This is a genomic window from Companilactobacillus insicii, assembly GCF_003946015.1.
GTDB lineage: Bacteria > Bacillota > Bacilli > Lactobacillales > Lactobacillaceae > Companilactobacillus > Companilactobacillus insicii.
The window spans coordinates 1-57,671 of the sequence record NZ_RHNU01000009.1 but is presented as its reverse complement, the minus strand read 5'-3'; the positions used below and the strand labels follow the sequence as shown (position 1 = coordinate 57,671).

Genomic DNA, 57,671 nt, shown 5'->3' with positions numbered 1-57,671 from the left:
GAACTTCATCAGCCGTAGTTGCTTTTTTCAAATTAGCAACGAGTTCTGGATTAATAAGTAATGAAGATAGGGCAGCAAGTGCTTGCAAGTGAAGATTATCAGCACCATCTGGAGCAGCAATCATGAAGAATAAGTATGCAGGCTGACCGTCGAGTGATTTATAATCAATACCCTTTGAACTCTTTGCGAAAAGTACCGTTGCACGTTGAACAGCTTTGTCACGTGCGTGAGGCATAGCAATTCCATCACCAATACCCGTACTTGTTTGAGCTTCTCGCTTTAAAATATCAGATTTGTATAATTCCTTGTCATTGATGACACCTACTTGATAATACTTGTCGACCATTTCCTCAATAGCTTCTTCTTTAGTAGTAGCTTTAAGATCCATGATCATGGCGTCTTTTAGTAATAGTTGTTTTAGATCCATGAATAAGTCCCTCCCTTAACTTAATTCTGTAATATTAATTTCTTTATAAACTTGGTCAATTTTTTCTTTGATAGCGATATCTTGACTAAATGCTGTAGCCGAACCGCAGGCAGCACCAATATGAAAACTTTCGATGGGATCATTAGTCTTCATAAATGTGCCGGCAAAACCAGCAATCATTGAATCTCCAGCACCGACAGAATTAATAACAGTTCCTTTAGGTGCATTAGCCTTATATGTGTGATCCTTCGTTACCAGCAAAGCACCATCACCAGCCATTGATACCAGAACATGTTTAGCACCGTTGTCCAATAATTTTTTGGCATGATCGATTATTTCTTTATCAGAACTAAACTCAGTTTTGAATAGATCGGCTAGTTCATGATTATTTGGTTTAACAACTAAAGGATGCAAAGGTAGTGTATCAAGCAGGGCTTGACCAGTTGTATCAATAATGAAATCAGCACCTTGGCCCTGAATCATTTTTGCTATATCCAAATAAAATGTTTCGGGTAATTGTCTGGGAAGACTTCCAGACATTATGACCACATCGCCACTTACAACTGATTTTAGTTGATTAATGAACAATTCTTTTTCTGAAGTTGAAATAGCAGGTCCTGTTCCGTTAATCTCTGTTTCTTCATCTTGTTCAGTTGCGTTTATTTTTACGTTTATACGTGTATCTTCTGCAACATTAGTAAAATCAGTTTTTAGATGATGCTCAGCAAGTAGGTTTTTGAACATTTCACCGGTAGCTCCTCCGACAAAACCTAGTGCAGTGGAATCAATATCTAATTCCTTAAGAATACGAGAAACATTAATACCTTTTCCACCGGGAAGTTTAACATCACTCGTGGTTCTATTAACTTCGCCGTTTGTTAGAGTCTTCAATTGTAAAACATAATCAATTGAAGGATTAGCCGTAATTGTATAAATCAATTAGTTTACCTCCATAATTTTTGCTTCTTTATTTAACAACCCTGAATCTTTTGCTGGCAATTCGTTGGTAATTAGGGTAGCATCTTTCAGGTCGGCAAATTTGCTAAAGCTGACTTGGCAGTATTTAGAACTGTCAGAAAGAATGAATGTTTGATTGGATTGTTTGATAGCGAGATGCTTAATGGTTGATTCCTCTGGATCAGGTGTTGTATATCCTGACTCGATTGAGAAACCATTTGTTCCTAAAAAGCATTTATCGAAATGATAAGTTTCTAGCGTTTGTATCATTGTTGATCCAACCAATGCCTTTGTAGATGATTTCAATCTACCTCCAGGAATAAACGTATCAATTTCATAATCTGCTAACATTGAGGCGTTATCAACGCTATTGGTAACAACTAATAATTCCTTATGCTCAATAAGATATGGAATCATGAATTGAATTGTGGATCCGGCATCCAAAAATATTACTTCCTGATTTCTAACTTGACTAGCAGCTAATCTTCCAATAGCTTTTTTCTCATCTAAGTGGACAGTTGCTTTTTGAGATACTGCTGGTTCTTCATGTAAGGAAATAACATTTTGTGCGCCACCATGGATACGTAATAACTTATGACAATTTTCTAAATCTTGTAAATCACGTCGTAAAGTTGATTCGGATGCTCCAGTCAACGGGATCAAATCATGCAATTTAACAATATTATGTATTTTTAATTGTTCAAGTATAATCTGGTGTCTCTCTTCAGTAAGCACTTTCATAATCACCTCACGAGAAATATAATACATCATTTTCATTCAAAATCAACCAATATCATTCAAATTCTTTCAAAAAACTTCAACAACGGTTAAAATATACCAATGTTGTTTCGGTTTCAATAAAATAATTGTTATTATTCAACGTATAATGATATCTATTTTTGTGCTAAAATTTAAAAATGATAACTATGTTTAGAAAGGGGGGTTTTAATGTTTGTAGATAACGTTAAAATCACCGTTAGATCTGGTAAAGGTGGAGACGGAGCCGTCGCCTTTCGCCATGAAAAATATGTTCCGCTAGGTGGACCTGCCGGAGGAGATGGCGGTCGCGGTGGTGACATCATATTAAAGGCTCATGAAGGTATGAATACTCTAATGGACTTTAGATACAAGCGTATCTTTAAAGCACAACCAGGCCAAAACGGTCAGATTAAAGGTATGTACGGTCATAAAGCTGATCCTGTTTATATTGCAGTTCCTGCTGGAACTTCAGTATATAATGAAGATACTGGTAAATTAATTGGTGATTTGGTTGAGCATAATCAAGAATTAGTTGTCGCTAAAGGTGGAGATGGTGGACGTGGAAATATTCACTTTGCTAACTCTAAGAATCGCGCTCCTGAAGTAGCCGAAAATGGTGAACCAGGACAAGAGATTCATTTGCGTCTTGAATTGAAGTTGATTGCTGACGTTGGTCTAGTTGGTTTCCCTTCAGTTGGGAAGTCTACCTTATTATCAGTGGCTACCTCAGCAAAACCTAAGATTGCGGCATATCACTTTACGACACTATCGCCTAATTTAGGTATGGTTAAATTGGATAATGGGCAAGATTTTGTTATTGCTGATTTGCCTGGTTTAATTGAGGGAGCATCCAATGGTGTTGGTTTAGGAATTCAATTCTTACGTCACGTTGAGCGTACGCGAGTAATTCTACATCTTGTAGATATGGATCCAGAAAATGGACGTGATCCATATGAAGATTATTTAGCAATTCGTGAAGAATTGGGTAATTACGATGAAAATATCTTGAGTAGGCCAGAAATAATTGTGCCAACTAAGTTAGATATTGATGGATCAGAAGCAAGAATGGAAAAATTCAAAGATCAATTGTTGGAACATTCTGATGATCACAAAATTGATCTTTTCCCAATCTCAAGCATTCAACACACAGGTGTTAAAGATCTGATGAACCATACTAGTGAGGTTCTTTCTAAAGCAGAGCCAATTCATTTTGATGTTCAATCGGACGAGACTAAGGAATACAACTATGAAGCAAAGGCTGATAAGTTCACAATTGAAAAAGAAGATGAACACAGTTATATCGTTAAGGGACATGATGTCGAATTGCTACTTCAGAGAAGTAATTTAGACCATCAAGATGGAATTATGAGATTTGCACGTCAACTTAAGAGCATGGGTATTGAAGATGGTCTTATTAAGGCTGGTGCACAATCTGGAGATTCAGTAACGATTCTTGATTTCACGTTTGAATTTATTTAGGGGTAAATAAGTATAATGGATAAATCACCGAAAAGAAGATTTATAAGCGGATTTGACGGACTACGTACTTTAGGGGTTATAGGTGTCATAATGTATCACTTGAATCCTAACGTCTTTTCCGGTGGATATTTGGGAGTTCCAATTTTTTTCTTAATATCTGGTTATTTGATTACTGATCACTTTTTCAATACTACTGATTATGGTGGTAAATTTGATTTGAAAAATTTCTATTGGAAACGTGTTAAGAGATTATATCCTGGTATGTTGTTTGTGCTATTAGCATCTGGTGCATACATATTCTTCTTTTTGAAGAATTTGCTCTATCATTTGGATCAAATTTTTATTACAAATATTCTAAATGTTTATAATTGGTGGCAAATATTTAATGGTCAATCTTACTTTGAAAGATTTGCTAACAATGAGTCACCATTTACGCATCTTTGGACACTATCTATCGAAGGTCAGTTTTATATAATTTGGCCTTTGTTATTGCTGTTATTTGTAAAATTTGGTGTGAAAAAGAGTCGTATTTTTGGCTTTACAATGATTGTTTCTATAGCTTCGGCACTTTGGATGGCATTTTTATTTAAGCCGGGTGTTGATCCAAGTAGAATTTATTACGGTACAGATACACGTCTGTTTTCTATTCTAATGGGTTGTGGACTAGCTTTGATATGGCCGGCTGAACGTTTAAAGGGTGGCATTGCCAAAAGTGATAAGCTCAAATTGAATGCTATTGGTGCACTATCAATAGCATTGATGATTTTAATGATTTTCACAATCAAAGATAATGATCCATTTTTGTATCGTGGCGGTATGTTTATCTTTACATTGGTTACATGTATTTTAATTGGTGTAGTTGCACATCCTGACGCATTTTGGAATAGAGTATTGAGTAATAAAGTTTTCCATTATATTGGCAGTAGAAGTTATGGATTATATCTATACCAATTTCCAGTTATGATATTCTTTGAATCAAAATTCAAGAATGTTGCAGATCATCCAATTCTTTATCCAGTTATTGAGGTTATTTTAATTGTCCTTGTTACTGAATTCTCATTTAGATTTGTGGAACAACCATTAGCACATGCTAACTGGAATTCAATTAAGTATTTTTTCAAACGCTCATTGGGTTATCAAAAAGTATTAGCTATTGTGATTGCAATGATTGCAATTACAGGCTGCTATAGTGTTGTGAATGCTGTTGGGGCACCTAATCCAAATGTGAATCACAGCCAGTTAGCCAATAAAATCAATAAAAATGAAAAAGCTAATAAGAAAAAGAAACAACAAGCAATCGATAATTTAAAGAAGAATAAGGCCAAACAAGCAAACGGCAAAATCAGTGCTGCTGATATGGCTAAATACAAAAAAGCTGCGAAAAAGAATCCTGTTAATCAGGAATTTGAAAAGTATGGACTAACTCAAATTCAATTACAGCAATTGAAGGATATACCGATGACTGCCGTTGGGGATTCTGTTATGGCTGATGGTTCTGATAATTTCTTAAAATTATTTGATGATAAAAAAGTAATTGTTGATGCTGCTGTTAGTCGACAACTGGATGCCAGTGTTGATATTTTGCAGAATTATAAGAATCAAGGTGTCTTGGCGCCTAATGTAATGATTGGGTTAGGTACTAATGGACCTATAAATTCTCAACAAGTGGATCAAATTATGAAATTAGTTGGGCCAAATAGGAATGTATTTTGGATAAATGTACACGTACCAACCAGACCATGGGAAAAGACTGTGAATGGTGTTCTAAGTGAATCAACTAAAAAGTATAAAAACTTACATGTTATTGATTGGAATGATTATTCTAATGGTCATACTGACTGGTTCTATGATGATAATGTTCATCCAAATCCAGATGGATCAATGTATTACACTTCATTTGTAGTAAAAGAAATACTAAAAGTATTAGATAAAAAATAGAATAGGACTTTTATATGGAATTAGAATTTTTAGGAACAGGAGCTGGAGTCCCATCTAAGGGTAGGAATGTTTCTAGTACAGCACTAAAAATGTTAGATGAGCGAAATGAAGTTTGGCTTTTTGATGTTGGTGAGGCAACACAACATCAAATTTTGAGAACAACAATTCGACCAAGAAAAATCACTAAAATTTTTATTACTCACTTACATGGTGATCATATATTTGGACTACCTGGTTTATTGGCTAGTAGAGCCAATCAGGGCGGCAACACTCCTTTGGAAATTTATGGTCCAGTGGGTATTAAAGAGTTTGTTGAAACGTCTCTTAGGGTCACTGGCAGTAAATTGAATTATAGAATTAAGTATATTGAGCTAAAGGATGGCGGAGAAATTTTCAATGACAAGACTTTCAGTGTTTATGCTGGAAAATTAAAACATAGAGTTACTTGTTTTGGATATCGTGTTGTTGAAAAACCACGTACTGGTGAGCTATTGGTTGATAATTTAAGAAAGTACAATATTCCTAATGGTCCAATTTTTGGACAATTAAAAGCGGGTAAGACTGTAACTTTGGGAGATGGTACAGAAATAAATGGACGAGATTTTATTGGTCCAGATAAACCAAGTAAGGTTGTTACCATTATTTCTGATACTAGATATACTCCAGAAATTGATAAGTTATCACAGAATGCTGATGTAATAGTTCATGAGTCGACTTTTTCAAATGATGAAAGACAATTGGCATATAATTATTTTCATTCGACAGCTACACAAGCAGCTGAAGTTGCGAAAAAGTGTAATGCGAGGGGTCTTTTATTAACACATATTTCTGCTCGATATGCTGGCAAGGGTTCATTGATATTACAAAAAGAAGCTCAAAAGATTTTCAAAAATACAAAAGTAGTTAATGATTTTGATGTCTATGAGGTACCATTTAAAATATAGTGAGAGTGGGTGTACAAGATGAATAATTTGTTGAATCAGACAGTACTAGTGACTGGCGCATCTTCTGGTATTGGTAAAGATGTGGCTATTAACTCTGCTAGAATGGGAGCCAACCTGATTTTGGTTGCAAGAAGTGAAGATAAGCTTATTCAAGTTAAGAATGAATGTACACGTGTAGGTGCTGAAAATGCACATCACGAATATATTTTAATTGATATGAGTGATCCTAAGCAGATTACGGACGGTGTGGATCAAGCATTTGAAATTTCTGAGAATATTGATATATTAGTAAATGCGGCAGGATTCGGTGATTTCTCCAATTATTTGGATACAGAATTCTCGACTGTTGAAAAAATGTTTCGTGTAAATGTCTTGGGACTAATGCTGATGTCACGTTTAATAGCTGGAAAAATGATTTCTAACGGTCACGGTCACATTTTCAATGTTGGATCTATGGCTGGTAAAATAACTACGCCTAAGTCTGCTGCATATTCAGCTACAAAGGCTGCTGTTATAGGATTCTCTGATGGCATGCGATTAGAGTTAAAACCATTTGGTATTAGAGTAACAACTATCAATCCAGGGCCGGTAGCAACTAATTTCTTTGATGTAGCTGATCATGGCGGAAATTATTTGGACTCAGTAAAATATTTTGTTTTAGATCCAGATAAATTAGCTTGGGATATCGTCAATACTTTCAACAAGAGTAAACGAGAGATCAATCGCCCACGTTATATGGAATTAGCAGCAGTTTTGTACAGAATTGCGCCGAGTGTTGGCGACTTTTTGGCTGGCACACTAGGAAATCGTAAGTAGGGGATGACTTTTATGAATAGTAAACAGTCAAGGTTTGTAATTGGATTGGTAATCGCATTGATTGTGGTTATCTTCGCAGTGTTAAATGTAAATCCAGTTACGGTTAGTTTTGGATTTACACATGTTAAGTTGCCATTGATTATTCTTATTATTGTGTCATTATTGCTTGGGGCAATTATTACAATGTTACTTGCAAGTTCTGGCAAAAAGAAAGATAATGACAAATTATCACGTAGTGCAAGAAAACAAATTTCTAATGTAAAAGTGTCTAATGATGGTCAAATTGCGGACGCTTTGAAGGAAAATCAGGTAAAAAAACAAACAAAATAGTATTTTTGCTTGCTCAAACGTTTTTATGATAGTATTATATTAAACGTTAGATTTGATTAAGTAATATAAATAAAGGAGTTTTTAAATATGGCTGTTCCAAAGAGAAAAACATCAAAACAAAGAAAACGTCAAAGACGTGGACATATTAAGTTAGATACACCAAATATGCAATTCGACGTTGCTACTGGTGAATATCGTATTAGTCACCATGTATCACCATCAGGTATGTACAAGGGTGAAAAAGTTATTGAAGACAAGAAAGAAGCTTAATTAAAAGCCAAGTAAATTATGCTTGGCTTTTTTTTAATACATGGGGAATCTATGATGAAGAAAAAATTAAAATACTTATTTTTAATATTAGTTCCTGTATTCTTCATACTATTATCCGGATGCTCAAAGTTAGATTTATCGACTACAAAGAGTGAATATTCCGCTGATGGTCTAGTGGCCGTTGTTAAGGGTAAGGCAACAGATTATGATAAGTTGACCTATACAGTTAGTGGTGTTACTAAAAATGTTAAAGTAAGTGATGATCATTTTGCTATTTCTGTGCCTGTTGGTACAAAAGCAAAAACCGTTAAAATAAGAGCTCAAAAGAAGGATGATACTAAAACAAAAATTGTTAAGGTTGCAAAAGAAAAAGAATTAATTGACTATACGACCTTTGCACAACAGTATAATTTTATGAATCTTAAAATGGGCAAACAAACTGATCAACTTCCTTTAATTGCCAAGGATGGTATTTTTACCTATACAACAAGCAACGGCACTAAATTAAGAATGAATGTTCAAAGTGGCCAATTAATGGGTATTGCAATGAATATTTCATATAAAGCGATGAAATCTAAATCTGGAATGAAGGATTTTGGGACAGATTTGGTATTGATTTCTCAATACATTGGTGCAGATGGTAAAAAAGTAGTAAAAGATCTTGGTAAAGAAGTTAAAGATGCTGATGGTGGAACAACCACCATGAAACAAATTACTTCTAAAGGTATTAATTACAATGTTAATTTAGCTACTAATGATTTCTATTTATATATAACAAAATAAAAAAATGAGACTATTACGGCCAGCACAGCTGACGTTATAGTCTCATTTTTTATTTGTAGTTCGATAATTCAATCAAGTTCATATCTGGATCACGAATATATATAGATTCAATTTTCCCTTCGGCACCATTTTTTTCTATTGGTCCTTGTTCAATTTTCTCCCCCAAAGCACAAAAAAAGCGCTCATAATTAAGCGCGATTCTTTTTATCGTTATCTAGAAGCATTGGAATAATGCTGAAGATAATTGCAAATACTACGGTAACAATCATTGTTTGTTGGGAATTAAAAGTTTGTTGGTTCAGTGCACCACCAATAAAACCGGCAACTTGACCTAAAACTATTGCCCAAAAAATTACAGCAACATATCTCATATCTTCCATCTCACTTTCTCCAGTAGTTTAGCACAAAAAAGGGTTTAGCCCAATAAAGTTTTGCTCAATTTGATATAATTTTAACTAAGGGAGGCGACAAATTGCAAACGCAACTACAAGTAATGAGCAGCTATAGTTTACTGCATAGTCCTGTTAAGCTTCCGGAATTGATTGAAGTGGCAAAAGAACGTGGCTACAATTCGATTGCTTTAACTGATATTAACAACTTGTATGGTTCAATTGACTTTTATAAATATTCTAAAAAAATTGGTATAAAGCCAATCATTGGATTGACCATTGAAATAGCTGGTATTCAAGATTCTGATAAGTCTTACCCTTTGATTTTGTTAGCTAAAAATAATCAAGGTTATCGAAATTTGATTAAAATATCCTCAGCTATTATGTCATCTAAGGACTTAATTAATATTGATGACATACAGGAATTTATGAATAATATTTTTATGATTACTCCAGCTGCAGGTTGTGAAATTATCAATTCCACTAATATTGATGAATATTGTTCGAAAATAAACTCCATGCTTGATCAAGATTCATTTTTCTTAGGAGTTGGAATGTATTCAGAACAAATAGAAAATGTGAAACGTTTAAAAGAAATCTCTAAGACCACTGGTGTACCACTTGTGGCATTGGGTGATGTAAGGTACATCAATTCGGATGATCATTTAGCTTATCAAGTTCTAAACTATTTACGAACCGGACAAAAATTCGAAAGTATTAGTCAAGTTGTTGAGGATGGAGATCATTATTTAAGAACTGCAGATGTCTTTGATAGTGATTTCAGTCGAGTTGATATGGGGAATTCTATTAATGTTGCGAACAATATTGCTAATAATTGCAATGTTGAAATTGAGTTTAAAGATACTGAATTACCTGAGTTTCAAACACCTGATAATTTGTCATCGACGGAGTTTCTCTATAAGTTAGCAAGAAAAGGTTTAAATAAGCGATTAAATGGTGTTGTTCCTGATAATTATTCTCAGCGTCTGAAATATGAACTTGGTGTAATTGATAAAATGGGATTTTCTGACTACTTCTTAATAGTTTGGGATGTTATAAAGCATGCTCATGAGGTTGGAATCAAAACTGGACCTGGTCGTGGGTCGGCGGCTGGATCATTAGTTTCTTATACTTTGGGAATTACACAAGTGGATCCAATTAAGTATGATTTACTGTTTGAGCGTTTTTTAAACCCTCAACGTGTAAATATGCCAGATATTGATTTGGACCTCCCTGATGACCGTAGAGACGAAATGGTAATGTACATGCATGATAAGTATGGATCTGATCACATGGCGCAGATTATTACCTTTGGGACACTCGCTGCTAAAATGGCATTACGAGATATTTCCAGGACATTTAGTCAAACGCAGTTTCAATTAACTCAGTGGTCGAATTCTATACCTCACAAGTTGAATATAACCTTGAAAGAATCGTTTGAAGAATCTAGTGCTCTAAAAAATTTAATTGATAGCTCTGAAGAAAATCGATTGATTTTTAAAGTGGCACAACGTATTGAGGGGATTCCACGACATTATTCAACCCATGCTGCCGGTATTGTTTTGAGTAAGAAGCCTTTGACCGATATCGTAGCAGTTCAGTTAGAGGATGATGGCATTAACTTGACGCAACAGACAAAGAATAATGTCGAAAACGTTGGATTACTTAAGATGGATTTTTTGGGTTTAAGAAACTTAACCATATTAGATCAGGCAATTAGTTTGATTTCTAAGAAATACCAGAAAGAATTTATCCCTGAAAAAATTGCATTGGATGATGAAAAAACGTTGGAATTGTTTCAGCGAGGTGACACGGATGGTATCTTTCAATTTGAGTCAGATGGTATCAGAAGCGTATTAAGGCGTCTTAAACCAACTAGTTTTGACGATATAGTTGCAACTAATGCCTTGTATCGCCCTGGTCCAATGCAAAATATTTCGACATTTATTGCTAGAAAACATGGGCAAGAGCCGGTTACATATCCGGATGCATCTTTAGAAAAGATCCTTAAGTCTACGTATGGTGTTTTGGTTTATCAAGAGCAGGTCATGCAGGCAAGTTCTGAAATGGCCGGATTTTCACTTGCTGATGCCGATATATTACGTCGCGCAATTAGTAAAAAGAACGAGGCGCTGATGGATGCAAATCATAAAAAGTTTGTTGATGGTGCTATTTCTCAAGGACATGATAAGGATTCAGCTGAAAAAGTTTATCAATATATCGAAACATTTGGTAATTATGGATTTAATAAATCACATTCAGTTGCTTACTCGATGATTGCTTTTTGGTTGGCTTACATTAAAGTTCATTTTCCAGAAATATTCTTTAATTGTTTAATGAATGCCAATTTGAATAACGAAAGTAAAATATCCTTATATGTTCAAGGTGCTAAGGATAGACGGTTGAAAATTTTGAGTGTTGATATTAATCAAAGCAATGCTAATTTTACAGTTGATAATAACGGAATTCGCTTTGGATTTTTGAGTGTAAAGGGTATGCGTAGAGATTTAGCTAGGGATATTATTGAAGAACGTCAAAACAAGGGTGACTTCACTGATGCTCAAAACTTTCTAAAACGAATTGATATTAGGTTTGTCAAAGATGATTATATAAATCCATTAATATTATCTGGAGCATTTGATTCATTTAATCGTAACCGACGTGAACTTATGCTGGATTTTAAGGACTTAATCGAAAGTATTCAACTTGCTGGCAGTAATTTATCTTTGTTTGATGTATTGGATCCTAAGAAACACGAAGTTGATGATTATTCTCTAACTGAAAAATTAAATCAAGAAAAAGAGTATCTTGGTATTTATGTTTCGGGACATCCAGTTGAAAAGTATCGAGAAAAATTATTAAATACAAATACTGTCAAAATATCTGACTTGGCAAATGTAAAAAATCAAGATGTAGCTGTTTTAGGCTTGATTAAACGACCACGTGTTATTCGAACAAAAAAAGGACAGCGAATGTGTTTTGCTACGATCGAAGATGAAACCGGATCAATTTCAGTAACTATTTTTCCAAAATTATTTCAGAAGCTTGAAAATACTGAACTAGAAGGAAAAATATTTTTGATAATTGGTCGATCAAGTGATGGACGTCGTGGTGATCTGGAATTTATTGCTGACAGATTTAATGATCCAAAGCAATACACGGTGCAATTGCCTAATGAAAAGCTTTATTTAAAAATAATGAGGGCTTTTGACAATGAAGACGTTTTGTCTAAGCTTTATGAAACTATTGAAAGCTCACCTGGTAAAATTCCGGTTATTTTATATCGTGAAAAAGATAAAAAAGCCGTGATTTTAAAGTCAAATCGCTGGATCGACTTTTCAAATGAAGTAAGAGTCAAATTGGAAACTTTGCTCGGAGAAAAAAACGTTTTTCTTAAAAAACATAATTAATTTTGTCATAAAACGTTTTCAGCTCTACAAAGTATTCGATAAAAATGTTATATTTTATTAGGTTTTGTTTTTGAAACAAATAAATTTGGAGTGTGAACAAATGAAGCGGATTGGTATTTTAACCAGTGGTGGAGATGCCCCTGGAATGAACGCTGCTATTAGAGCAGTCACACGTAGGGCTTTAGATAAGGGCCTTGAAGTGTTTGGTATCAATTATGGATATGCCGGATTGGTTGCAGGTGATATTTTCCCACTTACAGCATCTGACGTTTCTGACCGTATTCAACGAGGCGGAACATTCTTGTATTCAGCAAGATATCCTGAATTCGCCAAGGTAGAAGGTCAACTTAAGGGTATTGAACAACTTAAGAAATTCGGAATTGATGCATTAGTTGTTATTGGTGGAGACGGTTCTTATCACGGCGCTTTGCGTTTAACAGAGCATGGTTATAATGCTGTTGGTTTACCAGGTACAATTGACAATGATATTCCTTATACTGATTTCACAATTGGTTTCGATACAGCTGTAAGCACAGTTATCGAATCAATCGATAAAATCAGAGATACTGCTACATCCCATGAAAGAACTTTCGTTATTGAAGTTATGGGTAGAGGAGCTGGAGACATCGCCTTATGGTCTGGTGTTGCCGGTGGTGCTGAAGAAATTGTCGTTCCTGAACGTGATTTTGATATTGCTGAAATTGCTCAACGTATCAAAGAGGGACGTGAAAAAGGTAAGAAGCATATGCTTGTTGTTCTTGCCGAAGGTGTTATGCACGCTCAAGAATTTGCTGATAAGCTTAATGAATATGGTGATTTCCAAGTACGTAGTACCGTATTAGGACACGTACAACGTGGTGGTTCACCAACAGCTAGAGATCGTGTTCTAGCAAGTAAGATGGGTGCTTATGCTGTTGACCTTCTTGAAGAAGGCAAGGGTGGAGTTGCTATTGGTATCGAAGACAACAAATTGACATACCATAACATGCTTGATCTATTTGATGGCAAACACAAACCAGATTTAGACTTATATGATTTAAACCAATCATTAAGCAGATAGTTTGTTACAATAATTAATGAACAACAAAAGAAAAGGGAGATTCTCGATGAAAAGAACAAAAATCGTAAGTACACTTGGACCTGCATCTAATGATGTTGAAACAATCACAAAGTTGATTGAAGCTGGAGCAAACATTTTCCGTTTCAACTTCTCACATGGTGATCATGAAGAACATTTAGCACGTATGAACATGGTTCATGAAGCTGAAAAAATCACTGGTAAGACAGTTGGTATCGTTTTGGATACAAAGGGTGCAGAAATCCGTACAACTGTTCAAGAAGGTGGAAAGTTTGAAGCTAAGATCGGTGATGTTATCCGTATTTCAATGGATGATTCACTAACAGGTAACCCTGAAAAGATTGCTGTTACATATCCTGGTCTATATGATGATACACATGTTGGTGGTCATGTATTAATCGATGATGGTCTTGTTGATCTTAAGATTACTGAAAAAGATGACAAGAATCGTGAATTAGTTACAGTTGTTCAAAACGAAGGTAAGATCGGTTCACGTAAGGGTGTTAATGCACCTGGTGTTGAAATCCGCCTACCAGGTATCACAGAAAAAGATGCTAGCGATATTCGTTTTGGTTGTGACAATAACATCAACTTCATCTCTGCTTCATTCGTTCGTAAAGCTCAAGATGTTCTTGATATTCGTGAAATCCTTGAAGAAAAACATATGGAACAAGTTCAAATCTTCCCTAAGATCGAATCACAAGAAGGTATCGACAATATTGATTCTATCTTGAAGGTTTCTGATGGTTTGATGGTTGCTCGTGGTGACATGGGTGTTGAAATTCCATTTGAAAACGTACCATTTGTTCAAAAATCATTGATCCAAAAGTGTAATGCTCTTGGTAAGCCAGTTATTACAGCTACACAAATGCTTGATTCAATGCAAGAAAACCCACGTCCTACACGTGCCGAAGTTACTGATGTTGCTAACTCTGTTCTTGATGGTACAGATGCAACTATGCTTTCTGGTGAAAGTGCTAACGGTGATTACCCTGTTGAATCAGTTGCAGCTATGGCTACAATCGACGAACGTACAGAAAAACAATTGGATAACAGTAACCAATTAGCTATCCAAAGATTCGAAGAATACAAAGGCTCAAACGTTACAGAATCAATCGGTGAATCTGTTGTTAGAACAGCTGAAGAATTGAACATTAAGACAATTGTTGCTGCTACTAAGTCAGGTTACACAGCTCGTATGATTTCTAAGTATCGTCCAAGTGCTGATATTCTTGCTATCACATTTGATGAAACAACACAACGTGGATTAACAGTTAACTGGGGTGTTCAACCAATCGTTGCTGAAAAGCCATCAAACACTGATGAAATGTTTGATCTTGCAGCTAAGAAAGCCCAAGAACTTGGATTTGCTAAAGAAGGAGATCTAATTCTTATTGTTGCTGGTGTTCCTGTTGGTGAAACAGGTACAACAAACGTTATGAAGGTTCAACTAATTGGTTCAAAGCTTGTTAAAGGCCAAGGTGTTGGAGAAGAATCAGTTGTTGGTAATACAGTAGTTGCTCATTCAGCTAAAGAAGCTAATGAAAAGGTTAAAGAAGGAGACATTCTTGTTACAGAAATGACAGACAAGGATTATCTACCAGCTCTTGAAAAAGCTAGTGCCGTAGTTGTTGAAAACGGTGGATTAACTTCACATGCAGCAGTTGTTGGTATTGCTATGGGTCTACCAGTAGTTGTTGGCGCTAAAGATGCTACAAACTTGATTAACGATGGCGAAACAGTCACAGTTGATTCAAGACGTGGTGTTGTATACAAAGGTGCTTCACGCTCACTATAATTTGTAAATTAAATTGAATTATTAATTAACAAGTATTAAAAATACTGAAGGGGATTCTGATCAGATTCCCTTCAGTATTTTTGTATACTCGCAATAAAGGAGTACTAATTTGGATGAAGAAGATTTATTGATTTTTCAACTGGATGTTGCAAAAGGGAAACCAAGAGATACTAAGAGAAAAGCAGCAATATGTCCATTTTGCGACACTGATAATTTGACCAATATTATCGATCAAAGAGATGATATGATTTGGTTAGAGAATAAGTTTAGAACTTTGAAAGATACTTACCAGACAGTATTAATAGAATCAAGTAAGCATAATGATGATATATCGAATTATTCTGTCAAAAGGAATTCAGAGGTATTTCAATTTATCTTTGATTGTTGGAACTCGTTACTGAAAACGAATAAGTATAAAAGTGTTCTGATGTATAAAAATTTTGGACCAATGTCAGGTGGAAGTTTACGGCATCCACATTTTCAAATTGTCGGCTTAAATAATGTGGACGGTTATCAGTATATTAGTAAACATAATTTCACCGGTTATAAAATTTGGAAGTCTAATAATATTGATTTTAATTTGTCTCAGGAACCAATTATGGGATTCGTTGAATTCAATATAAGAATTAATGATGCTAAATATTTGAATGATTTAGCCGAGTTTGCCCGAATTACTATTCGATATTTACTGAATGAATTTCATAATGGAACTTGTGATTCGTATAATATTTTCTTCTACGATGAGGGAGGAGATATTATTTGTAAAATTGTACCTAGATTTATTGCCTCACCATATTTTGTGGGATATAAATTGCCACAAAGAGATAATAAAGAAACTTTGGAAAAATTTGCTGCTGATGTTTTGAACAAATTAAAGAATGAAGCAGATTGTAACGAAATTAAAGGACGCTGAATTTTTCAGCGTCCTTTTTTAGTTGGTTCTTTTTTTTTTTTAAAATTATATTACGAATAATTCTCTGATTTCGTGATTTTTTCATCAATTAATTTGTATACGACTTAGCTTATATCCATTTATTTTTTTCAGCGATATTTAAAGCTTCAATTCTTGATGAAGTTCCAGTTTTACTTAATATGGATGAAATATAATTGCGAACCGTTCCATCGGATAGAAAAACAGCTTTAGCAATTTCTTTACTATTTTTACCTGTTTTTATTTCTTTTAGAACGTCTATTTCTCTTTTAGTTAGAGGATTTTTTTCGGCTGACAGTATTGATGTAACTAATTCAGGCGAAAAGACAGTTTTACCATCGAGCACTTCACGAATTGTTTGGACTAACTGATCAGTGGGATTATCTTTGAGTAAATATCCATTTACATGTGCATCGACCGCTTGTTCAAAGTAACTAGCTTTGGCAAAAGTTGTCAAAATAATTACTTTAGTGGTTAGTTTTAGAACATCAATTTGTTGTGCAACATCTAATCCTGACAATTTTGGCATTTCGATATCAAGTATTGCAACGTCTGGTTTTTTTAAAACTATTTCAGATAAAGCGGTGTTCCCATCGGTTGCGGTTCCAATGACATCTAAATCATCTTCCAACCCTAATAGAGTTGCTAAAGCCGTATTTAACATTTTTTGATCTTCTGCCAAATAAATTTTTGTCATTCTAGTTTTCCTTTTGTACTTTTATTTTTAAGATTGTTCCGTCATTTGAATCTATATTAATTGTCCCGTTAATGTCAGATAGGCGCTGGGACATGCCAGTTAGACCAAATGAATCCTTGCGTATACTTTTGTAACCAACGCCATTGTCACTGATGTTTAAATAATAATTATTATCGTCTTCATTAAAGTCGAATGTCACTAAATGTGCTTTACTATAACGAATAATATTTGTTGAAGCTTCCTTAATAATTGCTGCTATGACATTTTGAGTTTTGGAAGGCCATTTTACAGAGATTTTTTCGTTATTTGATTGCTGAATAATATTTACTAATCTTAAATTGTTTTCTTCTTCAATCATTGCTTCGGCAATTGACTTTTGATTCAAGTCACTGACAATTTTTCGTACTAAACTTAAATCATTCCTGGAGGTAGTCGCGATATCTTTGATTTCTTGGCGTGCTTGTTCAGAATTTTTATCGATTAATTTTCCAGCTAATTCAGCTTTTAAAGTTATTAATGAAAATGATTGCCCAAGATTATCATGCAAATCTTTAGCAATTCGTTCACGTTCATTTTGTTTAATGATGGTTTCTAATCGTTTATTATTTTGTTTCAAACGATATAATCTTCGATAAGTGTTTCCTAGAGATCTTGCCGCAAAGGGTGATCCGAATGCAAATATCGATGTAATAATTAACCCATAAACTCCATATGATGCGTAATTAACTATTGAGTTACCGATAATACAAAATACGCTGAAAAGAAGATAGATGGCTGTATACTCATAGAATTGTTTTTTCTTAAAGGGAAGTGAGCCAATTTCCCATGCTGTATAAATAAAGAGTGTTCCGAGTGAGTATTCATATACAAGATATGTTGTAATAATCAACTGACCAATTATTTGTATTAGTAAGAAGCGATTGATTTCATATCCATCCCGGTATAATTTAAGAAATATTATTAATAAGATAAATAAAATCCAGTTAAATTTATTCTTATCAAACAATACTTGACCAGTTAATGCAATTAAGGAGAATGCCCAAAAGTATGGCATGATACCGAATCTTTTGGGAAATAAAATGTGGTGTTCTAAAAAATTCATTCTAAATTTAACTCCTTACTTTTTTGGTATTTAGTGATTATCAAAGTTAAAATACCAATTACGAAGATCCAGATTATTATTCCAAAAACGTATTGGTTGTTTATAATTTTACCATGAAGAATGGATTGGTCGATGTTGGATAATTCAAAAGTTGGTGTTAATTTTCCAAGGGACTGTAACCAACTTGGCATCATTGATATTGGCCACCATAATCCACTGATAATTGCCAAAGGAAAAACAACAAGATTATTTAGCATGTTAACTGTAGCCGGATTGCCGGATAGTGAAATTAGAATACCTATAAATATAAGTGGAATTGTGCCAATGATAGTTATCAAAATTATTAACGACCATGTTGCAATTGACAAACTCAAGTTGTTTACCAAAATTCCTACTAAACAAATACCAATGGATGAAATCAAATTGAGCAATAAAAAAATTAAAATTCGTGATAAGTAGTATTGCCATCTTGGTAGGGGAGTTAATTTGGATAATATATCAAAATGACTAGTTTTATCTTCTAGTAATGTGTTGGCCACAGTAATAACTGATCCCAACAAGCAACTGTAGATTATCATACTAATCAAGTAATTCATTTGCCATGATTTCAAGTCCGTTTTAGGTATACCAGAAACTAAGACTTTAGAGTACAGAAGGTAAAAAATTATTGGTAGCATCATATCGAACAGAAAGAAACGCTTGTTGCGGAGAATTATTCTTTTAAAATTAATGTTTATTTGATAAATAAAACTATTCATGATTTTTACCTTCTTTATTGAAATTAATAAATAGTGAATCCAGCGAATTTTGTTGAACTTTTAAATTATTGATAGCGTTAAAGTAGGGAGTTAATTGTTTAATCAATAATTCCGCATTTTTTGTTGTAAATTGATAATGATTTCCAAGTACTTTTGAATCAATAATCTCAGGAATATTTTTAAATAATTCGGGTGACAATTGACTGTCAAATTCGATTAAACTTTCACCCTCTAAATTACGTAATTGAGCAATAGATCCATCAAAACTTATTGATTTATTTTGTAAAATCATAATTCTATCAGCGACTGTTTCTAATTCCTCAAGATAATGGCTAGTTACGAAAATAGTTTTGTTTTGGTCTTTTAAGTTAGCAATTGTTTGCCAAAAATCAGAACGACTTTGGCTATCCATTCCAGTCGTTGGTTCATCTAGAAACAATAAGTCTGGATTACCAACCATTGATAATGCGAATGAGAGGCGTCTTTTTTGTCCACCAGATAGTTTATCCATTTTGGAATTTTCCATATCTTTTAAGTTAGCTAGTTCAATTATTTTTTCATATGGTAGGGGATGTTGATAATAACTTTGGGTTAATTTTATTATTTCCTTAACACTTATACGCGTGATGGTAATGTTTTGTTGCATCATTACACCGATGTGTTCTTTAGGATAATTATCGCTTTCCAAAATATGTACCGTACCTGAATTGTATGAAATGAGGTTTAGTAGAATATTTATTAATGTTGTTTTACCAGCACCGTTTTCACCAATTAAAGCGATTATTTGATTTTGGTTAACGTTAAAATTGAGATCATGCAAAATTTCTTTTTTGCCATAACTTTTATTAAGATGTTCAACCTTAATGATTGAGGTCATGATTTATTGCCTCCTTGATTTAATGAATTAAGTTTAATTTTTTTATCAAGTATAAAATAGTAAGCAATGTCATGACTTAATATGACATTTGTCACATTATAGACAGCAAAAAGGAGCCCAATCAATCAATTGAGCTCCCTTATTTACAAAACGTAATTAGTTTTCTGGTTTGTAGTCTTTATCAATAATCAAAACAGGTTTAATAGTTTTACCACTTACAGAATCAGCATCTGCTTCATTGATTTGATCAAAGTCATAAAACTTTTCAGTTAAATCAAATGGAAATACTCCCATCTTGTAAAACTCTAATAGGCGAGGGATGTCAACTTGAGGAATGGAATCACCCATGTTTACACCAACAACCTTTTTATCGTCAACACAAAGATCATTCCATGTACTAATGTCAATATTGTGTGGTGTAACAGCAATTGTTGCAGTTGTACCACCTTGTGTTAATGCAGCAATAGAATCAGTCATAACTTTAGCAACACCAGTGGTGTCAACTGCCCAGTCGACACCTAGACCATTAGTGATCTTTTTAATGGCTGTAACTGCGTCTTCATCAGCACTATTTACAATATCAGTTGCACCCATTTTCTTTGCAAGTTCCAAACGTGATGGAACGATATCAACAGCGATTACGTGAGTACAACCTGAAATCTTACCAGCCATCATAGCAGCTAATCCAACAGCACCTGTACCAAAGACAGCAATTGTGTCACCGGGTCTTGGCTTTAAGGTATTGAATACAGTACCACTACCAGTTACATAGCCACAGCCCAAAGGTCCGAGCTTTCTTAAGTCAAGATTCTTAGGTACTTTAACGGCATTTCTCTTATTAATTACAGTATGAGTTGTGAATGATGATTGGTTAAACATATCACTGATATGTTTACCGTTCTCTGTGAAGTGATCACTACCATCTGGACGTGTACCACTTAGATTTGATGCAGCATATTTACGACATTGGGTAGGTATACCTTTGAGACAATTATCACATTCTCCACATGAGTAGAACGACATGATTATATGATCGCCAACCTCAAAGTTGTGTACGTTTTTACCAACCTTTTCAACAATACCTGAACCTTCGTGTCCTAATATAGCTGGTAGGTTGAATCCAGCATCACCTTTACGTAATGCTTCATCTGAATGACAAATACCTGATGCAACAACTTTTACTTGTAAGCCATCGTCCTGCATATCTGCTAGTTCAATGTCATCCTTAATTACAAATGGATCGTTTACCTTATCAACAACAGCAGCTTTAATTTTCATAAATTAAAATCTTCTTTCTGTATCTAATATTTTTTGGAAACGCTTCCCACAAGGAAAATTATTTCACAAAAAAATTTATATTTCAATCTTGAATTTGAAAAAAACTGTGAACTTACAAATATTTATCATATATTCATGGAAATGATGTAAAAGAGACGATTGATATGCAGGGCTTGCATGCGGGTGTTTAAACTAGTTGATTTATTTTCGAATTTAATCAAATTGATTATGAAAACATGGTACAATTATTCAGCTGAAATAATTATGTAACTCTGGGTATAACTGTTAAAATAATAATGAATATGTAATAGATACTTTGAATGACGCAATTATTAATTGAGGAATATGGAGAAATTATGGAATTAAAAGATATGTACGGAAAAGTAATGGCTGGAACAGTCACTGACTTGAACAAGGATGAAGCATTTGTCCAAATTGAAGGTTATACCTTCTCTCTAGAATTGACAGAACTTGAAGAGGTCCCCGAATTAGGTGATGAAATTGCTGGATTTGTCTATGAAAATCAATCTCATAAAAATCGTATGACAGTTGATTTTCCTACGGTAATGCCTGGAGTTTGGGATTATGCTGAAGTCACAAATGTTAGAACCGACTTGGGTGTGTTCGTTGATGTGGGACTGATTGACAAGGACATAGTTGTATCGCTTGATGATCTTCCTTTGGAGCATTCAGAATGGCCTAAGAAGGGTGATCGTGTCATGGTCAAGTTAGATGTTGACCACAAGGGTCGCTTATGGGGTAAACTAGCTGATTTAAATCTTTATATGCAATTGGTCCGCAGTGCAAATGATTCATTAAAGAACAAAGACGAAGAGTGTACTGTAATTGCTATTCGAGATTCAGGTACATTTGTAATTACTGAAGACTATTATTTAGGTTTTATTCATATTAATGAACAAGATGGGCCAATGCACATTGGTCAACATATTAAGGCTCGTGCAATTGGTTCAAGTCATCGCCGTCTTAATTTGTCAATGAGACCTCGTGCTTTTGAAGAAATCACACCTGATGCTCAAATGATTATGGTTGTTTTGGAACATTCTCGAGATGGAAAGATCCCATATACTGATAAAAGTGATCCCGATGATATTAAAGAGTATTTCGGTATTAGTAAAGGAAGTTTCAAACGTGCTTTAGGTAATTTAATGAAACAAAGAAAAATTGAGCAAAAAGATGGTTATACCTATCTTAAATAGAGGTGAAACTATTTGAATGAAAAGCTGACTATTCATAACCAAGCGATGTTGGATACCATTGCAGATTATGGACGTTATTTGAGGCTTGATAGAGGTCTTTCCAAAAATACGATTATTTCGTATCAACAAGATCTATTGGAATTTAGTTTTTATTTGGAAAATAATCAAAAAGCACAATATCCAGAGGATCATTTTGTTATCACTAATTTCTTTGCTAATCAAGATAAACTCGGTAAGTCAAAAACTACTCAAATGAGAATGTTTTCCTCATTACGAAGATTTTACCAGTGGTTAGAATTGATTGATAAAGTTCAAGTAAATCCTATGAATGAGTTGGATGCTCCAAAAAAGGGACAGCATTTACCTGTTGTTTTATCTATGCAAGAAGTTGATTCATTGATTGAGTCACCAGATATTTCGACACCACTCGGAGTTCGCGATCGTGCAATTTTTGAGGTTATGTATGCCACAGGTCTACGTGTCAGTGAATTAGTTAACCTTGCCATGAGTGATTTACATCTAGATTTAGGATTAATAAAAACGCTTGGTAAAGGTGATAAAGAAAGATTGCTTCCAATTGGGGACACAGCTATTAAATGGCTCCAAAAATATTTTTCAGAAACTAGAGATCAATTAGTTCAACGGTATGGGGAACAAAAAGAAGTTTTTTTGAATTTTCGAGGAAATAAGCTGACGCGACAATCTATTTGGAGAATGATTAAAAAGTATATTGCTAAAGTTGGGATAAAAAAGGATGTAACACCCCATACTTTGCGACACTCGTTTGCAACTAATTTGTTAGAAAATGGTGCTGATTTGCGTGTTGTACAGGAATTATTAGGTCATTCTGATATTTCTACTACTCAGATTTATACGCATATTAATAAGACGAGAATGAAGCAAGTTTATGAAAACTCACATCCTCGTGCATAGGAGATAATTATGCTTAATAAATATAGTGATGAAAATAAGAAGATTGCGATGGGATTTTTATCGTACATTTCTGATTTAAAGGATATGTCAAATTTAGATCAGGAGCTTAAGCTGTATAAAGAAGATGAAAATCGTCAATTGTATTTATGGAAGAGTAATATTGAGGATTACTCTGGAATCGTTGCACTTTCATTTTCAAATCATACGGTTTTTATTGAATATATCTCACTAAGTCCTTCGTATCGATCCCAGAGTAATATTTTTAAAATTTTTGATGATATTCAACAGAAGTTTCCCGATTTAACTATCTTAGGAAATTTCAGCCTTGGTAAATTGTTAAAAGATTGGCGAGATAGTAAGGTAAATCAAGAGAGCGAGTTGTCAGAAAAAGAATAATGGAAAAGTTAAAATTGGTTTTAACAGATTTTGAAGGACCGATTGATTTATTACTACATCTGATTAAGGAATCTAAAATAGATATTTACGATATTCCAATATCACAGATTACACAACAATACATTGATTACTTAAATAGTATGAAAGTATTGGAATTAAATATTGCTGGTGATTACTTGGTAATGGCATCAACATTAATGTCAATCAAGAGTAAGATGTTACTACCACAAGCACCAGATGAAATTGATGATGATTTTGATATGGAAGATCCACGTGAACAGTTAGTCTCACAATTATTGACTTATCAAACATTTAAGCAGGTTTCAGAATATTTTGCAGAGAAAGAACAAATGCGAAAGTTATCTTTTGATAAAGATATGAGTGTGCCGCAGATTCAATTGAAGCAATTTTTGAAACCAGATTCTGTTGCATTGGAAGATTTAGCAACCACATATACGGATCTGTTGAGACAGGAAAAGAATCGTCAGCCACAAACTGAGATTATTAAAAATGAAGTGTTGTCTATTGAAGATGCTGAAGAAAATATTTTAAATAAGTTATCGACCTTAAAGAGAATGACATTTAAATCATTGTTGAAGCTTCAAGATGACATAGAGGAAGTAGTAACAGACTTTATGGCAATTTTGGAAATGATTAGTAAGCAGCAAATTACTGCCACACAAGATGGTTTAGATGGTGAATTATTTATTGAATTGAGGAACTGAAAGTGTATCAAGCAAAAATTATGGCACTGCTTTTTGTGGCAGGAGATCAAGGTATAAAAGAAAAAGACTTAGCTGGATTATTAGAAATTGATAGTGCGGCTTTACGTCAAACTATGGAGCAGTTAACAATAAAACTCGCCGGTGATGAAGAATCAGGAATTCAGTTAGCTAATTTTAACTCAAGATATAAATTGATAACGAAGAGTGAATATAGTGGGTTGTTGACAAAGTATTTTAAGTCAGGATTAGGAACCAAACTTAGTCAAGCTGCTCTAGAAGTGCTATCAATTGTAGCCTATCGCCAGCCAATTACCAGAATTGAAATTGATGAAATCCGTGGTGTGCAAAGTTCAGGTAGTATTAATACACTGCTTGCTAGAAATTTGATTATGGAAAATGGTAAGAAGAATGTACCAGGTCATCCCAATCTTTATGTTGTGACCGATGGCTTCTTTGATTATTTTGGTATCAAGAGTTTGAAAGATTTACCACCGATAGAAAAATTTGAAAATATGCAAGAAGATAATATAGGAGATTTTAATGGAGAAAGTTAGATTACAAAAATTTATGGCAGATGCCGGTGTTGCTTCACGTAGAGCGTCTGAAAAATTAATTGCTGAAGGGCATGTAGTAGTTAATGGCAAGACAGTGACGGAAATGGGTATTAAAATAGATCATCGTGATAAAGTTGAAGTTGACGGTGTTCCACTTCACGATGAAAAAAAGCGTTATATTTTGTTATATAAGCCACGTGGTGTTATATCTGCTGTAAAAGATGATAAAGGAAGAAAAGTTGTAACGGATTTACTAGAAGATGATGTCGAAGAACGTGTCTATCCAATAGGCCGTTTAGACTACGATACTTCGGGATTGTTATTATTGACTAATGATGGTGAATTTGCCAATCAATTAATGCACCCTCGTTATCATGTTGATAAGACATATGTAGCTAAAGTCCGTGGATTTTTGACAATAGAAGAGATTAAAAAAATGGAAAAGGGAATGAAATTGAAAGATTTCAAGACATCTCCTGCTAAAGTGCATGTCATGTCTAAAGATTCCAAGAAGAATACGTCTCTTGTAAAAATTGTTATTCATGAAGGTCATAATCATCAAGTTAAAAATATGTTTGAAGCCGTTGGACATCCAGTAGAAAAATTGTCTCGTGAGAAGTATGGTTTTCTAACGTTGGATGGCTTGGTTTCTGGTAAATATAGAAATCTTACAAGACTTGAAGTTGCACAATTGAAGGAAAAACGTTAATAAGATCATTTTTTCAGATATCAAATGAAAGCAAAAAACAACTTTTTTTAAAGTCTGCACATTTTCTGCACACTTTTCGAAAAATCGACCTTACGAAGAACAAAATTAGTCTGTTTGACCACGGAAGAGAATCTAACCTAATTAGAATTTCGCCTTTTTTGTGGTCCATTAGTAGTTCAAGTATTTGTTGTAATTTGTGTATTTTAATTAAATTGAACTATTATCAAGAAAAAATAATGATAACGCTGTAATAACTGATAAATAGGCGTTTATCGGAATTGTGTAACCGGATTCAGAATATTGACGGTGAAGTTTATTTTCTTTTGAATTGATATATGATATATTAATAGTGAAAAATTTAATAAGTTGGTTTTCAGGGCAGGGTGTGATTCCCGACCGGCGGTAAAGTCCGCGACCCAGCGTGCTGGTTGAATTGGTTAGATTCCAATACCGATAGTTAAAGTCTAGATGAAAGAAAACAGAGAGGTCTGTTTTGGTGTGCCCTAATTAGGTGTATCCAATTCGGACCTCTTTTCTTTTGGAAATCGGCGGGAAAGGTTGATTTTATGGGAAGAAGTACGTACAAATTTCATGCTTTAGTAGGAGTGGCAATTTTTTCAGCATTGGCATCAATTGTGATGTTTTTTGAATTTCCTGTATTGTTTTGGTTACCATTTTTGAAAATAGATCTTAGTGATGTCGTAACTATAATAGGAACATTTGCATATGGACCAGTTGGAGGTATTTTAATTGCCTTCATTAAAGGGCTAGTCCATTGGTTGATTACTGGCTCTGGTGTAGCTGGAGTGATTGGGGATGGTGCAAGTATCGTTGGTGCGATTGCTTTATTGTTACCATTCAATTATTTTTGGCAAAAGAGTAAAAAGGTCATGGCAGTTATCACGGGTACCTTATCGTTAACTGTTATTATGTCATTGCTCAATTATTTTGTGGTTATGCCACTTTATATTGGTGTTGTAGGGATGCAATTAAATATGAGCCTAGCAACATACGTTGCCACAGGAGTCGTACCATTTAATATTGTAAAAGCATTAATTATTTCTGCGGGTGTATTAGTTGTTTATCCTAGATTAAAGGGTCATTTTTTTATAAAGTAAAAAAATATATCAAAAAGTGCCATATTTAAGGGCTTTTTATAAATCTTTAAAGAAAAATTTTAAACTTTTATGATATGCTTTAAGGGATAGAAATTAGGAGGTTGGTTTTTAATGGCCGATAATAACAAAAACAATACTTCTGGTGGTGTTCGCATCCCTAAAAGCACTGACGGTCTAGAAGGTTCCGTTAGTCCTGAAGATTTAAAAAAGTACAATTTATTACCGTCTGATGGTCAAGATGTTCCCGTTAATAGTAATAATGGTGTTGATGAGACTCCTGGGGAAGATGGATATTCTGAACCACAACCAGCAGAGCCCTTTACAGATAATTCTGCAAATAATAATGATAATTCAAATTTACACTATGAAGCTCCGGTTAAGTCCGAACAACCAGTTAAAGAAGATGATTATGATCACCTTCAAGCTAGTAAAAATGGCGGAGATCATTTAAGTCAATCTGAAGAAACAGATGATAATGGATCATCAACCACTACTGCAGCTGGAGTTGGTGCTGCTGCAGGTTATGTTGCTGCAAAAAAATCATCGACTGATAGACAAGAGAGTAGCAATATTGACAATGATGTTACTGAAGATACCAGAGAAGAGGCACAATCAAAGGATTCATCCAATACTGTATCTAATGATGATGAGAAGCCTTGGGAGAAAACATTTGATTCCGATGAGGACGAGGATGGTCATGTTTCTCGTGCAGTAAGTAAAGGTAAACAGCGTGGTAATCACACTTTGGTTGCTACTTTGGTAATTGGTCTGATTATTATCATGTTTGCTCCAGTTGTTATTAGTGCTATTCATGGTAATAGTGGTAATGGTGATTTAGATAGTGCTCAGTCTGAGAATTCTTCAGAAAACAAAGATAAAACTGCAGCTAAGAAAAAAGCGGCAGCAAAAAAGAAGGCTGCTGCTAAAAAAGCGGCTGAAAAGAAAGCTGCTGATAAGAAAAAAGCTGAAGAAGCCGCAGCAGTAGAAGCTAAGAAAAAAGCCGCTGCCAAGAAGGCAGCGGAAGAAAAAGAATCTGCCGCATCTTCGAATACTAACAGAACATCCAATAATACGGCGGCTAGTGATAGCACCAATAATAATTCGAATAGTGCAAATAATTCACAAGCTCAACAAACCACTGATTCTAATAATTCGTCATCGTCAAATAGTACAACTGATAATAATTCTTCATCAAATAGTGCTAGTGATAATAGTGCCTCATCCTATTACACTGTAAAATCTGGTGACAATTGGTTTAGAATAGCTTATAATCACAATTTGACCACGGCACAATTACAGAATTTGAATGGTGGTATTTCAACGTTAACACCAGGGACACAATTAAGAGTTAAATAATAATCATTATGAAGGGTCTTAGACGATTATGTCCTAGGCCCTTTTGTTAAGCAAAGGAAGTTAAAAATATGCAAATATCTATTGATGGACCAGCATCAGCCGGTAAAAGTACGATTGCCAAATTAATTGCAAAAAAATTAGATTTTGTCTATTGTGATACAGGTGCAATGTATCGTACAGTTACTTTACTTGCAAAAAAGTTCAATGTAGATTATGGTGATGGTTCTAGTATTTTAAAATTAATGAGTCAGCATAAGATATATTTTATTAATAAAACTGATGGTCAACATGTCATGCTTGATGATGAAGATGTCTCAGATGCTATTAGGACTGAAGAAGTAACAAACAACGTTTCACAAGTTTCTGCGATTAAAGAGGTAAGAACAGAGCTTGTTGAAATGCAACGTAAAATGGCTGGAGATATTGATATTGTCATGGATGGTCGTGATATTGGTACTACTGTTTTACCAGATGCAGATGTTAAAATTTTCTTAATTGCAAGTGTTAAAGTTCGTGCAGAGCGTCGCTATAAGGAAAATATTGAACGTGGTATCAATACTTCACTTGATGTTTTAAAAGATGAGATTGCTGCGCGCGACTACAAAGATTCACACCGTAAAATCTCACCGTTAAAAAAGGCTGATGATGCTATTGAAGTTGATTCTTCCAATATGAATATTGAACAAGTTGTTAATCAAATTACAAAAATTATTAATGAAAAGAAATAGAATTGTAGGGAGGTAGATTTATGGCAGTTCCAGTAGTAGCCTTAGTTGGGCGTCCAAATGTTGGTAAATCAACTATTTTTAATAGAATTATCAATGAACGATTAAGTATTGTTGAGGATACACCTGGTGTCACACGTGATCGTATTTATGCGCGTGCAAGTTGGTTAGGTAAAGAATTTCGCTTAATTGATACTGGTGGTATTGATATGAGTGGGGAACCAATGACTATTCAAATTAAGAATCAAGCAGAAATTGCAATTGATGAAGCTGATGTAATAGTTTTTATCGTTAATGGTCAAAATAGTGTTACTAAAGAAGATGAGGATGTAGCTAAAATTCTCTATCGTACGAAGAAACCTGTTATTTTAGCTGTTAATAAGGCTGATAATCCTGAGCAGAGAGAAAATATTTATGATTTCTATTCACTTGGATTCGGTGATCCAAATCCCATTTCAGGTGCTCAAGGCACAGGTATCGGTGATTTACTTGATGAAATAGTCAAGGCGTTTCCTAATGATGAAAAATCTGAGGAAGATGAGACCATTAAATTCAGTTTTATCGGTCGACCAAATGTTGGTAAGTCATCATTAGTCAATGCTATATTGGGCGATGAACGTGTTATTGTTTCCAACATGGAGGGAACAACACGTGATGCCATTGATACAAAGTATCATGATGAAAAGCTAGATAAAGACTTTACAATGATTGATACTGCGGGTATTAGAAAACGTGGAAAAGTATATGAAAATACTGAAAAGTATTCTGTTTTGAGAGCTTTAAGTGCTATTGATAAATCAGATGTAGTTTGCGTCGTTTTAAATGCCGAGGAAGGTATTCGTGAACAAGATAAGCGTGTAGCTGGATATGCTCACAATGCAGGTAAGGGCGTTATCATCGTTGTCAACAAGTGGGATACTTTGAAAAAAGATAATCACACTATGAAATACTTTGAAAACCAAATTAGGGATGGATTCCAATATTTGTCATATGCACCAATTTTATTTACTTCAGCTGTTAAAGGACAAAGATTAGATCAAATTCCGGAATTAGTTTCTAGGGTCTATGATAACCGTGAGCGTCGTATTCAATCGGCTGTGCTTAATGACTTGTTATTACGTGCAACTTCTATTGCCCCAACTCCAGTTGTTAATGGTAAGAGATTGCGAATTTATTATATGACGCAGGTTGCCGTTCAACCACCTACATTTGTAGTTTTTGTTAATGATAATGAGCTATTACATTTTTCTTATGAAAGGTTCTTGAAGAATCAATTAAGAGATACTTTTGATTTTGAAGGTACTCCAATTAAAATTTTACCTAGAAAACGTAAGTAAGCCCCAAGTGGCGGTAAAATCAGCGTTTTTATAATCATTTTTATAAATTATGTAAAGATTTACATTTTTCTACTAATTTAAAGCGTAAAAGCTTGCCACAACCCTACTGCTATGGTACTTTTGTTAATGGAATGATGAACACAGTCGTCGTTCATGTGTTCTAAAATTATACAAATCTCCGGAGGTATTACGTATGGCAAATAAAGCAGAACTTATTGATAGTGTTGCAAGTAAGACAGGACTAACAAAGAAAGATGCTACTTCAGCAGTTGATGCTGTATTTGAAAGCATTCAAGAAAACTTATCAGAAGGTAACAAAGTTCAATTAATTGGCTTTGGTAACTTTGAAGTACGTCAACGTGCAGCTCGTAAAGGTCGTAACCCACAAACTGGTGAAGAAATCAAGATTCCAGCAAGCAAGGTTCCTGCATTCAAACCAGGTAAGGCTTTGAAAGATTCAGTTAAATAGTTTTAAACTTGGGGGCGGTCGGATGACCGTCTTTTTTTATGCAAATAGTAAACACACGGTTAATTTAAAATTAAGTATTAGAAATAAACGGAGGAAATAATTTGACTAAAGCAGATGAAGTAATGGACACAATTGACGCAGGTGATTTTACTAAGGTAGACAGTTTAATCAAGCAATCAATTGAACAGGACGACGATCAAACACAATTTTCTTTAGCTGAAACATTGATGAGTCGCGGGCTCTCAGTACAGGCTAAATCAATTTATGAACATTTATTAACTTTTTATCCTGATGAAGGTCAAATTCTTTCTAGATTAGCTGAAATCGCTGTGTCAGATGGAGATTCTGATAAGGCACTAGATTATATATCGCAAATAGGTCCAGATTCACCAGCTTATGCGGAGAATTTGCTAGTGTCAGCTGATATTTATCAATCACAAGGATTATATGAAGTTAGTGAACAGAAATTACTGACAGGTATTAGAAACTATCCAGATGAGGATGTTTTTAAGTTTGCAATCGCCGAATTATATTTTGACGAAAACTTATTTAGTAAAGCTTTAACGTACTACGATATGCTATTAGATGCCGGTATAACGAATTATTCAGGTATTTCTATTGTATTACGCAAGGCTAGTTCTTTAGCCGGTGATGGACAATATGAGGAAGCAATTTCAGAATTTGAAAAGTTAAACGCAATTGAACTCAATGAAGATGCACAGTATCAATTAGGGTTTCTGTATAATCAAGTAAAGGATTATAATAAATCTATTAGTATTTTAGAGAAACTACTTGATGTTAATCATGATTATCCAACGGCGTATGCGATTTTGGCTGATGATTATTTGGATATTAAAAATAATCAAGAGGCCTTTAAGTATGCACAATTAGGCATCAATTTGAATGAATTAGATGAACGGTTATATCAAATAGCTTTTGATGCTGGTATTTCTGAAGAACCAGAAGAAGCCATGTCAATAATTCAGAAGGGTATAAAAACAGTAGAAACTCCGTTACCATTAATTATTAGATTGAGTGACTTTTATACAACACATGGACAATACAAGAACAATCTTGACTTATTGAATGATGTTGATTTAAATGGAAATCCAAAGCTTACTTGGAACTTGGCTAAGTCGTATTTTGAAACTGATGATATTGCTAAAGCTCAAGAGAATATTTTATTAGTGCTGGATGAATATAAAGATAACCTAGACTATTTAACAGACGTTATTGAAATATTGCGTAGCAGTGGTGATAAAGATGCACTTAAAGCAGCTTTGACACTGTACTTGAAACAAGATCCAGATGATACTGAAATGCGGGAATTAATGGATCAAATTTAAAAAATGTGAGGTAATTTTATGCGTATTGAAAAGCTTCCTTCAGACTTTAAACAAGCGTTACCGGTCTTAGAAGAAATAGAAAAAGCAGGATTTGAAGCTTATTTTGTTGGAGGAAGTGTGCGCGACCACATTTTAGGTATTCCAATTCATGATGTTGATATTGCAACTAGTGCGTACCCTGAAGAGATTAAAAGCATTTTTAAACGTACAGTTGATACAGGTATTCAACATGGTACGGTTACTGTATTAATCAATGATGATTCATACGAAATAACAACTTTTAGAACAGAGTCCGGATATCAGGATTTTCGTAGACCAGATAAGGTAACCTTTGTAAGATCACTGAAAGATGATTTAAAACGTCGTGACTTTACTATTAACGCTTTAGCTGTTGATCGAAATGGAAACGTTATTGATAAGTTTGATGGTTTGGGTGATCTGAATAAAAGAGTAATTCGAGCTGTTGGTAAAGCGGAGGAGCGCTTTCATGAAGATGCTTTACGTATGATGAGAGCAGTTAGATTTCAGTCACAATTAAACTTTAAAGTGGAAGAAGAAACCGCAGTGGCAATTAAGGATAATGCCTATTTGCTAGAAAAAATTGCTATTGAACGTATAAGAGAAGAATTTATCAAATTAATGCTAGGCAAGGCTTGGCAAACTGGATTTGCGGATTTTTTGAACCTAGATTTGTCGGAGCATTGTCCCACATTTTCTGGACAACGAGACAACTTATCTAAACTATTAGAGCTAGATGATTTGAAGTTTGAAGATGAGGAATCTGCATGGACTGCTATTGGATATGTTATGGCCCTGACGCCAAAACAATTTAATAAGATGCTTCGTAATTGGAAAGTGTCGAATAAATCTCGTGAAGCAAGCGTTGCAACAGATAAAATGTTAAAGAATTTTCAAAATAAGGACTTTGATTTATGGGATATTTATAGTTTAGGTGTAGATAATTTTGATAGGACCATTAAACTTTGTAAATTATTTAAGATAGAGATTGATGATAATAAGTTATCTAAAATGGTACGTGATATTCCAATTAAATCTAGTCGAGATTTGGCTATTACTGGTAACGATATAATTAAAATCTTGGACATAAAACCAGGTCCTGAGATTGGAAAATATATGTCCGAGATAGAGCATAAGGTCGTGGAAGGAACCGTTTACAACAATTTTGATAAATTGGAACATTATTTGTTAAGTGAATGAGTTTGCTGTGTTATTATTATCTTTGTAAGTAATTTAGTATCGAAAGGGTGGTTATATGACAAAGCATGTATTCAAAGAATTAAAATTCTACTTCAGAAATGATGATACTTGGACAGTTAGTCACAGTGAAATGAGTGATGTTTGGATTTCACGTGTAACTACAAGTTATGGACGTATTCATGGTGGACGTATGCAAGAGATCCATCCATGCAAACGTTTCAGAATCGAAATTTTACCGGCAGCTGACTATATCAAGGATACTGATGTTTCTACAGCAGCAATGACTGAAGGAATGTTCAACCGTGTAATCAAGTATCAAGATATTGAAAAATGTGACCTTGTATTTGAAGATGATGAAGATAAGGATCCAATGCAAATTTATTTCCCATTCAAACAAAAGGATGCTGAAGGATTAGATAATGTTTATCAAACATCAGCAATCTCAAGTAAGAACGGAAATTTGTATATAACAATCGACAGTGACCATACTGTTTTCGACGTATACAACAAAGATTTATAAAATAAAAGCCTCACATTGCTGTGAGGTTTTTGTTTTGTCTAATTTTATGTGATAATTAACAAGACATCCTCTAAATAAAAAATAGAGACGTAACTATACTAAATTAACGTGGTGAATTATTTGAAAACTTTAAATATCACAAATGCATATAAGTCATTCGGTGAAAGAACACTTTTTAAAAACGTGACCTTTACTATTGGAGAAGGCGACAGAATAGGTTTGCTTGGACTTAACGGAGCGGGTAAAACGACGTTACTAGACGGAATTGTAAATCCAGAGGATTTAAATTCGATTGGTATCGAAAAACCTAAGAATTATAAAATAACCTATTTAACTCAGCAACCCGAATTAGATGAGAAGCTATCAGTTATTGATTCTGTTTTCGCAGGTAGTGGTGAGAAATTTCAACTGATTAGAAAATATGAACGTGCATTAACAAAATTCAATGCAAACTCGACTGACACAAAAATTCAGGATGATTTTTTTAAACTCCAGGAACAAATGAATGCTGCAGAAGCTTGGCAAATGGAATCAGATGTTAAATCCATCCTGAATAAATTGGGAATTACTGAGTTGGATAAAAAGGTTGAAGATTTATCTGGTGGTCAACAAAGGCGTGTGGCTTTAGCACAGACGTTGATTTCCGATTCAGATTTATTGATCTTAGATGAGCCTACTAATCATTTGGATTACGAAGCAATTGACTGGTTAGAAGGATACTTGAATAAGTACAAGGGTTCAGTTTTGTTTGTTACTCACGATAGGTATTTCCTGAATACAGTTGCTACACGAATTTTTGAATTAGAGAATCGTAATGTAACTGAGTATGATGGAAATTACGAGAAATATTTACAGCAAAAGGCTGCCAATGAAGAAATATATGCTTCAGAGCAGCACCACAAGACACAAATGTATAAAAAGGAATTGGATTGGATGCGAGCTGGTGTTAAAGCACGTGGAACTAAACAGCAGGCTCGTATTGATAGATTTAAAGATTTAAAAGAAGATTTACAAGATAAACCAGATGTACAAAAAGATATGTCGATCGATATTGCACAGCAACGTTTAGGAAACGACGTTTTTGATATTAAAGATGCCAGTCTTAAATTTGATGATAAAGTTATTATTGATGATTTTAGTTATCTAATTACTAAGGGAGACCGTATTGGTGTTACCGGGTCTAATGGTTCAGGTAAAACAACATTTTTGAATACGATTGTTAATAAAATACCTTTGGATTCAGGTGAGATCAAGACAGGTCAAACGGTCAAAATAGGTTATTATACCCAGTATACAGAGGATATGGATCCAGATAAGCGGGTTATTCTTTACCTTGAAGGTATTGGTCAAAATGTACGTAATACCGATGGTGAAAGAATGTCTGCTTCACAACTTTTAGATACTTTTAAGTTTGATCACAATATGCAAAGTGCATTTATTCGTGAATTATCTGGTGGTGAAAAGCGCCGTCTATATTTATTGGCAATTCTAATGAATCAGCCTAATGTATTATTACTTGATGAGCCAACTAATAATTTGGATATTGAGACGCTCACCATTCTCGAAAACTACTTAGAAAGTTTTAAAGGAACAGTTCTAGCCGTATCCCATGATAGATACTTTTTGGATAAAATAGCTGATAAATTGTTGATTTTTAAAGGTATTGGAAAAATCAAAGAGAGTTATGATTCTTATTCTGAGTATCTTAAAAAGATGAACGACTTAGAACAAGCCAAGCATCATGAGGCTAAGGAAAAGAAACAAGAAGAAGCTATAGCTGAAAAGAAACCAGAAGAAAAAACGAAGTTAACATATGCAGAAAAATTGGAATTTGATAAGTTAGAGCTGAAAATAGAGAAGTTAGATGATGAGATTTCAACTTTGAAAAAGCAATTGAATGACGATTCTAACGGTTATCAGGAATTAATGGATTTTCAGAAACAACTAGACGAAAAAAATGCTGAAGCTGATAAGTTAATGGAACGTTGGGAATACCTAGGCCAATTTGAGTAAAAGATAAGGAGAAGTCATGACAAATACTAATGAACAACAATATTTAGATCTTTTAAGTTATGTATTAAAAAATGGACACGAAAAAAGTGATCGTACAGGAACTGGTACTATCAGTACTTTTGGTTATCAAATGCGATTTGATTTATCTAAGTCTTTTCCATTGCTGACTACAAAAAAGGTTCCCTTTGGATTGATTAAAAGTGAGTTGCTTTGGTTTTTGCACGGCGATACTAACATTCGTTATTTATTAAAACATAAGAATCATATATGGGATGAGTGGGCATTTAAGAAATATATTGAAAGTCCTGAATATAAAGGTCCTGATATGACTGATTTCGGACGCAGAAGTTTAGTCGATGAAGAATTTGCTAAGGAATATAAAATCCAAAAAAAGCAATTCGATGAAAGTATTCTTGATGATGATGATTTTGCAAAGAAATTTGGGGATTTAGGCTTTGTTTATGGCGCACAGTGGCGTCATTGGCAGACTCGTGATGGCGGTATTATTGATCAAATTGCAAATGTTATTGATCAAATAAAGAAAACTCCTGATTCAAGGAGAATGATAGTAAGCGCTTGGAATCCAGAAGATGTGCCATCCATGGCCTTGCCACCATGTCATACTTTATTCCAGTTTTATGTAAATGATGGTAAGTTATCATGTCAGTTGTATCAAAGAAGTGGTGACTTATTCTTAGGTGTTCCCTTTAATATTGCAAGCTATGCTTTGTTAACTCATTTAATTGCGCGTGAAACAGGACTTGAAGTGGGAGAATTTATTCATACTCTTGGGGATGCACATATTTATTTAAATCATATCGAGCAAGTTAAGACTCAGTTATCACGTGAATTACATGATGGTCCGCAGTTAGAAATAAATTCAGATAAAAGTATTTTTGATATAGACGTCTCTGATATTCAAGTTAAAGATTATAATCCAGAACCAGCAATTAAGGCACCTATTGCCGTATAAGGAGAGAATAGATGATTATTAGTTTTGTTTGGGCTGAAGATAAGAATCACATAATTGGAAAAGATGGCACTTTGCCGTGGTCAATGCCGAATGACTTAAAACATTTCCGTAATGTTACGGCACATCATACGATTGTAATGGGGCGTAAGACATACGAGAGTTTCCCAAATGGTCCATTACCAAATCGATTGAATATTGTAATTTCTCGTAATACTAAGTACGAAGTACCTGAATCGGTTGTATTACTATCTGATAAGAATAAATTATCTAATTATGTTAAAGATGATGAAGAAGTTATGGTTATCGGTGGTGCAGGAATATTTGAAATGTTCAAAAATGAAGTTGATAGATTATATTTAACAAAGATAGATCACGAGTTTGATGGCGATGTTAAAATGATCGATTTGAATTACGACGATTTTAAATTAATCGGAAAAAAAGAAGGTGTTGTGGACGATAAGAATATCTATCCATACACCTTCGAAACTTACGATAAAATTTAAACATAAAAATAAACTGAAAAATACATTAATGCAGTGCCAATCATTACGAATATGTGCCATATAACGTGAATGTATTTAAGATTTTTCATTAAATATAGGCAGGCACCTAAAGTGAATGCAATTCCACCTGAAACTAAAAGCCAAATACCAGTTGCACCAATGGACTGGTACAGTGGTTTCATGGCAATAATAATTGCCCAACCCATTAAAACATATAGAAGTGTTTCTAAATATTTGAATTTACCAACATTAAATATTTTGTATAATATTCCTAAGATGGCTAGTATCCAAATAACTGACAAGATTGCTATGCCGAAAAATGACCCTCTAAGAGCTACTAAGCAGAAAGGGGTATAAGTACCAGCAATCATTAGAAAAATGGAACTATGGTCAAATATTTGGAATACCCCTTTTGCCTTTGTAAAGTATAAACTATGGAATAAAGTTGAACTGAGGTATAGGAAGAAAAGGGTAAAAGCATAAATAAAATATGCAGTTATTGCCAGTGGGTCACCTTGTTTAAATCCTTTAATTAGTAAGAATACTGCCCCGATTATAGCTAAGATGATCCCGATTCCATGAGTTATGGCGCTGAATATTTCATTCGTGATAATGTATCTTCTGGTAAAGGTTTTTATTTTTTTAGCCAAATTTAAGACCAACTTTCATAATATCTTAATTACATTTTAACGTAATTTTGAATATAAGTAACCGATACTAATTAATAATATATGAGCTTTCAATTAATATAATGAAAGCTCATTTTTATTTTCAATATTTTAACTAAGTATAATATAATAGAAAAAGATGTTAAAATTTATGAATATGTTTTTGAATGTTGCTAATTCAGTAGGAACTTAAAAACGTTGATATATCAATAACATTTAATATAATAGTATAAATCTGTTATAATTTAATCGATAATAATGAAAACCCTATGAAAGAGGGATAAAATGAGCAAAGTAAAGATCCTTACCGATTCGTCGGTACAAATCACTCCAGAAGAAATTAAAAAATTTGATATTGGAGTTGTTCCACTTACAATTAACATCGACGGCAATACTTATACCGATGGTGTCGATATAACTCGTGAAGAATTCGTTAAAGAAATGGATTCTTCAAACGAATTGCCAAAAACATCTCAACCATCAATTGGTACATTCATGAAGATTATCGATGATGTTCCTGATGACTATACGGATATTCTTTCATTGAATATGACAGAGTCCATTAGTGGTACAGTTAATGCTGCTAGACAAGTTGCTGAAATGACTGATCGCCATATGGAAGTTGTTGATACAGAATTTACTGATCGTGCTTTAGCATTTCAAGTTATATGTGCAGCTCAACTTGCACAAGAAGGTAAGTCCATAGAGGAAATTAAAAAAGCTATTGAAGTGATTCGAGATCATACTTATTTATATATGGGTGTTACAAGCATTGAAAATATCCTTCGTGGTGGGCGATTAAGTCGATTTGCTAGTACTTTGTCAACTTTATTGAATATAAATTTGGTTTTGACTTTGAAAAACAATAGTCTTGATATTGCTAAGCGTGGTCGAGGTCGTAAAACCATTGAAAAGTATATGAATAATGTTATGGAAGAAATCAAGAGTCTGGAAAACATTAAGGCTATTGGTATTTCATATGTTGATAAATTAGATTATGTTAATGAACTAAAAGATAAACTAAAAGAAATAGTACCAGATGTTCCTTTACTTATTAGAGTAACTAGCCCGGTTATTGCAACCCATGCCGGATCAGGAGCATTTGCAATTGAATTTTATACAGAGTAAAAGCTGATGAAAACATCAGCTTTTTTTGAAAGATGGATTAGTATATGAAGAAAAAAAGTGTTTGGATCACATTAATTGTGGTTATTTTAGTAGTAATTGGCGGTGGATTGAGTTATTATTTTATCCAATCAAAACCAAACAGCACGACTATTAATACTGCTAAAACTGAAAAAGTTGTAGAAAAAAAGAAGAAGAAGGTTATTACTAAAAAAAGCGAGATCAATATAGTCGCAATTGGCGATTCTTTGACTCAAGGCGTTGGTGATTCCAAATCAATTGGCGGTGGTTATGTAACAAGATTGAAGAAAAAAGTTACTGACAAGTACAAAGTAAAGACTAATGCTTACAATTATGGCGTTTCAGGTGATACTAGCAATCAAATAATGACACGTATTCAAAACGACAAAAAAATGCATAAAGATCTTCCCAAAGCTGATATTATTACAGTTACTGTTGGTGGTAATGACTTCATGCATTTACTAAAACGTAAGGGAATTGATTTGACTGCATCTGACATTAGTAATGAACAAACACAGTTTGATGAACGTTTAAAACAATTGTTATCTGATATTAGAAGTTACAATAGTAATTCACCGATTTATTTGATTGGTATTTATAATCCATTTAGTATTTATTTATCTAATGTAAAAGATGCTAAGACAGCCTTTATCAATTGGAATAAAGCTTCTGCACAGGTGGCCTCTACAGTAAATGTTACTTATTTCGTAGATATTAATAATTTGTATACGTCAAAAAGAACGATGAAAAAGATCAAAAAAGATGGTGTCAATCCATATTTATACAATGGAGATCACTTTCATCCGAATGCTACTGGATATGATATGATGACTGCTAAGGTTTTTGAGGAAGTAAGTAAAACATCGAAGGAATGGCTGATTAAATAGTTATGAAGAATAGAAATTATTGGAAATATGCATTTATCGCACTTGTTGCTGTTTTAGTAGTTGGTATAGGTATTTTAGGTACTAAAGTATTAAGTTCTAGTAGCGAGACATATAAAGTAACATCAAATATAGAATCACAAGACAATAAGGTCTTTAGTGTTGATATGAATAAGGACGAAGCCAATAAAATGGCACAGTATTATTTAAAGAATACTTTGAATGATGGAAAAACCGAATATCAACTTAAGTTGAAAAAAACTAATGCTGAATTGACTGGCGCAATTGCATTCCTGGGTTCTAAAATTCATTTTGCCCTAGTTATGACACCCTATGCTAAGACGAATGGGGATGTTTTGTTGAAAGCACGAGATATCAGAATTGGTGAGTTATCATTACCAATATCATTTGTTATGAATTACATCAATAATAGCTTTAAAATTCCTGAATGGGTCAGTGTTAATAGTAAAGATAAAACAATCTTGCTTAAATTTACTAAATTTACGACTAAAGAGGGATATGGAATTCGTGCCAAAAAGATTGATTTAAAGAATAATAAACTTCAATTTGATATTATGAATGAGAAGATTACCAGTAAGCAATAGGACTTACTTAAGGAGGAGCAATGAAACGTAGTTTTTATGAGTTTTTGATGACATTGAGAAATGCGGATAGTACTGAGCCTGAAGCGGAATTCGCGGCTAATGCACATCGAGATCAGTCTTTTCCTAAACAAGAAACAGATTACGAAAAAATTTCTGACTATCTAGAATTAAATGCTGGTTATTTACCAAGTATGACGATTTTTGATGAAGCGTATCAAAAGTATCAAGACACTGATAGAAAATAGGTGATAAATATGGCGTTACAATGGTATCCAGGACATATGAATAAGGCAAAAAATCAAGTACAAGATAAGCTAAAAATGGTTGATATTGTGCTAGAAATTGTTGATGCACGTTTGCCTTATAGCTCTAGAAATCCAGTATTGGAACAAATAATTGATCAAAAGAAACATATTATTATTTTAAACAAGTCTGATTTGGCGGATCCAAAGCTTACAAATGATTGGAAGCTTAATTTTGAACAAGAAGGAACTAAATCAATTGAATTAGATGCCAAACATAACAAGGGATTAGGCAAAATTAATACTTTGATTCACCAAGAGCTGGCTGAAAAGATTGCTAAATATGAAAAAAATGGTGTTAAGAATTATCGTATTAAAGCAATGTGTATTGGTATACCAAACGTTGGTAAATCAACTATTTTAAATCGTATAGTTGGAAAAAACGTTGCTGTAACTGGTAATAAGCCTGGTGTTACAAAAAATCAAAATTGGTTAAAAACAAAGTATGATATTGATCTATTAGATACACCAGGAATCCTTTGGCCCAAAATTGATGATCCCAAAGTTGGGATGAAATTAGCTCTTTCGGGTGCCATCAAGGATAAAATTTATGCTCCAGATGATGTGGCAATTTATGCGTTGGACTTTTTAGAGACACATTATCTAGATCGATTAATAGATGTTTATAATCTTGAAAAATCAGATTTATTTGACCATACTACTCCAGAATTATTGATGCATTTAACTGAAAAGTTTGGTTATAAGGAAGACTATGATCGTGCTTCTAGACGTATTATTGAAGATATTCGAAAACTAAAATTGGGTCGAGTTACATTAGATGTCCCAGGTGAATTTTATGAAGAATAAAATGACCATTAAGGACGTAAAAATTTTATTGTCTGGTAATGTTGATCAGAACGATTTAGAATTATTGGCAGATGATAAACGTACTGGTGTTCAGAAATTATTGACGCAATATTTTAAAAAAGAGCAGCTTCAAAATGAATTGATTGAAAAATTTCACAAGAAAGAATTTTTAGAACGTGATTATTGGAATCATGGTCTTACAGTAGCTGGTGTCGATGAGGTTGGGCGTGGTCCATTAGCTGGACCAGTTGTTACGGCAGCGGTTATTTTGCCCGCCGACAACACGTTATATGAAGTTGATGATTCAAAAAAATTAACCGAAAAAAAACGTGATAAGTTGTATCGACAAATTTGTGAACAGGCTATTGATATAAGTATTGGAGTAGGTAGTTCGGCTCTTATTGACAAAGAAAATATCTACCATGCTACTGAATTGGTTATGAAAGATGCGATTAATAAATTATATTTAAAGCCAGATCACATTTTAGTTGATGCGATGAAAATTCCTGTCAACATTGGCCAGACTAAGTTAATTAAGGGAGATTCCAAATCTTTAAGCATTGGAGCTGCCAGTATAGTGGCTAAAGTCTCTCGAGATCGATTAATGAGTGCATACGATAAGTTGTATCCAGAATTTGGATTTTTAAAAAATGATGGTTATGGTACCAAAGAACATCTTCTTGCTTTGGACAAATTTGGTAGAACTCCAATTCACCGTATGAGTTTTTCTCCAGTTCGTAATACGAATAAGTTATATAAAACGCCATTTTCGTAATTTAGTTATGAAGGTGGTTTTTTTATATGAATATAAACGAGTTAACAGATTTCTTAATTAAATGTCGACTTACATTGATGATTTCAAATCAGGAAATGCTTAAAATTATTAAAATTTCACAAAATAGTGATAATCTGGAACAAGATGCATTTTCTTTTTTAAAGAATAAATGGACTTGGGAAAAATTTGACCAGTTTCTTCTATTATTTAGAGATCAAAATGCGTCTGGAATTCTGGCCATAAATTATCTTAGTGATGAATATCCTAGTACTTTAAGAGAAATATATAATCCTCCAGCATTATTGTTTTATCGAGGGAATATTAAATTACTAATAACTAATTGTATTGCCATAGTTGGTGCTAGAGAAGCTACACAGTACAGTTATCGATGTATCAATGGATTGATACCCAAAATCAAAGGAAAATATACGGTTGTAAGTGGATTAGCAAAAGGAGTCGATGGTTGGGCGCATCAGTCGGCGATTAATAACAATGTTGATACAATTGCCATAATTGGTAATTGTCTTGATGATTATTACCCGTCTAATAATAAAAAATTACAGGATTCAATCTTCGAGTATGGACTTGTAATTAGTGAATATCCACCTGGGTGTCACATAAGAAGGTGGCATTTTCCTCAGCGAAACCGTATAATCGCAGGTGTCAGTCAAAAAGTAATTGTAACTGAAGCTAAAGAACGCAGTGGATCATTAATTACTGCGGAAATTGCATTACAGGAGAATCGTGATGTCTATGCAATACCAGGAAAAATTAGTGATTCCTTATCTCGTGGATGTAATAAATTGATAGAAGAAGGTGCAATTCCGTTAATTAATTTTAATGAATTGTAGATAACGCTTTCGCAATTAAGCAATTAAATGTATCATTTGAATTGACAATTTTAAAAAAACATATAATATATTGAACAGTTTTTAATTGATTCATTCAGAAAGGAGCACTTTGCGTGCCAGCGAAACAAAAGAACTTGGTGATCGTTGAATCACCCTCAAAAGCAAAAACAATCGAAAAGTATTTGGGACGTAATTACCATGTAGTAGCTAGTTTGGGTCATGTTCGTGATTTACCTAAGAGTCAGATGGGTGTAGATATCGAGCATAACTACGAACCTAAGTATATTTCCATCCGTGGTAAAGGCCCTGTTATTAAAGATTTAAAGAAAGAGGCTAAAAAGGCCAAAAGAGTTTATCTTGCAGCCGATCCGGATCGTGAAGGAGAAGCCATTGCATGGCATGTTTCTCACTTATTAGGATTGGATGTTGATGGTAAGAATCGTGTTGTATTTAATGAAATTACGAAAGATACAGTTAAGCAAGCATTCAAAACGCCTCGCAGTATCGATATGAATTTGGTTGATGCCCAACAAGCACGTCGTGTTCTTGACAGATTGGTAGGTTATTCGATTTCACCAATTCTTTGGGCAAAAGTTAAAAAGGGATTAAGTGCTGGTCGTGTTCAATCAATCGCATTGAAGTTAGTTATTGAACGTGAAAAAGAAATTAAAAAGTTTGTACCAGAAGAATATTGGACTATTGAATCTTTGTTCAAGCATGGTAAAGACAAGTTCAAAGCTAATTTTTATGGAGTTGATCATAAAAAAGTTGAACTCAAGGATAATGATCAAGTTCAGGATATCCTTGGTCGTATAAACAAAAAAGATGATTTTGAAATTGAGAAAGTAACTAAGAAAGAACGTAAAAGATTCCCAGCAGCACCATTTACAACTAGTTCACTTCAACAAGAAGCAAACCGCAAGTTGAATTTTAAAACTAGAAAAACAATGATGATTGCCCAACAACTTTATGAAGGAATCAATCTTGGCCGAAAAGAGGGTACCGTAGGTTTAATTACTTATATGCGTACTGATTCTAAGCGTATCTCTAAAGTGGCTCAAACTGAAGCATCAGAATTTATTCATGAAGAATATGGTGAACCTTTCGCAGCCGTGAAAATGCGTAAAGATAAAAACCAAGAAGGTGCTCAAGATGCCCATGAGGCCATTAGACCTTCTTCGGTTTTACGTACACCTAAATCTTTAAAAGAAATCTTGAGTCGCGATCAATTTCGTTTGTACGAATTGATTTGGTCAAGATTTGTTGCTAGTCAAATGACACCAGCAGTTTATGATACGATGACAGTTGATTTGACTCAAAATGGAGTTATGTTTAGAGCAAATGGTTCTAAGATTAAGTTTGAAGGTTATCGTAAGGTTTACCAAAGTACTTCAGAATCTAACAAGAAGGATAATATTCTTCCTGAATTAGCTGAAGGTGACAAGGCGAAATTACAATCAAATGATCCTGCACAACATTTCACGCAACCACCAGCAAGATTTACTGAAGCTTCATTGGTTAAAGCGCTAGAAGAAAATGGTGTTGGTCGTCCATCAACTTATGCTCCAACTATTGATACTATTCAAAGACGTTATTACGTTAAGCTAAATGGTAAGAGTTTTGAACCAACAGAACTTGGTGAAATAGTTGATAATTTGATTCAAGATTATTTCCCTGATGTTGTTAATATCGATTTTACAGCTCATCTTGAAGATGAATTAGATGAAATTGAAGAAGGTAAAGAAGATTGGGTCGAAGTAGTTGACCATTACTACAAGCCTTTTGCTAAAGAACTTGAATCAGCTGAGAGTAAAATTGAAAAGGTTCAAATTAAAGACGAACCAGCAGGTATGGATTGTGACGTCTGTGGTGCACCAATGGTTATTAAAATGGGACGCTACGGTAAGTTCTATGCTTGTTCAAGATTCCCTGATTGTCGTAACACAAAACCAATTGTTAAAGAAATTGGTGTAATTTGTCCTAAGTGTAAGAAGGGGCAAGTTATTGAAAGAAAATCTAAGAAGAATCGTATTTTCTACGGTTGTTCGAGATATCCCGATTGTGATTTCGTTTCATGGGACAAGCCAATTGGACGTGATTGTCCTAAGGATGGCCATTACTTAGTCGAAAAGAAAGTTAAAGGTGGTCGCCAAGTATTATGTCCAAATGGTGATTATGAAGAGCAGGTTCAAAAATAGTGATTGAACAAGACTTAATCGATAAGTTTATTGATTATTTGATGATAAATCATCATTATTCTGAAGATACTAAGAATTCTTATTTAGAAGACATTAATAATTTTATGAAGTTTCTTGATCAGAATGGTGGATTTAAAGGTTTCACTCAAGTCAATCGTGTTGATGTTGAAACCTATTTAACGTACCTTGATGAGAAGGATTATGCTGATGAGACAGTGGCTAGGAGAATTTCTGCGTTGCGTTCATTTTATAATTTCATGCTTCGCAATAAGTTTATTAAAGCTAATCCATTTGACTTAGTTCAATTACGGCGTAAGGGTCGAAAATTACCTCGTTTCTTTTATGAAAAAGAAATGAATCAACTGTTTGAGGCTGTGAAGGGTGACGATGCTCTTTCTGAGAGAAACTCAGCTTTGTTAGAATTATTATATGCCACAGGAATGCGTGTTAGTGAATGTGCTAACTTAACTTTAGAACAATTGGATTTTAATAATGGAATTGTTCTTGTACATGGTAAGGGTGATAAGGATCGTTATGTTCCTTTTGGTAGTTACTCTAAAAATGCACTGACGCGTTATATTGATGATGGCAGAAAGAAATTGATGTCAGCTAATAATCAAGATCATCAATTTGTCTTTGTAAATAACCGTGGTAAAGGTTTGACTAGTCGGGGAATTGAATATATTTTGAATCAAATTATTAAAAAAACCAGTTTGACCTCGGATATACATCCCCATATGATTCGTCACACTTTTGCCACACACATGTTGGATCATGGGGCTGATTTGAGAACCGTTCAGGAATTACTTGGACATTCAAGTCTTTCAACTACCCAGATTTATACGCATGTGACGATGGAACATCTACAAAAAGATTATAAAAAATATTTTCCAAGGTAAGGAAGGTAAATAAATGACAACTATTGTTGCGGTTAAACATGATGGACATACAGCTATTGCTGGTGATGGACAAGTTACTTTGAGTGAAAAATTTATTATGAAAGGTTCAGCACACAAGATCAGACGTATTTTTGATGACCAAGTTGTTATCGGCTTCGCTGGTGGTGTTGCTGATGCCATTACATTACAAGATTGGTTAGAGAAAAAGTTAAAATCATATTCAGGTAATCTTAAACGTGCTGCTGTGGAATTAGCACAAGATTGGAGAAAAGATCCAACTCTTCAAAAACTAGAAGCTATGCTTATTGCCATGGATAAAGATAATTTATTATTAATTTCTGGTAGTGGCGAAATTATTGAACCAGATGAGGATGTTGTAGCCATTGGTTCAGGTGGTAATTTTGCCCAAGCTGCAGCTATTGCGATGCAAAGGCATGCAACTGACATGGATGCAGAACAAATGGCACGTGAGGCAATTAAGATTGCTTCTGGTATCGATATTTTTACAAACGATAATATTATTTCAGACAAATTTTAAATTGGAGAGTAATAAATGGATAACATTTTAACACCTAAAGAAATAGTCGCTCAATTGGATAATTATATTATTGGACAAGATGATGCTAAAAAGGCGGTAGCAATTGCATTGTACAATCGTTACCGTCGTATGCAGGTTCCAAAGAAATTACAACAAGAAATAACTCCTAAGAACTTAATGATGATTGGACCAACTGGTGTTGGTAAAACTGAGATTGCTCGACGTTTAGCAAAAGTCGTTAAGGCCCCATTTGTAAAAGTTGAGGCTACCAAGTTTACTGAAGTCGGTTATGTTGGACGTGATGTGGAATCTATGGTGCGTGACTTGGTCGATGTAGCTGTAACAATGGAAGAAAAAGAAAAATTCGATGAGATTCGTCCAGAAGTTCGTCGCGATGTTGATAAAAAATTAGTTAAGTTATTGGTTCCTGGAATTAAAAAAGAACGTCGTCAAAATAACAATAATAATATGGACTTTATGTCCATGTTAAATAATCTTCAAAATTCAGCCAATCTTCAAGAAGCTATGGGTGGTCAAAATAACGATGATGATCCTGATAGTAACGCTGATGTAACTGATGAGGTTCGTGATCAGCGCTTGACAGTAAAAGAACAATTGGATAAAGGATTACTTGAAGATAGAGAAGTTACTATCAAGGTTGAAGAATCACGTAAGGTTAACCCTATGAATGATCAAATGGCTCAAATGGGTCTTGATATGGGCGGAATGATGGATTCTTTGATGCCTAAAAAGATGATTACTAGGACACTTACTGTTAGTGAAGCACGTGAAGTATTGATTCAACAAGAATCTCAAAAACGTGTTGATCATGATGAGATTTATCAAGCTGCTATTGAGCGTACTCAAAACAATGGGATTATTTTTATTGATGAATTTGATAAAATTGCTGCCGGAAGTAAGAAGACTTCAGGAGAAGTCTCTCGTGAAGGTGTTCAACGTGATATTCTTCCAATCGTTGAAGGTTCACAAATAAATACAAAATATGGTGCTGTTAATACAGATCACATTTTGTTCATTGCATCCGGTGCTTTTGCTGAAAGTAAACCAAGTGATTTGATTGCCGAGTTACAAGGTCGTTTTCCAATTCGTGTTGAGTTACAAGATTTAACCGAAGCTGACTTTATTCAAATTTTGACTAAACCTGATAATGCTTTGACAAAGCAATACGTGGCATTGACTCGTGCAGATGGGATTCATTTAACTTTTACTAAAGAATCAGTGGAGGAGATTGCAAAAATTGCTTTCAACCTTAATAATACTAATCAGAATATTGGTGCCAGAAGGTTGGCAACAGTTCTAGAAAAGATTTTGGCAGACATTTTGTATGAAGGTCCTGATATGCAAATGGGGGATATTACAATTACCCGTGAGTATGTCAAAGAACAAGTTGGCAAAATTGCTGATGATCAAGATCTATCGCGTTATATTCTCTAGGGGGAAAGATTATGGAAGTGTACGAACTAAAGAACGATTTCTTAACTGTCCAGGTTAATTCTAAAGGTGCCGAAATGAGTAGTATCAAGGATGGTAATAATATTGAATTTATCTGGCAAGCTGATCCGAAAATTTGGGGGAGACATGCTCCAGTTTTATTCCCAATCGTTGGACGTTTAAAAGACGATCATTATTTTATCGATGGTAATGAATACAAAATGACACAACATGGATTTGCTAGAGATCAAGAGTTTGATCTTGAATCTCAAACTGACTCAAAACTTGTTTTGACATTGACAACAAGTGAGGCCAGTCTTGCTGAATATCCATATCATTTTAAGTTGAGTGTTATTTATCAATTGGTTAAGGATACTATACAAGTCAGTTATTTGGTTGATAGTCTTGAAGAATCAGAGGATATGTATTTCAATATTGGAGCACATCCAGGTTTTGCGGTTCCGTTTGATAGTAATCTTAAATTTGAAGATTTCGATGTAAAAGTTGATCCAGCGGAAACAAGATCGAGTATTCCTATAGTTGAACACCAAATTGATCTTGATGGTGAATACAAAGTGGAAAATCAAAACTTTTCAATGAATCATGATGAATTTAAAAATGATGCGTTGATTTATCGATTAAATGAACCAGCCGTTGTATCTATTTCAAGTAAAAAATCTGAACATAAAGTAACTGTTGATACAGGTAATGCTAAATATTTTGGTATGTGGTCATCATACCCCGATGCAGGTGATTTCATGTGTATTGAGCCGTGGTGGGGTCTGGCTGATAAAACAGATAGTGATAACAACTTTAAGACAAAGTATGGTGTTAACAAACTGGCTCCTAATGAGCAGTTCGAGGCATATTTTAGTATTTCCATTAAATAATTGTAATAAAAAAACGACCAATTAATGGTCGTTTTTTTGTTGGCGCTTGTATGCTAAACCGATTGGAACAAGATTTTCCTTGCCCTTTAACAAACGCTTGATATTTGGAATGTGTCTTATGTACACGATAATGGTTACTATGATGGCTGCGGTTGTAAGAATCCAGTCATGTAGGAATATCGAGGCAATGGCAAAAAATAAGACTGTTGTTAGGCTCGCCACACTGACCATACTTGTCACATAGACTATTGTTGCTAGGAATATAAAGCAAATTGCGAATAATAAAGGATTATAAGCTAGCAATATTCCAGCACTAGTAGCTACAGCTTTACCACCACGGAATTTTAAGAAAATAGAAAATACATGTCCGATAACGGCAAAAATTCCAATGAATAAAATCCAGTGATGGTTTAAACCGAAGAAAACAGGCATAAGTGCACCTAGGGTTCCCTTCAAAATGTCTACGATTAATACTCCTGTACCTGCATAGGGACCGAATACACGGTAAGCATTAGTAGTTCCGACATTTCCACTACCGAAGTTAAAAATATTTTTATGGAAAAATACTTTACCAACGATATATGCAGTTGGAAACGAGCCCACTAAATAGGCTAAAATTGCACAAATGAGAAGTTTCATATAAAAATCACTCTCTATGTTTTATTTTTTTGGTATATTGTAACTCTAAGGTATTTTTATTTCGAATAACAGATACCAACTTAGACATTATCTACTAAAATGACTAAAAAGTAAAAGTTAAAAAAACGAACATATGTTCAAAAATGTTCTTAGGTGTTAAAATATAGTGATATAATAGAAAAATGTCGAACTAGTAATTAATAAAAAAGGAATGATATAAATGCCAAAATCATCATACGATGATTCGTCAATCCAGATTTTGGAAGGCTTAGAGGCCGTCCGTAAAAGACCAGGTATGTACATCGGATCAACAGATTCACGTGGTCTGCATCATTTGGTTTATGAAATTGTTGATAATGCGGTTGATGAAGCTTTATCAGGATTTGGAAAAGAAATAAATGTAACTATTAATCATGACGGTAGTATTACTGTTGTCGATCATGGACGTGGGATGCCAACGGGTATGCATGCAAGTGGCAAACCGACTATTGAAGTTATTTTAACCGTGCTACATGCTGGTGGTAAATTTTCTGAGAATAGTTATAAGACTTCTGGTGGCCTTCACGGTGTTGGATCGTCTGTAGTTAATGCCTTGTCCGAGTGGATGACTGTACGAGTTGTACGTGATCATAAAGTATATGAGGAACGTTTTGAGAATGGTGGTCATCCGGTTGGTACTTTAAAGAAAACTGGATCAACTAAAGAAGATAGTGGTACCACAATCAGTTTCAAACCTGATGCCAGTATTTTTCAAACTACAAAGTATAATTACGATACTTTAGCTGAAAGACTTCGTGAATCAGCATTTCTTCTAAAAGGCGTAAAATTCACCATTACTGATAAACGTGGAGAAGAAGAAAAAAGTGATGTATTTCATTATGAAGATGGGATTCAATCATTTGTTAAGTATTTGAATGAAGATAAAGATACAATTGGTGGTATTTTTTATGTCGAAGGTACTAATTCTGACATGGAAATTGAATTTGCTGGTCAATATAATGATGGTTATTCTGAAAATATCATTTCATTCGTAAATAATGTTAGAACTGCTGATGGTGGTACTCACGAATCAGGTATGAAGTCTGGTCTTACTAAAGCATTTAATGATTATGCTAGAAAAGTTGGATTATTAAAAGAGAATAGTAAGAATCTAGAAGGTAGTGATGTGCGTGAAGGGCTCTCAGCTATTATCTCGGTTCGTATTCCTGAGGAAATACTTCAATTTGAAGGTCAGACTAAGGGTAAACTGGGTACACCACAGGCTCGTTCTGCCGTTGATCAGCTTGTTTATGAACAGATGAGCTTTTATTTGATGGAAAATGGTGAGCAGGCCCAAACACTCGTAAAGAAGTCTCTGAAGGCACGTGAGGCGCGTGAAGCAGCTAGAAAAGCGCGTGAAACTAGTCGAAATGGGAAGAAAAATAAAAAGACGGATGGATTACTATCAGGTAAACTAACTCCTGCACAATCTAAAAACCCATCTAAGAATGAATTATTTTTAGTTGAGGGTGATTCAGCCGGAGGTTCCGCTAAACAAGGTAGAGATCGTAAATTCCAAGCAATTTTACCGTTGCGTGGAAAAGTCTTAAATACACAAAAGGCTAAACTCGAAGACATTTATAAAAATGAAGAAATCAATACGATGATATACACTATTGGTGCGGGAGTAGGTGCCGATTTTAAGTTAGAAGATCGTAATTACGACAAAATCATTATTATGACCGATGCCGATGATGACGGATCTCATATTCAAATCTTGTTATTGACATTTTTCTACCGCTATATGCGACCGTTAGTTGAAGCTGGACATGTGTATATTGCGTTACCACCTTTATATAAATTGCAAAAGGGTAAAGGTGAGAAGACAAAGATGAAATATTGTTGGACACCTGATGAACTTAAAAATGCCATTAAGGAAATGGGCAAAGGTTATGAATTGCAACGATTTAAGGGACTTGGTGAGATGAATGCAGATCAGTTGTGGAATACAACTATGGATCCAGAATCAAGAATTTTAATTCGTGTTAATATTGACGATACCGCCTTAGCAGAACGTCGTGTAACAACATTAATGGGTGACAAGGTTAAACCTAGACGTGACTGGATCGAAAAAAATGTTCGATTTAATGGTACAGAAGAAGGCGACAATATTTTGGAAAAGGTTGATGAGACTGATCCAATTGATAATAAAATCGTTGATGATTTATTGAATAAGGAATAGGTGATATATATTGGCTAACAATTCTCCTAAAATTCAGGATCTACCATTAGAAAAAATAATGGGCGACCGTTTTGAGAGATATTCTAAATCAATTATTCAGGAAAGAGCATTGCCGGATATTAGGGATGGTCTGAAACCAGTACAAAGAAGAATTTTGTATTCAATGTATGTTGATGGAAATACTTTTGATAAATGTTTTAGAAAATCTGCTAAAGGTGTTGGTAATGTCATGGGTAATTTTCATCCCCATGGTGACTCCTCAATCTATGAAGCAATGGTTCGTCTATCTCAAGATTGGAAATTACGTAATCCTTTAATTGAAATGCATGGTAACAATGGTTCCATGGATGGTGATCCACCCGCAGCCATGCGTTATACTGAAGCTCGATTAAGTAAAATTTCTATAGAAATGCTAAGTGACATCAACAAAGATACCGTTGATATGGAATGGAACTTTGATGATACTGAAAAGGAACCAAAAGTACTACCCGCAAGATTTCCTAATTTATTAGTCAATGGTGCAACAGGTATCTCAGCTGGTTACGCTACAGAAATACCGCCACATAATTTGGGTGAAGTTATCGATGCAACGATTAAGTTGATTGATAAACCTGAAGCTACACTTGATGATTTAATGGAAATAGTTAAGGGTCCTGACTTCCCAACTGGCGGTATTCTGCAAGGAGCTGAAGGAATTAGAGAAGCATATGAGACAGGACGAGGTAAAGTCTACCTTCGTTCAAAAACCTCTATACAGGAAATAAGAGGTCATAAATCTCAAATTGTAATTACCGAAATTCCTTATGAAGTTAATAAAGCTCTTTTGGTTAAGAAAATGGACGAAATGCGTGTTCTGAAAAAAGTTGATGGAATAGCTGAAGTTCGTGATGAGAGTGATCGTCAGGGATTATCGATTGTCGTTGAATTAAAACGTGATGTTGATGCACAAGGAATACTAAATTATTTATTTAAGAATACGGATTTACAAATTTCGTATAATTTTAATATGGTAGCAATTGCAAATATGCGTCCACAACAAGTTGGATTAGTTCAAATTCTTAGGGAATATGTTAAACATCAGGAAGATGTAGTTTTAAGACGTAGCAAGTTTGATATGGAAAAGGCTAAGAAACGATTGCACATTGTTGAAGGTTTGATCAAGGCTCTTTCGATTTTAGATAAGGTTATTAAGACAATTCGTAGTAGTAAAAATAAATCCGACGCTAAGAATAATTTGGTTAAGGAATATCAATTTAGTGAAGATCAGGCTGAAGCAATTGTTTCATTACAACTTTATCGTTTAACTAATACTGATGTGACTGAGTTACAAAAGGAAGATAAAGAACTTAATGATCAGATAGCATCTTTAGATAAGATTATTAATGATCACGGAACTTTAATGAAAGTTATTAAAAAGGAACTTCGTAAGGTTCGTGATACATATGCTGATGAGCGTCGTACAAAAATTGAGGCTGAAGTTGCCGATATTGAGGTGGATACTAGTGTGCTAGTTGCTAGTGAAGATGTTCGTCTATTAGTCAGTCATGACGGTTATGTAAAACGTAGTAGTTTACGGTCATATCAGGCCTCTGATGCTAGCGATAATGGTCTTAAGGACGAAGATTATCCAATTTTAAATCAAGAGGTTAATACCCTTGACCATCTATTCATTTTTACTGATAAAGGTAATATGATTTATAGACAGATTTTTGAAGTGGATGATAATCGTTGGAAAGATACTGGATCACATTTGTCGCAAGAAATTGGGTTGGCAAATGATGAATCAATTCTTAAAGCTTTTGTTTTTAAAAAATTAGAGCAAAAAGGTACTTTCTTAATTGGTACTAGTGAAAATTATATTAAGCAAGTTGCTTTTAGCGATTTATTACCAGGTAGAACTTATAAATCTCGAGCTAGTCGTTATAGTAAATTAAAGACTGATAATGCTAAAGTTATGGAAGTATATTATGTTCCGGAGAATGAAAAGGGACAGATTTATGTATTTACTAAGCACTCTTATGCTTCAGCTTTTCCTATTGATGAAGTACCGGTCGTTGGTAGCAAAGCTGTAGGGGTTAAATTTGTTAGTTTGAAAGATGACGATGAACTGGCAGGATATTTCTTCACAACAAGTGATGATGATAAGATTGCTTTACTTACACAACGTGGTTCTTATAAGCAGATGAAGTTGACGGAAATTCCATCAACTAGTCGTGCACGACGAGGAGTTTTAACTTTGAGGGAACTAAAACGAGCTCCTCATCGAGTTTCACTGGTAACTAATATTTCAGGCAATGAAGTACTTTCGATTGTCACTGATACTAATCAAGAAATATCTCTGGATGAAAGCTCACATCAAAGTGCAGACAGATATTCAAACGGTTCATTTGTTATGGATCCAGAAACTGACGGAAATCCAATTAGATTTGTGAAAAAAGTAATAGAAAAATAACAAATACAACAAGATTATTTTTAATTTATATAGTATGATTGTTCCATAGAATTAGAAATATCTTTTCACAATGATTAGGAGGACGTCTTATTGTTGGACGAAAAATCTAGACGCGTATTTAGTTCTAAAGCATTGAACTATTTTGATGAGTTAACAAAAAATATGAGTTATACAAAAACAGCTCAATCATTAGGGATTACGCAACCAGCCCTAACTCAACAAATTAAAAAAATTGAGAAGGTTGTTGGTGTACCGCTATTTTATAGTATGGGTAAGAAAATCTATCTGACGGATGCTGGTACTTCTTTATTGAAAGCAACACATGAAATTTTCGATGTCATTAATTCTGTTACAGACAAGATTCAACAAGAATCTTCAGATAAGACGGGTACAATTAGTATTGGTTTATTATCAACAGCTGAGTCGATGGTTATAGAAGATTTCATAGTAGAATATAACCGCATTAATCCAAATGTAGAAATAGATTTGAATCTCTTAACTAGAAAAGAAATTTGGGATCATATAGAGAACAACCGTATAGATTTAGCCATTATGTACTTACCAGACAAGAATATTAAAAATTGGAAAATTTATAAATCTAAGAAAATCATCAATGACAATATTGTCTTGGTACATAATGATGATAAGATTTATAAAAAAGGTATAGCTAGTTATAGGGATGCTATTGAGAAGCCGTGGGCTGCATATCTTAAGGATTATTATTTATCAGACCTACTTAAAGAGCGCTTTAGAAACGCATTGGTTGATCAGCCAACTGTAGTTGCTAGGTTTTCTTCTCCGTATCAACTTTTGAAATTTGCTCAAAGTTCAGAGGATATTTATACAGTTTTACCTTTGAGTTTTTGTATAGCACATGCTTCAATGTTTAAACTTTATCAAACACCACTTGAACCTGCGGTATCAAGTGAATTATCATTTGTATATCGGGAAGACAAAGAGAAAATTCCTCGAATAAAGGAATTTCTCAGCGAGTGGGATAATTTCTTGGCTGATAAGAATTATATTGATCGCTTAAAGTCTTCAAGATAAATTAATAAAGGGGAATTTTAGAATGACAAAGGAAAAAGAATTAGTTTTCGGACATAAAAATCCAGATACAGATGCTGTTGTAGCGGCAATTTCATATTCACATTTGCAAAACGAGTTAGGATATAACACTGAAGCAGTTGCTTTGGGTGAACCTAACGAAGAAACAAAATATGTTTTTGATAAGTTTGATTACAAGTACCCACGTGTTATTACTGCTGCTAATGGCGAAGTAAAATCAGTTATGCTTGTTGATCACAACGAAAGTCAACAAAGTTTAGACGATATTGCTGATCTAACAGTTACACATGTTGTTGATCACCACAGAATTGCTAACTTTGAAACTGCTAATCCTTTATATTACCGTGCTCAACCAGTTGGTTGTACAAGTACAATTCTTTGGGAGATGTATAACGAAGAAGATGTTGAAGTACCTGGTAATTTAGCTGGTTTGATGGCTTCAGCTATCATTTCAGATACACTTCTATTAAAATCACCTACAACAACAGATGAAGATAAGGCTGCCTTGAAGAGCCTTGCAAAAACAGCTGGTATTGATTATGAATCATATGGATTAGATATGCTTAAAGCTGGTACAAATCTTGACAGTAAGTCTACTAAAGAACTAATTGATATGGATGCTAAGAGTTTTGATATGAATGGAAATAGTGTTCGTATTGCTCAAGTAAATACCGTTGATATTGCTGATACATTGAAGAGAGAAGCTGAATTTACAGCTGATATTAAAGCTGAAAATGAAGCGGATGGTTACAATCTATTTGTATTGTTAATTACTAATATTTTGACAAGTGATACTACAGGTTTGGTAATCGGTAGTGAAAATGCAGTATCTGTTTTCGAAAAAGCTCTTGATACAAAAGTAGAAGATAATAAGGCATCATTACCTGGCGTTGTTTCACGTAAGAAGCAAGTTGTACCACCATTAAATGAAAAATTCTAATAGTAAAATTATGAAACCGCTTCATTTATGAAAATAAAAAAATAATTTGTGAAATATGAATCTGTTTTCTTGAAAACGTTATCGTTAACAGGTATAATACTTTACATCATCAAAACTGCTGGGTTGTTTTTTGATCTAGCAGTTTTTATATTGGTGTTATATTACAAAAGGGAGTTTTTAAATGAGTGCAGTTAACTTATTAATTGGCCTTATGCCTATGATAGGTTGGGGTGTTATGCCAATCTTGACGGGCAAATTCGGCGGTAGACCAGTTAATCAAATTCTTGGAACTACATATGGTACATTAATTGCTGCAATTGTAGTAACATTATTTAACCAGACGCCAATGATTAGTGGAAAAGACTTTTTATTCACATTCTTATCAGGTGCCAGTTGGTCATTAGGACAAGTATTAGTATTCTATGCTTTTTCTGTAATGGGAGTTTCAAGAACTATGCCTATTTCTACAGGATTTCAGCTAGTAAGTACTTCATTATGGGGAGTATTTATTTTAGGTAACTGGAGTTCTAACGTTGCTAAAACTATCGGATTTTTATCAATCGCAATGATTATTTTTGGTGTATATTTAACAACCTATAGTGAAAAAAAGACAAGTACAGACGTTGCCAATGGTGATGTTACAAGAGGAGTCCTTTTAGTATTAGTTGCTGCGGTGGGTTACTTGGGTTATTCAGCATTCCCACAAGCAGTTTCAGTTAATGGCTTTGAAGCATTTTTACCACAGGCCTTAGGAATGGCAGTATTTTCAACATTATTTGCCCTATTATCAAAGTCAAATCGTAAAACAAAACCATTTGCAACTAAAAGTTCTTATACTAACATAATTAGTGGTTTTTCATTTGCGTTAGCGGCCTTAACATACTTGATATCATCAAGACCAGATGTTAACGGTTTGGCTACAGGTTTTACACTTTCACAAATGAATGTGGTCATCGCCACACTTGGTGGAATTTATATATTACATGAACATAAGACAAAGAAGGAAATGATTGCTGTTCTTTCAGGATTATTATTAGTTGTAATTGCTGGAATAGTAACAGCCTTTATAAAATAGTTTTATTGAACTGAAAATAGACTTATCTTTTAACAGATAAGTCTATTTTTTGGCTCTTTGTCAAATAGTATTGATGAATGATTTTTGGCCTATGGGCATCCTCAATGAGGATGCCTATTTTTATGCAC

At 34.2% G+C, this 57,671-nt stretch carries 56 protein-coding genes and 1 riboswitch (1 of these 57 running past the window's edge); of the genes, 45 read left to right on the top strand and 11 right to left on the bottom strand.

Going from position 1 to position 57,671, the window contains the following annotated elements; genetic code table 11:
- The 3 genes in view from EKM79_RS04385 to EKM79_RS04375 are tightly spaced (at most 15 nt apart) and all read right to left on the bottom strand, a layout consistent with a single transcriptional unit that may run on beyond the window.
- A protein-coding gene (locus tag EKM79_RS04385; protein WP_125566261.1) for a PTS fructose transporter subunit IIABC crosses the window boundary here: on the bottom strand, positions 1 to 427 show its start. The gene continues 1,523 nt to the left of window position 1, outside the view; 427 of the gene's 1,950 nt are visible here — the first part of the coding sequence; its start codon is at positions 425 to 427; its stop codon lies off the left edge, out of view.
- 15 nt (positions 428 to 442) lie between these two features.
- Positions 443 to 1,366, bottom strand: coding sequence for a 1-phosphofructokinase (gene pfkB / locus EKM79_RS04380; protein WP_125566259.1), 924 nt, complete (start codon positions 1,364 to 1,366; stop codon positions 443 to 445).
- The gene (locus EKM79_RS04375) at positions 1,367 to 2,119 is read right to left on the bottom strand and encodes a DeoR/GlpR family DNA-binding transcription regulator (RefSeq protein WP_125566292.1); all 753 of its coding nucleotides are present in this window, start codon (positions 2,117 to 2,119) and stop codon (positions 1,367 to 1,369) included. It lies immediately after the preceding gene.
- A 213-nt stretch (positions 2,120 to 2,332) separates the two neighbouring features.
- On the opposite strand from EKM79_RS04375, the gene obgE reads away from it, so the two are divergent.
- From obgE to EKM79_RS04340, 7 genes are all read left to right on the top strand, one after another.
- Entirely contained in the window at positions 2,333 to 3,622 is a 1,290-nt protein-coding gene (obgE, locus tag EKM79_RS04370) for a GTPase ObgE (RefSeq protein ID WP_125566257.1), read from the top strand.
- A gap of 15 nt (positions 3,623 to 3,637) precedes the next feature.
- Positions 3,638 to 5,560, top strand: a complete 1,923-nt coding sequence (locus EKM79_RS04365) for an acyltransferase family protein (RefSeq protein WP_125566255.1) — start codon at positions 3,638 to 3,640, stop codon at positions 5,558 to 5,560.
- A gap of 14 nt (positions 5,561 to 5,574) precedes the next feature.
- Positions 5,575 to 6,504 carry a ribonuclease Z gene (gene rnz, locus EKM79_RS04360; protein WP_125566253.1) on the top strand — a complete coding sequence of 310 codons (930 nt, stop codon included), beginning with the start codon at positions 5,575 to 5,577 and terminating at the stop codon, positions 6,502 to 6,504.
- A gap of 18 nt (positions 6,505 to 6,522) precedes the next feature.
- The gene (locus tag EKM79_RS04355; protein WP_125566251.1) at positions 6,523 to 7,320 is read left to right on the top strand and encodes an SDR family NAD(P)-dependent oxidoreductase; all 798 of its coding nucleotides are present in this window, start codon (positions 6,523 to 6,525) and stop codon (positions 7,318 to 7,320) included.
- Positions 7,321 to 7,332: 12 nt separating this feature from the next.
- On the top strand, positions 7,333 to 7,650 hold the full coding sequence (locus EKM79_RS04350) for a lipopolysaccharide assembly protein LapA domain-containing protein (RefSeq protein ID WP_125566249.1): 318 nt from the start codon (positions 7,333 to 7,335) through the stop codon (positions 7,648 to 7,650).
- Positions 7,651 to 7,737: 87 nt separating this feature from the next.
- Entirely contained in the window at positions 7,738 to 7,920 is a 183-nt protein-coding gene (gene rpmF, locus EKM79_RS04345) for a 50S ribosomal protein L32 (protein ID WP_076617218.1), read from the top strand.
- Positions 7,921 to 7,971: 51 nt separating this feature from the next.
- A complete protein-coding gene (locus tag EKM79_RS04340) occupies positions 7,972 to 8,703 on the top strand; it encodes a hypothetical protein (RefSeq protein ID WP_125566247.1) in 732 nt (243 codons plus the stop codon).
- A gap of 188 nt (positions 8,704 to 8,891) precedes the next feature.
- Here the strand turns inward: EKM79_RS04340 and EKM79_RS04330 are convergent, their stop codons facing one another.
- Positions 8,892 to 9,083 carry a YjzD family protein gene (locus EKM79_RS04330; RefSeq protein ID WP_246005624.1) on the bottom strand — a complete coding sequence of 64 codons (192 nt, stop codon included), beginning with the start codon at positions 9,081 to 9,083 and terminating at the stop codon, positions 8,892 to 8,894.
- Between the two features lie 92 nt (positions 9,084 to 9,175).
- Here EKM79_RS04330 and dnaE point away from each other — a divergent pair, with 92 nt between their 5' ends.
- The 4 genes from dnaE to EKM79_RS04310 all read left to right on the top strand — a co-directional run bounded on the left by dnaE (position 9,176) and on the right by EKM79_RS04310 (position 16,291).
- Positions 9,176 to 12,502, top strand: a complete 3,327-nt coding sequence (dnaE, locus tag EKM79_RS04325) for a DNA polymerase III subunit alpha (protein WP_125566245.1) — start codon at positions 9,176 to 9,178, stop codon at positions 12,500 to 12,502.
- Positions 12,503 to 12,602: 100 nt separating this feature from the next.
- On the top strand, positions 12,603 to 13,562 hold the full coding sequence (gene pfkA, locus EKM79_RS04320; RefSeq protein WP_125566243.1) for a 6-phosphofructokinase: 960 nt from the start codon (positions 12,603 to 12,605) through the stop codon (positions 13,560 to 13,562).
- 46 nt (positions 13,563 to 13,608) lie between these two features.
- A complete protein-coding gene (gene pyk, locus EKM79_RS04315; RefSeq protein WP_125566241.1) occupies positions 13,609 to 15,378 on the top strand; it encodes a pyruvate kinase in 1,770 nt (589 codons plus the stop codon).
- A gap of 109 nt (positions 15,379 to 15,487) precedes the next feature.
- On the top strand, positions 15,488 to 16,291 hold the full coding sequence (locus EKM79_RS04310) for a DUF4931 domain-containing protein (RefSeq protein WP_125566239.1): 804 nt from the start codon (positions 15,488 to 15,490) through the stop codon (positions 16,289 to 16,291).
- Positions 16,292 to 16,400: 109 nt separating this feature from the next.
- Here EKM79_RS04310 and EKM79_RS04305 read toward each other — a convergent pair whose 3' ends face one another.
- From EKM79_RS04305 to EKM79_RS04285, 5 genes are all read right to left on the bottom strand, one after another.
- Complete coding sequence (locus EKM79_RS04305) at positions 16,401 to 17,006, bottom strand: response regulator transcription factor (RefSeq protein ID WP_125566237.1); 606 nt, start codon at positions 17,004 to 17,006, stop codon at positions 16,401 to 16,403.
- Position 17,007: 1 nt separating this feature from the next.
- Positions 17,008 to 18,108, bottom strand: a complete 1,101-nt coding sequence (locus EKM79_RS04300) for a sensor histidine kinase (protein ID WP_125566235.1) — start codon at positions 18,106 to 18,108, stop codon at positions 17,008 to 17,010.
- Positions 18,105 to 18,866, bottom strand: a complete 762-nt coding sequence (locus EKM79_RS04295) for an ABC transporter permease (protein ID WP_125566233.1) — start codon at positions 18,864 to 18,866, stop codon at positions 18,105 to 18,107. The genes EKM79_RS04300 and EKM79_RS04295 overlap by 4 nt, the downstream gene beginning before the upstream one ends.
- Positions 18,859 to 19,743, bottom strand: coding sequence for an ABC transporter ATP-binding protein (locus EKM79_RS04290; RefSeq protein ID WP_125566231.1), 885 nt, complete (start codon positions 19,741 to 19,743; stop codon positions 18,859 to 18,861). Before EKM79_RS04290 ends, EKM79_RS04295 begins: the two co-directional genes overlap by 8 nt.
- Before the next feature lie 156 nt (positions 19,744 to 19,899).
- Entirely contained in the window at positions 19,900 to 21,021 is a 1,122-nt protein-coding gene (locus EKM79_RS04285; RefSeq protein ID WP_125566229.1) for an NAD(P)-dependent alcohol dehydrogenase, read from the bottom strand.
- 320 nt (positions 21,022 to 21,341) lie between these two features.
- Here EKM79_RS04285 and EKM79_RS04280 point away from each other — a divergent pair, with 320 nt between their 5' ends.
- The 17 genes from EKM79_RS04280 to EKM79_RS04200 all read left to right on the top strand — a co-directional run bounded on the left by EKM79_RS04280 (position 21,342) and on the right by EKM79_RS04200 (position 37,133).
- Positions 21,342 to 22,238: a S1-like domain-containing RNA-binding protein gene (locus EKM79_RS04280; protein WP_246005623.1), complete on the top strand. Its 897-nt coding sequence runs from the start codon at positions 21,342 to 21,344 to the stop codon at positions 22,236 to 22,238.
- Between the two features lie 45 nt (positions 22,239 to 22,283).
- Complete coding sequence (gene xerD / locus EKM79_RS04275; protein ID WP_125566286.1) at positions 22,284 to 23,171, top strand: site-specific tyrosine recombinase XerD; 888 nt, start codon at positions 22,284 to 22,286, stop codon at positions 23,169 to 23,171.
- A 9-nt stretch (positions 23,172 to 23,180) separates the two neighbouring features.
- Positions 23,181 to 23,567, top strand: a complete 387-nt coding sequence (locus tag EKM79_RS04270; RefSeq protein ID WP_125566227.1) for a RibT protein — start codon at positions 23,181 to 23,183, stop codon at positions 23,565 to 23,567.
- Positions 23,567 to 24,292 (top strand): segregation and condensation protein A, encoded by a 726-nt coding sequence (locus EKM79_RS04265; protein ID WP_125566225.1) that lies wholly within the window; start codon positions 23,567 to 23,569, stop codon positions 24,290 to 24,292. The genes EKM79_RS04270 and EKM79_RS04265 overlap by 1 nt, the downstream gene beginning before the upstream one ends.
- A 2-nt stretch (positions 24,293 to 24,294) precedes the next feature.
- Positions 24,295 to 24,846 (top strand): SMC-Scp complex subunit ScpB, encoded by a 552-nt coding sequence (gene scpB / locus EKM79_RS04260; protein WP_125566223.1) that lies wholly within the window; start codon positions 24,295 to 24,297, stop codon positions 24,844 to 24,846.
- Positions 24,833 to 25,555: a pseudouridine synthase gene (locus EKM79_RS04255; protein WP_125566221.1), complete on the top strand. Its 723-nt coding sequence runs from the start codon at positions 24,833 to 24,835 to the stop codon at positions 25,553 to 25,555. Before scpB ends, EKM79_RS04255 begins: the two co-directional genes overlap by 14 nt.
- Positions 25,556 to 25,920: 365 nt before the next feature.
- Positions 25,921 to 26,039, top strand: a riboswitch (FMN riboswitch).
- An 82-nt stretch (positions 26,040 to 26,121) separates the two neighbouring features.
- On the top strand, positions 26,122 to 26,673 hold the full coding sequence (locus EKM79_RS04250; protein ID WP_125566219.1) for an ECF transporter S component: 552 nt from the start codon (positions 26,122 to 26,124) through the stop codon (positions 26,671 to 26,673).
- 111 nt (positions 26,674 to 26,784) lie between these two features.
- Positions 26,785 to 28,029 (top strand): LysM peptidoglycan-binding domain-containing protein, encoded by a 1,245-nt coding sequence (locus EKM79_RS04245; RefSeq protein WP_125566217.1) that lies wholly within the window; start codon positions 26,785 to 26,787, stop codon positions 28,027 to 28,029.
- 68 nt (positions 28,030 to 28,097) lie between these two features.
- Positions 28,098 to 28,757, top strand: coding sequence for a (d)CMP kinase (gene cmk, locus EKM79_RS04240; RefSeq protein WP_125566215.1), 660 nt, complete (start codon positions 28,098 to 28,100; stop codon positions 28,755 to 28,757).
- 20 nt (positions 28,758 to 28,777) lie between these two features.
- The gene (gene der / locus EKM79_RS04235) at positions 28,778 to 30,091 is read left to right on the top strand and encodes a ribosome biogenesis GTPase Der (RefSeq protein ID WP_125566213.1); all 1,314 of its coding nucleotides are present in this window, start codon (positions 28,778 to 28,780) and stop codon (positions 30,089 to 30,091) included.
- 193 nt (positions 30,092 to 30,284) lie between these two features.
- Entirely contained in the window at positions 30,285 to 30,560 is a 276-nt protein-coding gene (locus EKM79_RS04230; RefSeq protein ID WP_010623460.1) for an HU family DNA-binding protein, read from the top strand.
- Between the two features lie 101 nt (positions 30,561 to 30,661).
- A complete protein-coding gene (locus EKM79_RS04225) occupies positions 30,662 to 31,906 on the top strand; it encodes a tetratricopeptide repeat protein (protein ID WP_125566211.1) in 1,245 nt (414 codons plus the stop codon).
- A gap of 18 nt (positions 31,907 to 31,924) precedes the next feature.
- Positions 31,925 to 33,124 (top strand): CCA tRNA nucleotidyltransferase, encoded by a 1,200-nt coding sequence (locus EKM79_RS04220; RefSeq protein WP_125566209.1) that lies wholly within the window; start codon positions 31,925 to 31,927, stop codon positions 33,122 to 33,124.
- A gap of 55 nt (positions 33,125 to 33,179) precedes the next feature.
- A complete protein-coding gene (locus EKM79_RS04215; protein WP_125566207.1) occupies positions 33,180 to 33,644 on the top strand; it encodes a hypothetical protein in 465 nt (154 codons plus the stop codon).
- A 111-nt stretch (positions 33,645 to 33,755) separates the two neighbouring features.
- On the top strand, positions 33,756 to 35,657 hold the full coding sequence (locus tag EKM79_RS04210; RefSeq protein WP_164506001.1) for an ATP-binding cassette domain-containing protein: 1,902 nt from the start codon (positions 33,756 to 33,758) through the stop codon (positions 35,655 to 35,657).
- Between the two features lie 16 nt (positions 35,658 to 35,673).
- On the top strand, positions 35,674 to 36,630 hold the full coding sequence (locus tag EKM79_RS04205; RefSeq protein ID WP_125566203.1) for a thymidylate synthase: 957 nt from the start codon (positions 35,674 to 35,676) through the stop codon (positions 36,628 to 36,630).
- Positions 36,631 to 36,641: 11 nt separating this feature from the next.
- Positions 36,642 to 37,133, top strand: a complete 492-nt coding sequence (locus EKM79_RS04200) for a dihydrofolate reductase (protein WP_246005622.1) — start codon at positions 36,642 to 36,644, stop codon at positions 37,131 to 37,133.
- Here the strand turns inward: EKM79_RS04200 and trhA are convergent.
- Complete coding sequence (trhA, locus tag EKM79_RS04195; protein ID WP_125566202.1) at positions 37,130 to 37,783, bottom strand: PAQR family membrane homeostasis protein TrhA; 654 nt, start codon at positions 37,781 to 37,783, stop codon at positions 37,130 to 37,132. The two genes, EKM79_RS04200 and trhA, sit on opposite strands and share 4 nt — an antisense overlap.
- A gap of 303 nt (positions 37,784 to 38,086) precedes the next feature.
- Here trhA and EKM79_RS04190 point away from each other — a divergent pair, with 303 nt between their 5' ends.
- The 12 genes from EKM79_RS04190 to EKM79_RS04135 all read left to right on the top strand — a co-directional run bounded on the left by EKM79_RS04190 (position 38,087) and on the right by EKM79_RS04135 (position 49,148).
- Positions 38,087 to 38,929 (top strand): DegV family protein, encoded by an 843-nt coding sequence (locus tag EKM79_RS04190; protein ID WP_125566200.1) that lies wholly within the window; start codon positions 38,087 to 38,089, stop codon positions 38,927 to 38,929.
- A 44-nt stretch (positions 38,930 to 38,973) separates the two neighbouring features.
- On the top strand, positions 38,974 to 39,834 hold the full coding sequence (locus EKM79_RS04185) for a DUF459 domain-containing protein (RefSeq protein ID WP_125566198.1): 861 nt from the start codon (positions 38,974 to 38,976) through the stop codon (positions 39,832 to 39,834).
- Between the two features lie 2 nt (positions 39,835 to 39,836).
- On the top strand, positions 39,837 to 40,436 hold the full coding sequence (locus tag EKM79_RS04180) for a YpmS family protein (protein ID WP_125566196.1): 600 nt from the start codon (positions 39,837 to 39,839) through the stop codon (positions 40,434 to 40,436).
- 20 nt (positions 40,437 to 40,456) lie between these two features.
- Complete coding sequence (locus EKM79_RS04175; RefSeq protein ID WP_125566194.1) at positions 40,457 to 40,681, top strand: YozE family protein; 225 nt, start codon at positions 40,457 to 40,459, stop codon at positions 40,679 to 40,681.
- 9 nt (positions 40,682 to 40,690) lie between these two features.
- Positions 40,691 to 41,545 (top strand): ribosome biogenesis GTPase YlqF, encoded by an 855-nt coding sequence (gene ylqF / locus EKM79_RS04170; protein WP_125566192.1) that lies wholly within the window; start codon positions 40,691 to 40,693, stop codon positions 41,543 to 41,545.
- The gene (locus tag EKM79_RS04165) at positions 41,535 to 42,320 is read left to right on the top strand and encodes a ribonuclease HII (RefSeq protein WP_125566190.1); all 786 of its coding nucleotides are present in this window, start codon (positions 41,535 to 41,537) and stop codon (positions 42,318 to 42,320) included. Before ylqF ends, EKM79_RS04165 begins: the two co-directional genes overlap by 11 nt.
- A gap of 26 nt (positions 42,321 to 42,346) precedes the next feature.
- Complete coding sequence (dprA, locus tag EKM79_RS04160) at positions 42,347 to 43,171, top strand: DNA-processing protein DprA (protein ID WP_246005621.1); 825 nt, start codon at positions 42,347 to 42,349, stop codon at positions 43,169 to 43,171.
- A gap of 113 nt (positions 43,172 to 43,284) precedes the next feature.
- Positions 43,285 to 45,369 carry a type I DNA topoisomerase gene (gene topA / locus EKM79_RS04155; protein ID WP_125566189.1) on the top strand — a complete coding sequence of 695 codons (2,085 nt, stop codon included), beginning with the start codon at positions 43,285 to 43,287 and terminating at the stop codon, positions 45,367 to 45,369.
- Positions 45,369 to 46,268 carry a tyrosine recombinase XerC gene (gene xerC, locus EKM79_RS04150; RefSeq protein ID WP_125566187.1) on the top strand — a complete coding sequence of 300 codons (900 nt, stop codon included), beginning with the start codon at positions 45,369 to 45,371 and terminating at the stop codon, positions 46,266 to 46,268. Before topA ends, xerC begins: the two co-directional genes overlap by 1 nt.
- Positions 46,269 to 46,281: 13 nt before the next feature.
- On the top strand, positions 46,282 to 46,806 hold the full coding sequence (hslV, locus tag EKM79_RS04145; RefSeq protein ID WP_125566185.1) for an HslVU peptidase proteolytic subunit: 525 nt from the start codon (positions 46,282 to 46,284) through the stop codon (positions 46,804 to 46,806).
- 15 nt (positions 46,807 to 46,821) lie between these two features.
- Positions 46,822 to 48,261: an ATP-dependent protease ATPase subunit HslU gene (hslU, locus tag EKM79_RS04140; RefSeq protein WP_125566183.1), complete on the top strand. Its 1,440-nt coding sequence runs from the start codon at positions 46,822 to 46,824 to the stop codon at positions 48,259 to 48,261.
- A gap of 11 nt (positions 48,262 to 48,272) precedes the next feature.
- Complete coding sequence (locus EKM79_RS04135; protein WP_125566181.1) at positions 48,273 to 49,148, top strand: aldose 1-epimerase family protein; 876 nt, start codon at positions 48,273 to 48,275, stop codon at positions 49,146 to 49,148.
- A 21-nt stretch (positions 49,149 to 49,169) separates the two neighbouring features.
- On the opposite strand, the gene plsY is transcribed toward EKM79_RS04135, so the two are convergent.
- Entirely contained in the window at positions 49,170 to 49,787 is a 618-nt protein-coding gene (gene plsY, locus EKM79_RS04130) for a glycerol-3-phosphate 1-O-acyltransferase PlsY (protein ID WP_125566179.1), read from the bottom strand.
- 220 nt (positions 49,788 to 50,007) lie between these two features.
- Here plsY and parE point away from each other — a divergent pair, with 220 nt between their 5' ends.
- The 5 genes from parE (at position 50,008) to rbsU (ending at position 57,543) form a co-directional block, all read left to right on the top strand.
- Positions 50,008 to 52,008: a DNA topoisomerase IV subunit B gene (gene parE / locus EKM79_RS04125; protein WP_125566177.1), complete on the top strand. Its 2,001-nt coding sequence runs from the start codon at positions 50,008 to 50,010 to the stop codon at positions 52,006 to 52,008.
- A gap of 10 nt (positions 52,009 to 52,018) precedes the next feature.
- Positions 52,019 to 54,460: a DNA topoisomerase IV subunit A gene (gene parC / locus EKM79_RS04120; protein ID WP_125566175.1), complete on the top strand. Its 2,442-nt coding sequence runs from the start codon at positions 52,019 to 52,021 to the stop codon at positions 54,458 to 54,460.
- Between the two features lie 93 nt (positions 54,461 to 54,553).
- Entirely contained in the window at positions 54,554 to 55,510 is a 957-nt protein-coding gene (locus EKM79_RS04115; RefSeq protein ID WP_425454021.1) for a LysR family transcriptional regulator, read from the top strand.
- A gap of 22 nt (positions 55,511 to 55,532) precedes the next feature.
- A complete protein-coding gene (locus tag EKM79_RS04110) occupies positions 55,533 to 56,468 on the top strand; it encodes a manganese-dependent inorganic pyrophosphatase (protein WP_125566168.1) in 936 nt (311 codons plus the stop codon).
- A 181-nt stretch (positions 56,469 to 56,649) separates the two neighbouring features.
- Positions 56,650 to 57,543: a ribose/proton symporter RbsU gene (gene rbsU, locus EKM79_RS04105; RefSeq protein WP_125566166.1), complete on the top strand. Its 894-nt coding sequence runs from the start codon at positions 56,650 to 56,652 to the stop codon at positions 57,541 to 57,543.
- Positions 57,544 to 57,671: the final 128 nt, after the last annotated feature.

Excerpts from the sequence above, each read along its gene's own strand:
- EKM79_RS04135 (WP_125566181.1), top strand. The coding sequence starts at position 48,273 with ATGGAAGTGTACGAACTAAAGAACGATTTCTTAACTGTCCAGGTTAAT.
- EKM79_RS04285 (WP_125566229.1), bottom strand. The coding sequence starts at position 21,021 with ATGAAAATTAAAGCTGCTGTTGTTGATAAGGTAAACGATCCATTTGTA.
- EKM79_RS04330 (WP_246005624.1), bottom strand. The coding sequence starts at position 9,083 with ATGGAAGATATGAGATATGTTGCTGTAATTTTTTGGGCAATAGTTTTA.
- parE (WP_125566177.1), top strand. The coding sequence starts at position 50,008 with ATGCCAAAATCATCATACGATGATTCGTCAATCCAGATTTTGGAAGGC.
- hslU (WP_125566183.1), top strand. The coding sequence starts at position 46,822 with ATGGATAACATTTTAACACCTAAAGAAATAGTCGCTCAATTGGATAAT.
- EKM79_RS04265 (WP_125566225.1), top strand. The coding sequence starts at position 23,567 with ATGGAAAAGTTAAAATTGGTTTTAACAGATTTTGAAGGACCGATTGAT.
- obgE (WP_125566257.1), top strand. The coding sequence starts at position 2,333 with ATGTTTGTAGATAACGTTAAAATCACCGTTAGATCTGGTAAAGGTGGA.
- cmk (WP_125566215.1), top strand. The coding sequence starts at position 28,098 with ATGCAAATATCTATTGATGGACCAGCATCAGCCGGTAAAAGTACGATT.
- EKM79_RS04220 (WP_125566209.1), top strand. The coding sequence starts at position 31,925 with ATGCGTATTGAAAAGCTTCCTTCAGACTTTAAACAAGCGTTACCGGTC.
- pfkA (WP_125566243.1), top strand. The coding sequence starts at position 12,603 with ATGAAGCGGATTGGTATTTTAACCAGTGGTGGAGATGCCCCTGGAATG.
- rbsU (WP_125566166.1), top strand. The coding sequence starts at position 56,650 with ATGAGTGCAGTTAACTTATTAATTGGCCTTATGCCTATGATAGGTTGG.
- plsY (WP_125566179.1), bottom strand. The coding sequence starts at position 49,787 with ATGAAACTTCTCATTTGTGCAATTTTAGCCTATTTAGTGGGCTCGTTT.
- EKM79_RS04355 (WP_125566251.1), top strand. The coding sequence starts at position 6,523 with ATGAATAATTTGTTGAATCAGACAGTACTAGTGACTGGCGCATCTTCT.
- ylqF (WP_125566192.1), top strand. The coding sequence starts at position 40,691 with ATGGCGTTACAATGGTATCCAGGACATATGAATAAGGCAAAAAATCAA.
- EKM79_RS04250 (WP_125566219.1), top strand. The coding sequence starts at position 26,122 with ATGGGAAGAAGTACGTACAAATTTCATGCTTTAGTAGGAGTGGCAATT.
- EKM79_RS04230 (WP_010623460.1), top strand. The coding sequence starts at position 30,285 with ATGGCAAATAAAGCAGAACTTATTGATAGTGTTGCAAGTAAGACAGGA.
- EKM79_RS04110 (WP_125566168.1), top strand. The coding sequence starts at position 55,533 with ATGACAAAGGAAAAAGAATTAGTTTTCGGACATAAAAATCCAGATACA.
- hslV (WP_125566185.1), top strand. The coding sequence starts at position 46,282 with ATGACAACTATTGTTGCGGTTAAACATGATGGACATACAGCTATTGCT.
- EKM79_RS04300 (WP_125566235.1), bottom strand. The coding sequence starts at position 18,108 with ATGAATTTTTTAGAACACCACATTTTATTTCCCAAAAGATTCGGTATC.
- EKM79_RS04190 (WP_125566200.1), top strand. The coding sequence starts at position 38,087 with ATGAGCAAAGTAAAGATCCTTACCGATTCGTCGGTACAAATCACTCCA.
- EKM79_RS04180 (WP_125566196.1), top strand. The coding sequence starts at position 39,837 with ATGAAGAATAGAAATTATTGGAAATATGCATTTATCGCACTTGTTGCT.
- EKM79_RS04305 (WP_125566237.1), bottom strand. The coding sequence starts at position 17,006 with ATGACAAAAATTTATTTGGCAGAAGATCAAAAAATGTTAAATACGGCT.
- EKM79_RS04280 (WP_246005623.1), top strand. The coding sequence starts at position 21,342 with ATGACGCAATTATTAATTGAGGAATATGGAGAAATTATGGAATTAAAA.
- EKM79_RS04350 (WP_125566249.1), top strand. The coding sequence starts at position 7,333 with ATGAATAGTAAACAGTCAAGGTTTGTAATTGGATTGGTAATCGCATTG.
- EKM79_RS04175 (WP_125566194.1), top strand. The coding sequence starts at position 40,457 with ATGAAACGTAGTTTTTATGAGTTTTTGATGACATTGAGAAATGCGGAT.
- der (WP_125566213.1), top strand. The coding sequence starts at position 28,778 with ATGGCAGTTCCAGTAGTAGCCTTAGTTGGGCGTCCAAATGTTGGTAAA.
- pyk (WP_125566241.1), top strand. The coding sequence starts at position 13,609 with ATGAAAAGAACAAAAATCGTAAGTACACTTGGACCTGCATCTAATGAT.
- EKM79_RS04245 (WP_125566217.1), top strand. The coding sequence starts at position 26,785 with ATGGCCGATAATAACAAAAACAATACTTCTGGTGGTGTTCGCATCCCT.
- EKM79_RS04215 (WP_125566207.1), top strand. The coding sequence starts at position 33,180 with ATGACAAAGCATGTATTCAAAGAATTAAAATTCTACTTCAGAAATGAT.
- EKM79_RS04340 (WP_125566247.1), top strand. The coding sequence starts at position 7,972 with ATGATGAAGAAAAAATTAAAATACTTATTTTTAATATTAGTTCCTGTA.
- EKM79_RS04205 (WP_125566203.1), top strand. The coding sequence starts at position 35,674 with ATGACAAATACTAATGAACAACAATATTTAGATCTTTTAAGTTATGTA.
- EKM79_RS04365 (WP_125566255.1), top strand. The coding sequence starts at position 3,638 with ATGGATAAATCACCGAAAAGAAGATTTATAAGCGGATTTGACGGACTA.
- EKM79_RS04255 (WP_125566221.1), top strand. The coding sequence starts at position 24,833 with ATGGAGAAAGTTAGATTACAAAAATTTATGGCAGATGCCGGTGTTGCT.
- EKM79_RS04270 (WP_125566227.1), top strand. The coding sequence starts at position 23,181 with ATGCTTAATAAATATAGTGATGAAAATAAGAAGATTGCGATGGGATTT.
- EKM79_RS04165 (WP_125566190.1), top strand. The coding sequence starts at position 41,535 with ATGAAGAATAAAATGACCATTAAGGACGTAAAAATTTTATTGTCTGGT.
- dprA (WP_246005621.1), top strand. The coding sequence starts at position 42,347 with ATGAATATAAACGAGTTAACAGATTTCTTAATTAAATGTCGACTTACA.
- EKM79_RS04185 (WP_125566198.1), top strand. The coding sequence starts at position 38,974 with ATGAAGAAAAAAAGTGTTTGGATCACATTAATTGTGGTTATTTTAGTA.
- rnz (WP_125566253.1), top strand. The coding sequence starts at position 5,575 with ATGGAATTAGAATTTTTAGGAACAGGAGCTGGAGTCCCATCTAAGGGT.
- EKM79_RS04290 (WP_125566231.1), bottom strand. The coding sequence starts at position 19,743 with ATGACCTCAATCATTAAGGTTGAACATCTTAATAAAAGTTATGGCAAA.
- EKM79_RS04295 (WP_125566233.1), bottom strand. The coding sequence starts at position 18,866 with ATGAATAGTTTTATTTATCAAATAAACATTAATTTTAAAAGAATAATT.
- rpmF (WP_076617218.1), top strand. The coding sequence starts at position 7,738 with ATGGCTGTTCCAAAGAGAAAAACATCAAAACAAAGAAAACGTCAAAGA.
- xerD (WP_125566286.1), top strand. The coding sequence starts at position 22,284 with ATGTTGGATACCATTGCAGATTATGGACGTTATTTGAGGCTTGATAGA.
- EKM79_RS04200 (WP_246005622.1), top strand. The coding sequence starts at position 36,642 with ATGATTATTAGTTTTGTTTGGGCTGAAGATAAGAATCACATAATTGGA.